Source organism: Pseudomonas sp. S44, from assembly GCF_016624805.1.
GTDB classification, from domain to species: Bacteria; Pseudomonadota; Gammaproteobacteria; order Pseudomonadales; family Pseudomonadaceae; genus Aquipseudomonas; species Aquipseudomonas machongensis.
In genome coordinates this window covers 1-57,287 of sequence record NZ_JACVTY010000017.1, presented here as the reverse complement: position 1 = coordinate 57,287, position 57,287 = coordinate 1, and the positions used below count along the sequence as shown (strand labels likewise).

Below are 57,287 nucleotides of genomic sequence, written 5' to 3'. Positions count from 1 at the left end.
CAGACCGCTGCGCTCCTCGAACAGGCGCAAGCGTGTGCTTGCCGCCGACACCGCCACCGGAAAACTGGCCGCGGCCTTGCTCAGGCTGCCAGTCGCTGCGATGGCAGCCAGCAGACGCAAGTCCTGAAGATCGAAGTGCATGGGGTTTCTCCAAAAACGAACGCCATGTTCGAGAAAAAGCGATTCTAGCTTTCGAGCCTTCTATTCAGAATAAGCCTCTGTCTTATTTTGTTGCGGATTCAGCATGAACAGCCTGCGTACCTCACTTGAGCGACACCTGCAAAGCGGCAGCCTCTATGCCGTCCTGGCCGCCCTGGGCTTCAGCTTCAAGGCGATCTTCGTCAAGCTCGCCTACGCCGCGGGGCCAGTGGATGCAGTGACCTTGCTGGCGCTGCGCATGGGCCTGTCGCTGCCGCTGTTCGCCTGGTTGGTGTGGGCCAGTCGTGGCTCGGCGAGTACTCCACTGACCCTGGGTGACGGGTTTCGCGTGGCTGTGCTCGGGCTGCTGGGCTACTACCTGTCGAGCCTGTTCGATTTCTACGGTTTGCAGTTCATCAGCGCGGGTCTGGAACGCCTGATTCTGTTCACCTACCCGACCCTGGTGCTGATCTTCCAGGCCGTCGCTCTGCGTGAGCGCCCTACCCCTCGCACCCTGGTGGCGATGGGGTTGTGCTACCTGGGGCTGGGGATCGCCTTCGTGCATGACCTGGGCACCGCCGGCGGTGGGCACGCAGTGCTGGTGGGGTCGCTGTGGGTGTTCGCCAGCGCCGTCACCTACGCGCTGTATTACTCCGGTACCGGAATGATGCTCAAGCGCATGGGCTCGATGCGCATGGCCGGGCTGTGTGGTTCGGCCTCGTCGCTGATGGTGCTGGCGCACTACCTGCTGGTGGCGGATGTCACCCAGTTGGCGCAATTGCCCGCTGCGGTGTGGGCCAACGCGGCGATGATGGCGCTGTTTTCCACGGTACTGCCGATCTACTGGGTGGCCCTGGCGATCCAGCGCCTAGGCCCGACACACACTGCGGCGGTCGGCAACCTGGGGCCGGTGCTGACCATGCTGGCGTCCTGGGCCATCCTCAGCGAGGCGATCTCGGGCTACCAGATTGCCGGGCTGGTTCTGGTGTTGCTGGGTGTATCACGGCTCAAGCCGGCGAAGCCCAAGGTGGCCGAGGCGCAGAAGGCTGTCGCCTGAATCTTGATGACCTCGGCGTTGTTTCGCGGGTAAATCGGAGCGCCGAACCGCCGCTCCCACAGGTCCGGGCAAGCCTTCAAGGCTTGCGCAAGACCTGTGGGAACGGATCTACCCGCGAAAAAGCGCCCTACAGTCCCGCTTCTACAAGTCGAACCGGTCGAGTTCCATCACCTTCACCCAGGCCGCCACGAAGTCCTTGACGAATTTCTCCTTGGCATCGCTGCTGCCGTACACCTCGCTCAACGCCCGCAACTGGGCGTGGGAACCAAACACCAGGTCAACCCGCGTGCCGGTCCATTTCACCTGCCCGGTCTTGCGGTCACGGCCTTCGAAGGTCTCGTTGTCAGCCGAGGTCGGCTTCCATTCCACGCTCATGTCCAGCAGGTTGCGGAAGAAATCGTTGCTCAAGCTGCCAGGCTTGTCGGTAAACACCCCATGCTGGCTGCCACCATGGTTGGCGCCCAACACCCGCAGGCCACCGACCAGCACGGTCAGTTCCGGCGCGGTCAGGGTCAGCAACTGGGCCTTGTCCAGCAGCAGCTTCTCGGCCTTGACGCTGTACCTGGCCTTGGTGAAGTTGCGCAGGCCGTCTGCCAGCGGCTCCAGCACGGCGAACGACTCGACATCGGTCTGCGCCTGGGAGGCATCGGTGCGACCCGGCCGGAACGGCACGTTGACAGTGTGTCCAGCGTCCTGGGCGGCCTTCTCGACCGCAGCGGAGCCGGCCAGCACGATCAGGTCGGCCAGCGAAATCTTCTTGCCGCCGTTGTTGAATTCGCCCTGGATTTTCTCCAGCGCCTTGAGCACCTTGTCCAATTGCTGAGGCTGGTTGGCGGCCCAGGAGCGCTGAGGTTCCAGGCGCAGGCGCCCGCCGTTGGCGCCACCGCGCTTGTCCGAGCCACGGAAGGTCGAAGCTGCCGCCCAGGCGGTGGACACAAGCTCGGCAACGCTCAGGCCCGAGGCCAGCACCTTGGCCTTGAGCGCCGTGATGTCCTGCTCGTCTACCAGCGGGTGATCGACCTTGGGGATCGGGTCCTGCCAGAGCAGTTCTTCCTGCGGGTTTTCCGGGCCCAGGTAACGGGCCAGCGGCCCCATGTCACGGTGGATCAGCTTGTACCAGGCACGGGCGAAGGCGTCGGCCAGTTGCTCGGGATGCTCCTTGAAACGCCGGGCGATCGGCTCGTAGATCGGGTCGAAGCGCAAGGCCAGGTCAGAGGTGAGCATCATCGGTGAATGGCGCTTGGCCGGATCGTGGGCATCGGGCACGCTGTTGGCCCCCTTGCCATCCTTGGGACGCCATTGATGGGCGCCCGCCGGACTCTTGGTCAGTTCCCACTCGAAGTTGAACAGGTTGTTCAGGTACTCGTTGCTCCAGCGGGTCGGGGTCGAGGTCCAGGTCACTTCCAGGCCGCTGGTGATGGTATCGCCACCCTTGCCAGTGCCGAACTTGTTGGCCCAACCCAGCCCTTGAAGCTCGAGCCCGGCGGCTTCAGGTTCGGCACCGACGTTGTCCGCAGGGCCTGCACCGTGGGTCTTGCCGAAGGCGTGGCCGCCGGCGATCAGGGCCACGGTTTCTTCGTCATTCATCGCCATGCGGCCGAAGGTCTCGCGAATGTCCTTGCCCGAAGCGACCGGGTCAGGATTGCCCTCCGGGCCTTCAGGGTTTACGTAGATCAAGCCCATCTGCACGGCTGCCAGCGGGTTTTCAAGGTTGCGCCCTGCCGGCTCGGTACGGCTTTGCTCCTCCGGATGCTTGGCAGGTTCTGCCACCAGATCACCTTTACCGGGCGGCTGGGCCTTGCCGTAGCGGGTGTCACCCCCCAGCCAGACCTTCTCCGAGCCCCAGTACACATCTTCGTCCGGCTCCCAGACATCGGCGCGGCCTCCAGAGAAACCGAAGGTCTTGAAGCCCATCGACTCCAGCGCGACGTTGCCGGTGAGCACGATCAGGTCGGCCCAGGAAATCTTGTTGCCGTATTTCTGCTTGATCGGCCACAGCAGCCGCCGGGCTTTGTCCAGGCTGACGTTGTCGGGCCAGCTGTTGAGCGGGGCGAAGCGCTGCTGACCGGAGCCCGCGCCACCGCGGCCGTCCGCGATGCGGTAGGTGCCTGCGCTATGCCAGGCCATGCGCACGAACAGCGGGCCATAGTGGCCAAAATCCGCAGGCCACCAGTCCTGGGAGTCGGTCATCAACGCGGTGAGGTCTTTTTTCAGGGCTTGGAAGTCAAGGCTCTTGAACGCCTTGGCATAATCGAAAGCCGGGTCCATCGGATCGGACTGGCTGCCGTGCTGGTGGAGAATCCTGAGGTTGAGCTGATCGGGCCACCAGTCACGGTTGGTGGTGCCGCCGCCTGCGGTTTGATGGAACGGGCATTTCGATTCGTTCGACATCTGCGGGTACCTTATGGGTCGGTTGTCCAGATTTCCGGTCTATGCCAGGTGTTCTGCAGCCCGAGCCGCAAGGCTCGGGCCTTCTCTTCATCAGGGGGTGGTCGGTCTGTTGCCGACGCAGGCCCGCGGCGCTGCACGCGCAAATCGCGAGGCCACGGGAAAGACTAGCCCAGCATGGGCAGAGGTCTAATAGAGCGACTATTGAAGGGCGATAGGCTGGGTCTGTCAGGCAGGACGAGGCAGCCGCGCCCCATCGACATCGTCGATAGCGACCATGAATATCTTCAAGTTCCACCGCTGGGCCCGGAGGCGGAAGATGGCTTCATTGAACCTTCGATGAGGCATCGATCATGGCATCGATCAGCAAAGGCGGTATGCTCGCCGCGATTTTGGCCCTGCTGGCCGCTCTGGGTGGCTGTGCCGCCTCGGCCACCTCGCAGGTGGCGCAACCCTACGGCCATTTCTATTCGGCCACCGAGCTGTCCAGCGTGTCGCTGAAACCGGGCCAACATGTCGCCGTGCTGTTGGGCCGCAATGCCGCTGCCACCCTGGACTACCTGCAGCGCCATCGCGAGGTCCCTCCTTCAGTGCCTGGCGCCTCGCGTGCCGTGCAAGTGGCCACGCTCAACAGTGGCAGCCAGGCCTATGGCTGGCTGGCGCAGTCGCTGGCGCAAACCTTCGCCGAGGTCACCTTCTACGACGATCTGGACACCCTGCTCGCCGATCGCCCCGACGTGATCGTGCTACTCGATGCCCAGAGCCGCCTCGCCAGCGCCACCAGCCCGGACATCGAAACCCAGGTGGTCGCACGCTTCTACGACGACCAACTGACCTACATCGGCCGCGCCGAAGGCCAGGCCCGTGAAGCGCTGCCCAGCGACACGGCGAATGTCGCCCGCCAGTTGCAGGTCGAGCAAAACGTGCAGGCCGACGCCCTGCGCAGCTTCGACGCTTCGCTCAAGGCCCTGGTCAAAGGCTGACGGTCACTTGCGCCGCTGCATCCAGGCGGCACCCAGGCCGCTCAGGCAGATGATGGCGATGCCCACGATACTGGTGGTATCCGGCACCTGGCCGAATACCACCAGGCCCAGCACACCCGCAAACACGATCTGGCAGTAGCTGAACGGCGCCAGCAGCGCCGGAGCTGCATGGCGGAAGGCCTTGGTCAGCAGCAGGTGGGCGGTCATGCCGCAACCGCCAAGGGCGAGCATCAGCAGTACGTGCTGCCATTGCGGTGTCTGCCAGAAGAACGGCACCAGCGCACTCATGATCAGGGTGTTGCACAGGCCTGCGTAGAAGTTGCTGGTGGTTGGGCTGTCATGGGCAGCCAGAATCCGGGTCAGCAGCTGGTAGAAGCAGAAACCCAGGGCCGAACCGAAGGGAAACAGGATCGCCGGGGTGAACATCGCTCCGCCCGGATGCACCACCACCAGTACCCCGATGAACCCCATCACTACCGCCAGCCACTGGCCGAGCGTGACCCGCTCCTTGAGCAGCGGAGCCGACAGCGCAGTGACCAGCACCGGGGCGAGAAAGTTGACCGACGTGGCCTCGGCCAGCGGCAGGTACTGCAGGCCCGCCGTGAACAACAGGCTGGTGCTGAGCAGGCTCAAGGCCCGCAAGGTCTGCAGCAACGGACGCCGGGTGCGCAGCACACGCAGCCCCGCCTGGGGCATGAAGATGCCGGCCATCAGCAGCGTATGCACCACATAGCGCGCCCAGACCACCATGATCACCGGGTAGATACCACCGAGGAATTTCGACAGCCCATCATGGCTGGCGAACAGGAAAGTCGCGGCCACCACCAGGGCGATGCCGCGCAAGGGGTGGTTGACGCCGGACAGCGGGGTGCGGGTGGTCATGCGGATCTCTGGGCAGGACGAACCTTGCGAGTTTAGAAGAGATGGGGCGCCGGATGGCAAGTGTTTTTGCCCGCGTCAGGGCGAGTTTACCCGCGAAGCAGACACCGTGCCTCAGTCCCTGACAATCCTGCCCGGCTTCTTCAGGCGCTCGCTGGCCGGTGCCGGTCGCCCATAGAAATAGCCCTGGAAATGCGAACACCCTTCTGCCGCCAGGCGCTCCATCTGCTCGGCCGACTCCACGCCCTCGGCCGTAGTCTTGATCTTCAGGCTGTTGGACAGCTCGGTGATCGCGCGGATGATCGACATCGCCTCGCGACTGTCGCACATGTCGTGGACGAAGGATTTGTCGATCTTGATCCGGTCGAACGGGAACGAGCGTAGGTAACCCAGCGACGAATAGCCGGTGCCGAAATCGTCCAGCGAGATCGACACGCCAAGCTCTTTCAGCTCCCGCAGGATGCGCACGTTCTCCTCGCTGTTGCCCAGCAGCACCGACTCGGTGATCTCCAGCTCCAGGCGATGCGGGGCAAGCCCTGAGTCCGACAGTGCCAGGGAAACGGTGTGCACCAGCCCAGTGTTCTTGAACTGCACCGGCGACAGGTTGACCGACACCACCTCCTGCCCTTCCCAGGTCGCCGCCTCCTGGCAGGCGAGATTCAACACGCGGGCGCCAATCTCGTGGATCAGCCCGGTCTCCTCGGCGATGGGAATGAAATCCATGGGCATGATCAGGCCACGACTGGGGTGTTCCCAGCGCAGCAGCGCCTCGTAGCCGGTGACGCTGTTGCACTGCTGGTCCACCACCGGCTGGTAGTGCAATTGCAGTTGCCCCAGATGCAGGGCTGTGCGCAGGTCGGTCTCCACCAGGCGGCGCTGGCGTGCGGCAACGTCGAGTTCGACATGGAAGCATTCGTAGCGGTTGCGGCCATTGCGCTTGGCTTCGTACAGGGCCATGTCGGCGTAGCCGAGCAGTTGCTCGGCGTTGTCCTGGTCCTCGGGCGCAAAGGCAATGCCAATGCTCACACCGACAGCGAACTGGTGCCCTTCGATCTGGAACGGCGGGCAGATCGCATCGATCAGGCGTCGGGCGGTATTGCAGGCCGCTTCGCGGTTGTCCAGCCCGGCCAGAACCACGGCGAACTCATCCCCACCTAGCCGGGCCAAGGTGTCGTGCTCGCGCAGCTCCCGACGCAGGCGCTTGCCCAGGGCACGCAGCAGTTTGTCGCCGAAGGCATGGCCGAGGGAGTCGTTGATGTTCTTGAAGTTGTCCAGGTCCAGGCACAAGGTGGCGGTCAGCTTGCCACTGTCCTCGCCGCGCGCCAGCGCCTGCTTGAGGCGCTCATGGAACAAGGTGCGATTGGGCAGGCCGGTCAGCGCATCGTGATGGGCCATGTGGTGAATCTGCGCATGGGCTGCCAGTTCTTCAGTGGCGTCCTCGGCGATGAACAGCACGTAATCGGCCTGGTTGTCGCGGTTCTGGCTGAGCAGCGCGCGACTGCGCAAGGTGCGGGCACCCGCGACGGTTTCGACACGGGTTTCAGCGGCGTAGCCCTTGGCACTGCGTGCGCCGCGCGCCAGTTGCTGCTCGAGAAACTCGGCGGCAGCCGGCACCGCGCAGTCTGCCGGCAGCGTACCGATCAGGCTCGCCCCCTGGCCACCGAACAAGCGCTCGGCCTGCTGGTTGGCCAACAGGATGCGCTGGCTGACCAGGTCCTGGACGATGACACAGGCTGGAATATTGGCGATCACCGAATCGAGAAACTGCGACAGGGTACTCATCTCCTGGCTGTACTGCTCGGCCAGCTCCTTGGCCTGCAGCAGCTCCAGCTCGTAGCGGCGACGCTCGGAGATGTCACGGGTCACCTTGGCGAAACCGACCAGTTGGCCGCTGTCCTCGTCATGGATGGCCTCGATCACCACGCTGGTCCAGAAATGCGAGCCGTCCTTGCGCTGGCGTACACCTTCGGCCTGGAAGCGCCCTTCCCGACGGGCCGTCTCCAGCCCCTGTTCGGGCAGGCCACCGACGCGGTCTTCATGGGTGTAGAACACCGAGAAATGCTGGCCGACGATTTCATCGGCCTTGTAGCCCTTGGCTCGCTCGGCCCCGGCGTTCCAGTTGATCACATGGCCGGCGCTGTCGAGCATATAGATGGCATAGTCGCGCACGCCCTGCACCAGCAGGCGGAAATGCCGCTCCTGCTCGCGCTGGGCCATCTGTGCATGGTACTGCTCGGTGCAATCACGGGTGATCTTGGCGAAACCCACCAGTTGCCCGTCGTCGTCATGCACCGCCTCGATCACCACATGGGCGCGCAGCAGGCTGCCGTCCTTGCGCAGGCGCCAGCCATGCTCCTCGAAACGACCACAGCGGCGCGCCTGCTCGAGGTTGGCTTGCGGCAGGCCGGCAGCGCGGTCCGCCTCGCTGTAGAACAGCGAGTAGTGCTGCCCGACAACCTCGGCGGCCTCATAGCCCTTGGCGCGCTGCGCCCCCGGGTTCCAGTTGGCGACCACCCCCTCCGGGGTCAGCAGGTAGATGGCATAGTCCACCACGCTCTGGATCAACAACCGGTACATGACGTCGGGGCTCGCGACTAGCGACATGGCATTCTTCCTGAACCTGCGGGGCCGTTTTTCAAGATACTGGCATTATGCCTTTGAGCGACAGGATTTTGTGAAGTGGATCACAAAAATTCGCGCTTGCTGGACCTCAGTGACGCACCGCCGCGACACGCCATGTGTGCAACTGCGGGTCATCTTCCGACGCGATTGCCTGCACGGCGCGCGGCAACTCGGCGACGACGCGGCTGCAAAAGGCCATGGCCGCTTCATCCTGCCGATAGCAGCGCAACAGCCAGTCATGCGCGCCACTGCAGAGCATCTGGCACGCTATTGCCCGGCCAATGCCTTGACGGCGGTAGCGCTTGAGGATGAACAGGTCGGCCAGCTCGAGGGCCTCGACCCCTGGCAGCTCGCTACGCTCGACCAGCACGAAACCGGCGATGAAGCCGTCGACCAGCACCAGGCTGGCGCCCCAGCCGGGCGATTGCCAGTAGCGCGCCATGTGCGCCTCGTGCAGGTAGAAACGCCCATCCGCCTCGACGTCTTCCTGCTCCCAGTCCGAGGACTCGTAGGCATAGAACTGATAAAGATTGCGGATGATTTCGGCGTGTTCAGGGCCGGTCGGGAACAGCTCGAGTGACGGCGCTGACATAAGGGGCAGGCTCGCTGAAGGCAGGAGCGCCGATTCTACCCGCCCAGACAGGTTTTTCCAGGGATCGGCACCGAGATCCAAGTCCGTGGCGCCTGTCCTTGCGACAGGCGCCAGGCAAGGCTCATTTCTCTTCCAGCACGGCCCTGCCCTTCACCGCCCGCGGCCCGCGCCAGGCCCAGAACAACAGGCCGGGGAACGGCGCCCAAACCACGAACACGACCCACAACATCTTGCGCTCGGCACGGCGCTCGCTGCCGATGATGTGCCATATCGCCCAGATCTGCAGAAGAATCACCAGCACTGCGACGAGGATCCAGACCGTTCCTATTTCCATGAGCGTTCTCCTGTGAGCATGTAATGCATTTGTTCACGCCAGGCGCCAAGGGTTCATTCCAATCCGCGTACCGCCAGTGCAGGGCTCGCGGCATTATCCGGCCAGTGATTGTCTTTCCCCGCAACTCCCAGCACACTCCCTGCGCCATCGAAGGAAACGGAGTCCGCTGTGCCCACGCCTCGCCAGTTCAGCAAGAAGACTAGCACCAGCAACATGTTGCGGCTCAAATCCGGCGCCAGCGACGAACAGGTGCCGTACCGCGTCGACTTCGTTCTGCTCGAGCATTTTTCCATGGCCAGTTTCACCGTGGCGATGGACGTGCTGGTCACCGCCAACCTGCTGCGAGCCGACAGCTTCCGCTTCACCCCGCTGTCGCTCGAAGGTGACCGGGTGCTGAGTGACCTGGGGCTGGAACTGGTGGCCAGCGAGCTGGACCCGCGCAAGCTCAAGGAGCCCGACCTCCTGGTCATCTGCGCCGGCCTGCGCACCCCGCTCAAATACCCCGAACTCGACCGCCTGCTGGGCGACTGCGCGGCCCACGGCATGGCCCTGGGTGGTTTGTGGAGCGGTGCATGGTTCCTCGGCCGCGCCGGGGTGCTGGGCGACTACGGTTGCAGCATCCACCCCGAACAGCGTGCCAGCCTCGCCGAACGCAGCCCGCAGACGCGCATCACGCCGGCCAGCTTCACCCTTGATCGCGATCGCCTGACCGCCGCCAGCCCCAATGGCGCCATGGAACTGATGCTGGGCCTGGTACGCCGGCTGTATGGCGATGCCTTGGCCGAAGGTGTCGAAGAGATCCTGTCGTTCTCCGGCGCCCGCTATCGCCAGGTCGGGCCCGGGGCGAAGAAGTCCATGAGCCTGCAACTGCGCACCATTGTCGAGCTGATGGAAAACAACCTGGAAGAGACCCTCAGCCTCGATCAGCTGGCCGCCTACAGCGGCCGCTCGCGTCGGCAGATCGACCGCTTGTTCCAGGCCCAGCTCGGTACCTCGCCGCGGCGCTACTACATGGAGCTGCGCATCACCAAGAGCCGGCGGCTGCTGCAGTACTCGGACCTGTCGGTCATGGAAGTGGCGGTGGCGTGCGGGTTCGTTTCGGTGTCGCACTTCAGCAAGTGCTACGCGGCGTATTTCGGCTACCCGCCTTCACGTGAGCAGCGGCTGGGCGAATGATGCAAATGCTGGGCATCAGGCGCGGATGTAGTTGAGCACGGCTTCGCAGATCATCTGCTTGTGGCGCAGCTTGATTGCGTCGTCCGCCAGGTCGATCTGGAAGATCTGGCCGAAGGTATGCCGGTTCGAGACCCGATAGAAGCAGAACGAACTCATCAGCATATGCAGGTCGATGACCTCGATGCCCGCACGGAACATGCCTTCCTCGACCCCGCGCTGCAGGGTGCGCGCCAGTGATTCGAGCACCAGGCTGCTCATTTCGCGGATCACCGGCGCCTGCTTGACGAACTCACCATAATGGATGTTTTCGGTACAGACGATGCGTACGAAGTCGACATTGTGGTCGTGGTGATCGAAGGTGAACTCCACCAGCCGGCGGATCGCCTGCTCGACCGGCAGCGACTCCAGGTCCAGGCTGTGCTCGGTCTTGCGGATGTCGCCGTAGAGCTTGACCAGGCATTCCAGGTACAGCTGTTCCTTGCTGCCGAAGTAGTAGTAGATCATGCGCTTGGAAGTGGCGGTGCGCTCGGCGATCGCATCGACCCGCGCGCCAGCCAGGCCTTGCTGGACGAACTCGTGGATCGCAGCCTGGAGAATGTCCTCGCGGGTTTTCTCCGGGTTGTTCTTGCGCGACTTGCGCGCCCCGCCCTCGGACTGACCGAGGCTGACTTGCGGATCACTCATACCGACTCACAGGCTGTTGTTTGGAATGTGCGGGGATTATCCGTGAGCCGGGCGGTGCAGGGAAGCGCGAGGGTGCATGTGCGGCTTGCTAGCCACCCGCACTCGCGCGCAGCTTGGCCATCGCCGCCAGGCGCACCGCCACGTTCGCCGCGCCATACCCCGCGTAGTCCCCCTTGCGCTGGAGGATCTCGAAGAAGAAACGCCCCTCGAACGGTTCGGTGTACACATGGAACAGCTCGCCGCCCTGCGCATCGCGGTCGTACAGCACGTTGTAGTAAGCAAGCTCGCTGAGGAACTCATCGTCGAACTCGAAGCGCGCCGCCAGATCGTCGTAGTAGTTCATCGGGATCTCCAGCAATGGCACGCCAGCCTCCTTGGCCCGTGTGACCTCGGCGAAGATGTCGGCGCAGTCGAAGGCGATATGGTGCACGCCCGAACCACGGTAGCTCGACAGGGCGTGGGCGATGGCCGTGTTGCGGTTCTCGGAGATGTTCAGCGGCAGGCGCAACGTCGCGCACGGGCTGCGCAGGGCGCGGCTCTTGACCAGACCATAAGGGTCGGGCAGTACCACTTCGTCGTCGGCGGTGAAGTCGAACAGGCTCTTGTAGAACAGCACCCAACTGTCCAGACCCTCGGCCGGCAAGGCCAAGGCCATGTGGTCGATGCGCTGCAGCCCGCCACCGGCAGTGGCCGACGGATCGAGGCAGAAATCACTGTCATAGATGCTCTGCCCTGCCCCGGCCGGCTCCACCAGGTAGATCAGACTGCCATCCGGCGCGCGCACCGCCGGGATTTCCCGCTCGTTGGGGCCGACCAGACCACGGAATGGCTGACCACGATAGGCCATTGCCCGCTGCAGCGCCGCCTGGGCGTCATCCACGCGCAAGGCTGCAGCGCACAGCGATGGACCATGAGCCTCGTAGAAGTTGTGGGCAAAGGAATAGGGTTCGGCGTTGAGCACGATATTGATATCACCCTGGCGCAGCAGCCTGACCGCCTTGCTGCGGTGCTGACCGGCCTCGGCGAACCCCAGGCGCTTCAACCACCCACCCAGCCGCGCACCGACCGCGTCATCTACGGCGAACTCGACGAACTCCACTCCGTCATAACGGCTCGCCGCAGGCGGTGCGAACAGCACGCCGGGTTCCACTGCGACCGCCTGCTCGGCCAGCCGCACGCGGGTCTTTTCCTCCAGGTACAGCAACGAGCGCAGACCATCGGCGGCGTTCTGACGCGAAGGTGCGGCACGAAAGCCATCGTTGAAAATCTCAAGCGACAGCGGGCCGCGATACCCACTGGCGATGATCGGCGCAAGGAAACCTGCGAGGTCCATCTCGCCCTGGCCGGGGAAACAGCGAAAATGCCGACTCCACTCCAGCACGTCCATGGCCAGGATCGGCGCATCGGCCATCTGAACGAAGAAAATTTTCTCGCCAGGGATATCGCGGATCGCACTGGGATCGCCCTTGAGCGAGAGCGTGTGGAAGCTGTCGAGAATCACCCCCAGCGCCGGATGATCGACCTTGCGCACCAGGTGCCACACCTGCTGCCAGGTGTTGACGTGACGCCCCCAGGCCAAAGCTTCGTAACCGATGCGCAGGCCCCGCGCCCCGGCATGCTCGGCCAACAGGCGCAGGTCATCGACCAGCAGTTGCTCATCGCCCAGCGCATCGGGCTGCACGTTGCTGCACACCAGCACCAGGTCGGTGCCCAGTTCCTGCATCAGGTCGAACTTGCGCGCCGCGCGGTCGAGGTTCTTGTGCAGACGATCACGGCGGCAGCCCTCGAAGTCGCGAAACGGCTGAAACAGCGTGATGGCCAGCCCCAGGTCCGCACACCGCTGCCGAATTTCACGCGGGGCACCGGCGTAATGGAGCAGGTCGTTCTCGAAGATCTCGACGCCATCAAAGCCTGCGGCAGCGATGGCTTCGAGCTTTTCAGGCAGGGTACCGCTGAGTGAGACGGTGGCGATCGAACGCTGCATGTTGAGTTCCTTGTTGTTTGTACAGGCGCAGGTTCGTCTGACCCATGAGCCTGCTTGTTCTCGACGATGGCAGGATCGATTATTCGCAGGTAAAGTCGGGACGGCAATGCACTTTGTACGAAATGGTTAGTTTGTGTTCGATAATCGAACAAAAGCCAACCAAGCGAATTGATTCACCGCAGAACCCTGGACCACCATGGATTCAGTCGCCGCCATCCGGGCTCATGCCTGCCCGAGGGCGACCGCCATCCGACAACCAACAAGAACAACGGAGACACCATGGCCCACTCTTCACAGGCCAAGAAAGCCACCGCCAGCGGGTGGATCGGCTCGGCCCTCGAGTACTACGATTTCTTCATCTATGCCCAGGCGGCAGCGTTGATCTTCCCGCAGATCTTCTTCCCGTCCAGTGACCCGAAGATGGCCATCATCGCCTCCCTTGCCACCTATGGCGTCGGCTACCTGGCTCGTCCGGTCGGCGCCTTCGTGCTCGGCCATTGGGGTGACACGCGAGGACGCAAGAACGTGCTGCTGCTGTGCATGTTCCTGATGGGCATCTCGACCATGGCCGTAGGCCTGCTGCCCACCTACCACGACATCGGCCTCCTCGCCCCTGCCTTGCTGGTGGTCCTGCGCCTGGTCCAAGGCTTCGCCGTGGCCGGAGAGATCTCCGGCGCCAGTTCCATGATCATGGAGCACGCGCCCTTCGGACGTCGCGGCTACTACGCCAGCTACACCCTGCAAGGCGTGCAGGCCGGCCAGGTGATGGCCGCTGCGGTATTCCTGCCACTGGCCTACTTCATGCCCAGCGAAGCGTTCAACGAATGGGGCTGGCGCATTCCGTTCCTGATGAGTGCAGTGGTGCTGATCGCAGGCTTCATCATCCGCAAGGAAGTGCACGAAACCCCGGCATTCGTTCAGGAAGAAAAACAGGACAAGGTGGCCAAGTCCCCAATCGGCGAAGCGTTCCGCCACAGCTGGAAACACATGGTGCTGGTGATGTTCATGGCACTGATGAACGTGATCCCGGTGGTCGCCACCATCTTCGGTGCGGCCTATGCCGTGCAGCCGGCCTACGGCATCGGTTTCGACAAGAGCGTGTACCTGTGGATCCCGGTGGTGGGCAATATCGTCGCGGTGCTGGTGATTCCGTTCGTGGGCAACCTGTCGGACCGCATCGGCCGGCGCCCGACCATGATTGCCGGGTGCCTGGGATCGGGCCTGCTGGCGTTCGTCTACCTGTATGCGATCAGCATCCAGAACGTGCCACTGGCCTTCGTCGGCTCGATCCTGATGTGGGGCATGGTCTACCAGGGCTACAACGCCGTGTTCCCAAGCTTCTACCCCGAGCTGTTCCAGACCCGCTACCGGGTGTCGGCCATGGCCATCGCACAGAACATCGGCACCATGCTCACGGCGATGCTGCCGGCACTGTTCGCAGCCGTCGCCCCACCCGGTTCGGAGCATATCTGGCTGGTAGTCGGGGCACTGGCCTTCGCCATCACCTGCGTGTGTGCGCTGGCCGCCTATGTGGCGCCTGAAACCTACCGGATGGCGATGGAAGACCTGGGTAACCCGCAGGCCAAACCGCTGGAAAAGGACGCCTATGAAGCCAGCCGCAAAAGCAGCTTCGAGGTGGTGAGCCCGTAAGGCCGTCGGGGCCGCACTGCGGCCCCGGCAACCTCAAGCCTTGACCACCGCCTGCAGGTTCCTCCACAACCGCTCCACATCCGCCCGTTCCGTCGGCAGCGCGCCGACCGACACCCGCACCATCCAGCGGCCTTGCAGGGTGGCCGGGGTCACGTAGGCATCGCCGGAAGCATTGAGCCGGTCTGCCCAGCCACGGGTGTGCTCATCCAGCGCCTCACCGTCCAGCCCCTCTGGTTCATGCCGAATGCACAGGGTCTGCAACTGCACCGGCGCCAGCAGCTTCCAACCCGGCGCCGCCGCGACCTGCTCGGCCAGCCATCGGGCATTTTCCAGGTCTCGGCGCAGGCGCTGCTGCAAGGCCTCGACCCCTTCGCTGCGCAGCATGAACCACAGCTTCAGCGCACGGAACCTCCGCCCCAGCGGTATGCCCCAGTCGCGCAGGTTCTTCACTTCGCCATCCACCGACGACTGCAGGTAGCTGGGGTTGGTACTCATCACCCGGATCAGGTGCTGCGGGTCGCGCACGTAATAGATCGAACAGTCGAAGGCCACGCCCAGCCACTTGTGCGCATTGACTACCACCGAGTCGGCCAGCTCGATGCCGTCCCACATCCAGCGGCATTCGGGGAGGATCATCGCCGAGCCTGCCATCGCCGAATCGACATGCAGCCACAACCCCGCCGCCTGGGCGATCTCACCAACCGGGCGCAACGGGTCCAGGGCCGTGGTGGCGGTAGTGCCGGTGGTGGCAACCACGGCGCAGGGCTGATTGCCGGCGGCCAGGTCCTGCTCGATGGCGGCCTGCAGCGCTTCGGGGATCATGGCGAAGCGCTCATCGGTCGGGATCTGACGAATGTTGTCGCGGCCGAATCCGGCCAGCAACGCGGCCTTGTCCACCGAGCTGTGGGCATGGGCACTGACGTAGACGATCAGCGGCTTGTCCTGAGCCTGCAGGCCGCCGCGGGCGAGGATGTAGTCGGTGCTGCGCTCACGTGCGCTGATCAGCGCGACCAGGGTGCTGGTGGAGGCCGTGTCCTGGATCACCCCGCTCCACTGCGCCGACAGCCCCAGCAGTTGGCGCAGCCAGTCGAGGGTAGTTTCCTCCAGCTCGCTCAGGGCCGGGCTGGACTGCCAGGACAGGCCGAGCACGCCAAGCCCTGTGCTGAGGAAGTCGCCGAGAACCGACGACAGCGTGCCGTTGGAGGGGAAGTAGCCGTAGAAGTCGGGATGCTGCCAGTGCGACAGGCCGGGCATCACCAGGCTGGAGACATCATCGAGGATGGCGGCGAACGGCTCGCCCTGCTGCGGCGCAGCCTCGGGCAGCGCGGCCTTGAGGTAGCCGGGCTCGACCTGGGCCATCACCGGGCGCTCGCCGACGGTCTGGCGATAGTCGGCGATCAGGTCGATAAGCTGGTGGCCGTATTGGCGGAATTGTTCGGGGGTCACTGGGCTGGCTCCTGGGCGAAGGGATGAGGTGTCAGCACCGACACCCCGCAATCAGCCCAGTCTAGGCAACCCGCCGTCGGGCAATAACCCCGTTTCGCGCATAGCTGCTATCGCAACCGCGCATCCCCGCCCTGCACGCCAAACGACGACTGGCGCCACAGCTCGAATACCCGGTTACGCAACCAGCGGTGCTCGGCCGAGGCCTGCAAGCGCTGATGCCAGACCACCCAGTAGCGCTGACTGTGCTCGATGAAGCCCAGCGGCCGCCAGGCCAGGCCATGCAAACGGCAAAGCTGGCGGGCGATATGCTCCGGCACCGTGGCCAACGCCTGACCATTGCCGATCACCTGCACCATGGCACTGAAGAACGGCACCTGCAGCTGCATGCGCCGCTGCAGGCCCTGGGCACGCAGGTGTCGGTCGATGAAGCTGTCCTTGTCGCCGCCGCCGGAAACCCGCACATGGCGATAGGCAAGGTAGTCGTCCTGGCTGATCGTGGTGCAGGCGGCCAGCGGATGCCCGCCCGCCATCAGGCACACCGCACGGTCTTCACCGAGCAGCCGGCCATGCAGGTTGGGCGGGGACTCATCGAACAGTGTGGTGGCCAGATCGACCTCACCACTGGCCAGCGAGGCGTATTGGCCGGCCTGCCAGGTGCGGTACTCGAGGGATACCCCGGGCGCCTCATGCTCCAGTGCCGTCACCAGGTCCGGAAGGATGTGCTCGGCCACATAGTCGGAGGCGGCGATGCAGAAACGCCGCTCGCAACGCGCCGGGTCGAAGGCGGCAGGCTGGCGCAGGGCGCTGAGCTCATCGAGCACCTGGCGCAAGGGTTCGACCAAGGTTTCGGCATGTTCGCTGAGCACATAGCCGCGCCCCTGGCGGACCAGCAGCGGGTCGCCGAAGGCATCGCGCAGGTGAGCGAGCTGCCGACTGAGGGCCGACTGGCTGCAACCCAGGCGCTCGGCGGCGTGGCTGAGGTTCTTCAATTGCAGGAGGCAATCGAGGGTGCGCAGGTGGGCCAGGCTCAGTGAGGCGAAGGTGGGGGTCATGGGGTGACCTGCGCGGGTGGGGTGGAGGGCCCCATGGCGGGGCCCATCGGGCCGCGAGGCGGCCCGGCAGGAAGTCAGTCCGTCAGACCGACATAGACGTTCTGCACGTCTTCGTTCTCGTCGATCGCCTCAAGGAAGGCCTCGACCTCGGCCAGGGCTTCAGCACTCAGGCTGGCGGCGCTCACCGGGTTTTTCGGGGTGTAGCCGATCTTCGCGGAGGTGACGGTGAAACCATGCTCGGGCAGGGCCTTCTGCACCGCGTCCAGGTCGGTGGTGTCGGTGATGAACAGGGTCGAGCCCTCTTCCTCGCCGTCTTCGAAGTCCTGGGCGCCAGCTTCGATGGCGGCCATTTCCGGGTCGGCATCACCTTCCGGGGTAGCCTCGATCAGGCCGACATGGTTGAAGTCCCAGGCCACCGAGCCGCTTGCGCCGAGCTGGCCCTTGCGGAACAACACCCGGATCTGGGCGACGGTACGGTTCACGTTGTCGGTCAGGCATTCGACGATCAGCGGCACCTGGTGCGGGGCAAAGCCCTCGTAGCTGACGGCATGGTACTGCACCGCCTCGCCATCCAGGCCAGCGCCTTTCTTGATCGCACGCTCGAGGGTTTCGCGGGTCATCGAGGCTTTCTTGGCCTGGACGATCGCCAAGCGCAGACGCGGGTTCATATCCGGGTCGGCGCCCGACTTGGCCGCGATCTGGATCTCCTTGGCCAACTTGCCCATGATCTTGCCCTTGGCGTTGGCGGCCGTTTCTCTATGCTTGGCTTTCCACTGTGCGCCCATCTCGACTCTCTTTGTCTCAGCGGCCGGTTCAGGAAGCGACCGGCCAAAAGTGGGGAGAGTTTATACGCCCTCGCGGGTGGGATCGACAAGAAATCGCATGGCGGACATTCGCGGGCAACTCGCAGCGGCGAACCGCCGCCCCTGCAAGCGGTGGGTACCTGTGGGAGCGGCGGTGCGGCGACCCGACTTGCCCGCGAAAATGCCCACACCGACTCAGCCCTTGTCCGCCTTCCCCGCCGCCGCCGCGAACTTCGCCAACCGCACATCCAGCCGCCGCGGGCGCAGCCCTCGGTCTTCGGCGCGCTCCTTGCGCCGCACGGCATCGCGCACCATCAGCGACCCCAAGTAGCGGATCGGCTCCGGCGGGAACTGCCCCAGCGGCCCCTTGACCAGGGGCGAGCGCGTCCAGGCGTTGTCCATCCCCAGGGCCAGCGACGAAAGGATCTGCCCGCCCATGTGGCAAGGCCCTACCCCGCTGCCGGAATAGCCGAAGCCGTAGAACACGTTGCCCTGCCCGTCCAGCCGGCCGAAGAACGGCAAGCCGGTCACCGAGCGATCCGATGGCCCGTTCCAGCTCGCGGCCAGCGGCACCTCGGCCAGCGCCGGGAAGAACTCGCCCAAGGTCCGTTTCAGCAGCGATCGATAGGGCGATGGCTGATCGAAGACCGGTAGCATGCGCCCGCCATAGGCGAAGGTATTGCCGCCCTTGCCGAGCATCAGCCGACCGTCGGGGGTGTTGTGGTAGTAATGCACGAAGATGCGCGAATCGAGCACGCTGATGCCGGTCTCCAGGCCCGTCTGGCGCAACAGTTCGGGGCACGGCTCGGTGATCACCATGTCGCTGGAGACGATCGCCACGCTGCGCTCGAACTGCGCGAACTGTCGCGCCATCCAGGCATTGAGGCCCAGCACGACCCGGTCGGCACGCACGGTGCCGTGGGCAGTGCGCACCTGCACCGGGACGCCGTGCTCAAGGCTGGTCATCGCCGTGCCCTCGTGGATGCGCACGCCGAGCTGCAGCGCGACCCGGCGCAGGCCACGCACCAGCTTGCCCGGCTGTACCGTGGCGGCCGCTGGCGAGAACCAGCCTTCCCGGTGGCGGTCAGAGCCTGCCCGACGCTGCACCTCATCCAGCGCCAGACGCTGGAACGAGTTGATGCCCTGGCGCTGCAGCGCCGCGATCACCGCATCGGTACTGCCGACCTGGGCGGCATTGGTGGCGGTATACAAGGTGCCGTCCATGCGGTAGTCGCAGTCGATGTGATGTTCGGCGCAGAACGTGCCGATGGCCGCGATACTGCGCTCCGACTCACGGACCAGGCGCACCGCCTCGGCCACACCGAACAAGCGCTCCAGGGTGAAGTACTTGGCCGACCACGACAGCGCACAACCACCATTGCGCCCGCTGGCACCGGCGCCGCAGATATCCGCCTCGATCAGCAGCACATCCAACGCCGGCACCGCCTCCTTGAGCATCAGCGCGGTCCACAAGCCGGTATAGCCGCCACCGACGATACACACATCACAGCGCACATCACCTTGCAGCGGCGGGCATACCGCTTCGTTTTGCGGATCCAGGGCCTGTTGCAGCCAGAACGGTCTCATCGTTTCACTTTCCTTCAGGTACGTACCGGCTTGATCGCCATGCCGGTGTTGGGGGCCACGTCATGTACCGCCTCCGCACTGGCCGGGCGGCTGTTCCAGTGCGGCAGCAGCACCAGGGCGGAGAACAGCGCAGTGCCGGCGAACACGATGAACACCGTGACGCTGTCGAAATAGCCCGGCAGCAGGCCACCCAACACCGCACCCACCGAGCCGCAGCCATTGACGAACCCGGCTGCCGTGGCGCCGGCCTTGGCGGTGCCGAAGTCGATCGCGGCCGCGCCGCTGATCATCGAGTCAGGTCCGTACAGGGTCAGGCCCATGACGAACAACAGCGCAACGACCAGAACCACACTGCCGCTGTGCATTGCGGCCATGAAACCCGCCAGGGTGAAGGTCAGCAGCACCAGGCTGATCACGCAGGCAGGCATGCGCCGGGCACCGAACAGCTTGTCCGAGGCCAGGCCGATGAGGATCGGGCCGAGCAACCCGGCCAGCTCGAAGGCTGTGGGAATGATCGCCGCGCCAACCTTGCCTACCGAGGGCATCTGCTCGAAAACGATCACCGGCCCCCACAGCAGAATGGCGTAGCGCGCCGGCTTGAGCATGAAGTAGGCAAGACCCAACGTGAGTACCGTGCGGTTGCGCAGGATTTCGCGCAGCGGCGCCCAGACGCTGCACAGGTTCGCGCCTGGCGTCATGCTCTGCGGCTCCGGCTCCACCGCCGGCAGGCCGACGTCTTCGGGCTTATTGCGCTGCAAGAAGAAGAACAGCAGCGCTACCGCTGCCACCACCACGGCGCTGGAGAAAAACGCTGCGTGCCAGCTGCCAACCAGGGTGTACGCCCACCACCCGGCAAAGGGCGAGGCCACCAGGCCGCCAAAGGCGTAGCACGAACTCCATAGCCCAAGTACCCGGCCACGCTGGGACGACGGGAAGAAACTGCCGATGTTCTTGCACAGCCCTGCCCAGCCGGTCGACTGCGCCAGGCCCTGGATCAGCATGCAGGTGGCAAAGATCGGGAAGGTCGCGTAACTGCCCATCACCACCGCTGCTGCGGCCGAGATCAGCAGGCCGCCGAGTACCACCACGCGTGGGCCGAAGCGGTCGGCGAGCATGCCCCAGGTGAACTGGCCCACGGCGTAGGCCGCCAGGTAGATCGCGTCGAGGTTGGCCATGGCGGCCTTGTCGAGCATGAAGCCTGGATCTTCAGCAATGCCAAGCTTGGCGACCGAGAAGGCCTTGCGGGTGAAGTAGAAGGCGGCGTAGGCCAGCCAGGTGATGGCGAAGATCTGCATGCGCCACCGCTTGATGGCACCGAAAGACTGGTTCATTTGACTCTGACCTCTTGCTGAGTGTGCCGGCAGAATGTGAAGAAACGCCTGTCTTGTTGTTGTGTTGCGCACTGCATGACGGAGGGACGTCATCTGGCTGGACCATGGCCCGGTGCAGGCGCTTTTGGCGCTGCCTCGGGTTGAGCGACATGGAAACAGCTGATGACTGATAAATAAAATCGATTTATCGTATTTCACACATAAGCCCAGCTTTTAACTGAACCTGTTCCGAGGTGTTCATGTCGGTCTCGCAAGCGCAGCTCAAGGCCTTTCACGCCGTGGCCGAACACGGCAGCTTCACCCGGGCCGCCGAGAAACTCTTCCTCACCCAGCCGGCGGTGTCCGACCAGGTGCGCAAGCTGGAGGAACGCTTCGGCGTGCTGCTGTTCCAGCGCAACAAGCGCTCGGTGCAGCTCACCGACCTGGGCGAACGCCTGTTGGGCATCAGCCAACGCCTGTTCGCCTGTGAAGCCGAAGCCCTGGAGCTGCTGCAGGATTCGCGTGCCCTGCACACCGGCAGCCTGGTGCTGGCGGTGGATGCCCCCGTGCACGTACTGCCGCAGGTTGCGCGCTTCTGCCAGCGCTACCCGGGGATTCAGGTCAAGATCGAGACGGGCAACACCGATGAGTCGCTGGCGCGCCTGTTCAGCTACCAGGCCGACCTGGCCCTGCTCGGGCGCGACGTCGATGACGAGCGGCTGTTCTGCGTGCCGATGCGGCGTGACCCGATGGTGGCCTTCGTGTCCCGGGACCACCCTTGGGCCACCCGCGCCTCGATCAGCCTGGCCGACCTGGACGACACGCCGCTGGTCTTGCGTGAGCCCGGCTCGGTGACACGCCAGACCCTAGAAGAAGAGATGCAGCGCGCGGGCCTGCGCATCCGCCCGGCCATCCAGGTCGAGGGACGTGAAGCGGCGCGTGAAGCGGTGGTGGTGGGGATTGGCGTGGGGGTGGTGTCGGCGGCGGAGTTCGGCGCCGACTCACGGGTGTGCGCGCTGCCCATCGTCGATTGCCAACGCCACATGACCGAGACGCTGGTGTGCCTGAGCGAACAACGCACGCGGCGAGTGGTGGCGACATTTTTGCAGATGGTGCAAGAGGCGCTGTGACTCCATCGGTGCCGCCCCTGCGATCAGGCCGGCCCCGACAACCCTGCAATCTGCCCTATGCTGATGACTCGCCCCACAGCGGACCCCGCCCACCATGCTCTACCGCCTAAGCGCCGACGCCCTGGTCCTGCTGCACCTGGCCTTCATCCTGCTGGTGCTGTTCGGCGGCCTGCTGGTGCTGCGCTGGCGCCGCGCCCTGCTCCTGCATCTGCCGACCCTGGCCTGGGGGCTTTCGGTGGAATGCCTGCATCTGCAGTGCCCGCTGACCGGCTGGGAAAACCGCATGCGCCTGGCAGCCGGCCAGGCTGGCTACCAGGGTGGGTTCGTCGAGCACTATGTCTGGCCGCTGATCTACCCTGCCGGGCTGACATCGCAGATCCAGGTGCTGCTCGGGTTGATCGTGTTGCTGCTCAACCTTGGCATCTACGGCTATGTGCTCTGGCGCGGGTGGCGTGCTAGCGGGTAGCGACCACGAACAACCGCGGGAACGGCAGCAACACCTTGCCATCGGTGGCTTTCGGGTAATCCTGCTCCATGGCCTGCAAGTAGAGCTGCAGGAAGCTCTCGCGCTCGGCCTCGTCCAGCCGCGCCAGGTACGGCCGCAAGCCCGAACCCTTGAACCACTCCACCACGGCGCTGGCGCCGCCCTCGAGGACATGGTGATAGGTGGTACGCCACACATCCACGCGTTCGCACAGCGGGCTGAGCAGGTCGTAGTAGAACGCGCCGCTGTGTCGCGGTGGCAAGGAAAAATCGCTGAACTTGTCTTTCCACGGGCCTTGGCTGGCAATCTCGCGCATGCGCTTGTGGGCAGGTTCGTCAAGGTTGTCGGGAGTCTGCACCGCCAGGCTGCCACCCTCGGAAAGCTGGCGGATCAGGTGCGGGTACAGCTCACGGTGGTTCGGCACCCATTGCAACGACGCGTTGGCGAGGATCAGGTCCTGGGGTTCGGCAGCCTTCCAGGTGGCGATATCGGCTACCTCGCAACGCACCCGTGGCACGTTCAGGCGTGGTCGCTCGCGCGCCTTGTCGATCATGTCCTGGTCGCTGTCCAAGGCCAGCACCTGGGCGTCGCCATGCTGTTGCAGCAAGACCTCGGTGGAGTTGCCAGGGCCGCAACCAAGGTCAGTGGCATGGCGCACCGGCCGCGGTGGCACGGCCGCGAGCAGATCGCGCACGGCGCGGGTGCGTTCATTTTCGAAGAGCGAATATTGGGTGGCGGACCAGGCCATGGGCGACTCCTTCGGCAGTTGGAAGCGCTAGCATAGGCCTTTTGCCGAGCGTCCGGGGTATCGGCCTGACCGATCCGCTTCGCCTGAACGAAAACAGGAACCGACAGCCTATGCTGGAGGTCATCCGCATAACCTCCACACGTCGCTTGCCATGAATGCCTTCCCCTATCCGCGTCTTGCCCTGCCTCTGGCCATCCTTGCGTTGATCGGCGCCTCCTTCCTGCTCGCCTCGCCCTGGATGGGCCAGGGCTTCGAGCTGTCCGACCTGTCCACCGACAGCCAGAGCCGCCTGACCCGGCAACTGGAGGACGGCAGCCTGTTGACCCTGGACAACGGGTCGGCCGTGGACCTGACGTTCGACCGCGCCCAGCGACGGATCGACCTGCTCAAGGGCCAACTGTTGCTGGAGGTGGCGCGGGGCGATACGCGCCCGCTGTTCATCGTCACCCCACACGGCAGCCTGCGGCCGCTGGACGCGAAACTGATCGTCGAACGGCTGCAGGACAGCAGCGAAGTCACCGTGCTGGAGGGGCGGGTCGAACTGACGGGCAACGACCGCCAACGGTCGCTCAACCGCGGCCAGCAGTTGCGCTTCGATGGCATCAGCCCCGGCACCCTGACCCAGGTCGATACCGGCGACACCCAGGCAGCCTGGTACCTGGAGCGCCTGCCCGGCGATGGTCAGCCGTTGAACGAAACGCTCGAGCGCCTGGCCCGGCACCACCGTGGCCTGCTGCTGTTCGATGCCCCCTCGCTGGCCGACCTGAAGGTCGCCGACGACCTGGCCCTGGACGACACCGACCAGGCCCTGGATGACCTGCAGGCCGCCCTGCCGATCAAGGTCGCCCGTTACACCGATTGGCTGACGGTGGTGCGGCGCAAATGAAAACGCGGCCGGGCCCGGGGGGGGCCGGCCGCGGTTTGAGTGCAACCCCCGGTGGGATCAGTGCCGCTTGGCGCTACGGATCTGATGCACCACACCCATGGCCACCACGATGGCCGCGGCGATACCGGTGGAGATCACCAGGATCTGGTAGTCAGGCATGAAGGCCATGGTCACCAGTGCGGCAACGATGAAGGCGATCACCAGGTAGGTCAGCCAGGGGAACAGCCACATCTTCAGGCGCACCTCACGGCCCTCGGCGATCAGCTTGCGGCGCATGCGCAGCTGCGAGAAGGCGATCACCAGGTACACCAGCAGGGCGATCATGCCGGTGGTGTTCATCAGGGTTTCCAGCACATCCTTCGGGCGCAGGGTCTCGCTGAAGTTGATCAGCGCACAGACCACCGCCACGGCGCAGGAGCCGAGGATCGCGTATACCGGCACGCCGGTCCCGGTGCGGGTGATCTTGAAGAACGACGGTGCATCACCGCGCTGCGACAGCGAGAAGAGCATGCGCGAAGCGGTGTAGTGGCCGGAGATCAGGCAACTGCTCACCGAGGTCAACACCACGAAGTTCATCAGCAACTCGGCATACGGCACACCCAGCAGTTCCAGGGTGCGACGGTAGGCGCCATAGCCGGAAACGCCCAGGTGCGGATCGTTCCACGGCACCAGGCAGACGATCAGGAAGATCGAGCCGACGTAGAACAGGCACACACGCCACACCACCGAATTGGTGGCCTTGACGATCTGGGTAGCCGGGTCCTTCGCTTCCGAAGCCGCGATGGTCACGATCTCGGCACCGAGGAAGGCGAACATCACCCCGAGCAAGGCGCCGATCACCGTGGTGATGCCGTTGGGCATGAAGCCTTCGGCGGTCAGGTGGGTGATGCCGCGCACCTCACCGAACTGCCAGACGTTCATCACTGCGGCGGTACACACCACCAGGAAACAGACGATCGCCACCACCTTGATCAAGGCGAACCAGAACTCGAATTCGCCGTAGTGCTTGACGTTGAAGAAGTTCACGGTGATCAGCAACAAGGTGGTCGCCAGCACGAACACGTTGACGCTGACACCAGGGAAGAAGCCATGCAGGATCTTGCCCGCCACGTAGGCTTCCCAGGCCATGAGGATGACCCAGTACCACCAGTACAGCCAACCGATGGTGAAACCGGCCCAACGCCCGATGGCGCGGTCGGCGTAGGTCGAGAACGAGCCGGTGTCCGGCGAGGAAGTCGCCATCTCGCCGAGCATGCGCATGATCAGCACCACCAGGATGCCGCCGGCGAGGTACGCCAGGACAGCCGCTGGGCCGGCGCTGTGGATCACGCTGCCGGAGCCGACGAACAAGGCGCCGCCAATGACCCCGGCGATCGACATCATCGTCAGGTGGCGCGACTTGAGCGAGGCACTGAGCTTGCTCTCGTGCCCGCCTTCCGCGGAGGTGGTGGATGTGGATGTTGCGTCCATCAGTTGTGTACCCCGTGCTTCTTTTTATCCAAGGAAAAACTGTGAAACCCCGATGGTTATCGGCCTCACCTGTACATCAGCGCTATTGCGGGCAGGAGGTGTGAAGAACACACGCAGACCATCCATGGCGGCCTGCTGACGCGCCCGAGGGTTGCCGCTCGGGCGAACTGAACGTGTTGCATCTGGCGATATCTGACACCTAATGTAAAAATGTCCGCCACATAGAGCCATGCACAGTGGCATGAAACTCGCACTGCACTGTACAGGCCGCCAATGCAATACACCCGCGACACCCTGCAGGCGCTTGGCGTTACGCACACCTGAAGGCACCCCATGCTGCGACTACATCCCGACTCCCCTACCCCGCTGGTCAACCAGATCATCGACGGATTGCGCGAGCTCATCGACAACCAGACGCTCAAGCCCGGCGCCAAGGTGCCGTCTATCCGCGCGTTTGCCTCGACCTACTCGGTGAGCACCTTCACCGTGGTCGAAGCCTACGACCGCCTGGTGGCCCAGGGGCTGCTGGTCAGTCGCGGCAATGCGGGTTTCTTCGTCAGCCGCTCGGCGGGCGAGTTGCTCGACACGCACACCCCGCAAGCTGACACAACCCGACCATCGTTCAACTCCGAGTGGTACCTGCAACAGATCTTCGAAACCCGCCAACTGCCGTTCAAACCCGGCTGCGGCTGGCTGCCCAACGACTGGATGTACGAAGATGGCTTGCGTCGCGGCATGCGCCAGGTGGCCGGCAGCCCGCTGGAGCTGTCTGGCTATGGTGATCCGATGGGCCTGCCTGAATTGCGCGCGCTGACCGCGCAGAACCTGCAGCAGGAGCTGTCGATCGTCGCCAGCCCTGCGCAACTGATGCTCACCCATGGCGCCAGCCAGGCGCTGGACCTGGCCGTGCGCACCCTGGTGCGACCGGGTGACGTGGTGCTGGTGGACGACCCAGGCTATCCCAACCTGATGAGCATCCTGCGCTTTCAGGGCGCGACCTTGGTGGGCGTCCCGCGCACACCGGTGGGCTACGACCTCGACCAGTTGGAGCGCTTGCTCGCCCACCATCGCCCGACGGTGTTCTTCACCCAGCCACACCTGCACAGCCCGACCTGTTCGCGTACGCCGCTCGCGCAGTTGCACCGCCTGCTGCAACTGGCGTCGCAGCATGGTTTGCGCCTGGTGGAGAACAACCTCTACGCCGACATGATCGCCGAGCCGCAGCCGTGCCTTGCCAGCCTCGATCATCTGCAGCAGGTGGTATACGTGGGCAGCTACTCCAAGAGCATCTCGCCCAACGTGCGGGTGGGCTACCTGGTGGCCGAAGCCGAGGTGATGCAGCAGCTGTTGCAGTTGAAGATGCGTTCAGGGCTGACCACCTCGCAGGTGATGGAGCGGGTGGTATACGCCGCAGTGATCGACGGACGCTGGCGCAAGCACCTCAAGCGCCTGCGCCAGCGCCTGGCAGAAGCGCATCAGGAAGTGGGTCGGCACCTGCATCGACTGGGCTTCGAGTTGTTCATCGAGTCGGATGAAGGCATGTACATCTGGACCCGCCACCCGGCCATTCCCGATAGTGCGGCGCTGCTCGACGATGCGCTGGAACAGGGGATCATGCTTGGGCCTGGGCAGTTGTTCATGGTCGATGCGCAGGCCACGGGGTGGATGCGGTTCAATGTGGCGTTCAGTACGGATCCCGGGATGTGGGAGTTGCTGGAGAAGGTGTTGGTGCGGCATGTCAGGCGAGGCTAATGAAAATCCCGACTCCTTACATCCAACCCCCGCAATAACCCACTGACATCCTCCAACCGCCGCGCGATCAGGTGTCTGACACCCTTTTCCTGCTCCAGCCGGCCACTGACCTTGAGCAATTGCGAGCCCACCAGGGCTCGCCGCTGTCGCTCGGCCAGATCCCGCCACACCACCACGTTGAGCATGCCGAACTCGTCTTCCAGGGTGACGAAGGTCACGCCGCTGGCCGTCTGCGGGCGCTGGCGACCCACGACGATGCCGGCCACGGCAACGCTGTCGCCATGGCTCAAGCCATCCAGCTCACGAGAGCTGCGGCAACCCAGCGCGCGCAGGCGTGAACGCAGCAGCGTCAAGGGATGCGGGCCAAGTGTGGTGCCCAGGGTCGCGTAGTCGGCGAACAGGTCTTCGGCGATGCTCGGCGCCGGCAAGCTCACTTCGCTCTCAGGCGCAGACTCGACCCCAGCGAACAACGGCAGTTGCGCCTGCACGGCAGCGACCTGCCAGCGTGCCTGATGGCGATCGCGAGCCAGGGCACGCAAGGCACCGGCATCGGCCAGGCGCGCGCGGGCGCGGCTGTCGAGGGACGCACGCAGGCACAGATCCTCGACATCCCGCCATGGCCGCTGTGCCCGCGCCTGCTCCAGGCGCCGGGCATCGTCCTCGCCGAAACCACGGACCTGCCGCAGCCCCAGGCGAATCGCCAGGGCATCACCGCCTTGCGGTTCCAGGGTGCAGTCCCAGACGCTGTGAACGACATCCACCGGTCGCACCTCGATGCCCTGTCGACGCGCCTCCTGCAAAAGCTGGTCGGGGCTGTAGAACCCCATGGGCCAACTGTTGATCAACGCGCAGGTGAAGATCGCCGGCTCGTGGCACTTGAGCCAACTGCTGGCGTAGCACAGCAAGGCGAAACTGGCGGCGTGGGACTCGGGGAAGCCATAGCTGCCGAACCCCTTGATCTGCTCGAAGATGCGTTCGGCAAAGGCCAGCTCGTAACCATTGCGCAACATGCCGTCGAGCAAGCGCAGCCGATGCGGCTCCAGCCCGCCATGACGCTTCCACGCCGCCATGCTGCGGCGCAACTGGTCGGCTTCGCCTGGGGTGTAGTCGGCCGCGACCATCGCCAGTTCCATTACCTGCTCCTGGAACAACGGCACACCCAGCGTGCGCTTGAAGACCGCCTTGAGCTTTTCCGAAGGATAAGTGACCGGCTCTTGCTTCAGACGCCGCCGCAGATAGGGATGCACCATGTCCCCCTGGATCGGCCCGGGCCGCACGATTGCCACCTCGATGACCAGGTCGTAGAAGGTGCGCGGCTGCAGGCGCGGCAGCATGGCCATCTGTGCCCGCGACTCGATCTGGAACACCCCCATGGTCTCGGCGCGGCTGATCATCGCGTAGGTGGCGGGGTCTTCCTGGGGGATGCTGGCCAGGGTCAGCTCGCGGCCACGGTGCAGCCGGAGCAGGTCGAAACAACGGCGCAGGGCGCTGAGCATGCCCAGGGCGAGCACATCGACCTTGAGCAGACCAACCATGTCCAGGTCGTCCTTGTCCCACTGGATCACCGTGCGCTCGGGCATGGCGGCGTTCTCCACCGGCACCAGCTGGTCCAGTGGCTGCTCGCAGATCACGAAACCGCCAGGGTGTTGCGACAGGTGTCGAGGGAAACCGATCAGCTCACCCGCCAGCACCAGGATACGCCGCAACGATGGGCTCTGCGCCTCGAAACCAGCCTCGGCCAGGCGCTGCGGATCGGGAATGCGATCGCTCCAGCGCCCGCAGCATTTGGCCAGGGCATCCACCTGGTCGCTCGGCAGACCCAGCACCCGAGCCACGTCACGCACGGCGCCAGCAGCGTGATAGGTGCTGACCACCGCGGTAAGCGCCGCGCGGTGCCGGCCATAGCGCCTGAACACATACTGGATCACCTCTTCGCGGCGGTCGTGTTCGAAGTCCACGTCGATGTCGGGCGGTTCATTGCGCTCACGTGAGAGAAATCGCTCGAACAGCAGGCGGTGGGTCATCGGGTCGAGCTCGGTGATCCCCAGCACGAAACACACCACCGAGTTGGCCGCAGAGCCCCGCCCCTGGCAGAGAATATTCTGCCGGCGCGCGAAATCGACGATGTCGTGGACGGTGAGAAAGTAGCTTTCGTAGCCCAGTTCCTCGATCAGCGTCAGTTCGCCCTCAAGCGTCTGGTACACCTCGGCGCTGGCACCCTGCGGCCAGCGTATCGACAGACGCTGCTCGCACAAGTGACGCAACCAGCTCGCCGGGCTGTGGCCTTCAGGGACCAGCTCACGGGGGTACTGGTACTTCAGCTCGCTCAGGTCGAAGCGGCAGCGCTCGGCAATGACCAGGGTTTCGCTCAGCAGGTCGCCGGGGTGCAGCTCGGCCAGTTGCTCGCGGCTACGCAGGTGGCGTTCGCCATTGGGGTAGAGGTAACGCCCGGCCTCGGCCACCGTGCAGTGCTGGCGGATCGCGGTCATGCAGTCCTGCAAGGCGCGACGACCACGTACATGCATGTGCACGTCGCCACAGGCCACGGCGCGAATCGCCAGTTGCCCGGCCAGGGCACGCAAACGCTGCAAGCGCGCTGCGTCGTCGCTGCCACGGTGCTGGTGCACTGCCAGCCACAGCCGCTCGGGGAACAGTGCCTGCAACCAACGGCCGGGTTCAGGGTCGCCAGGGTCGTCAGCGATCCACAGCGCCAGCAAGCCTGAGCAATGCGCCTGCAGGTCTTCGGCCAGCAATCGATACTCGCCCTTCTCTGCCCGACGCCGCGCACGGGTAATGAGCGCGCAGAGGCTCTGGTAGCCGCTCAGGTTCTCCACCAGCAGCACCAGGCGCGGCCCATCCTGCACCTGCACTTCGCTGCCGACGATCAGTCGTACGCCATGCTCGCGGGCCGCCTGCCAGGCGCGGACAATCCCGGCCAGGGTACATTCGTCGGTGATTGCCAGGGCCTGATAGCCCTGCTCGTGGGCACGACGAAACAGCTCGTCGGCGCTGGAGGCGCCGCGCTGAAAACTGAAATTCGACAGGCAATGCAGCTCGGCGTACCCAGGCAGGCTCATGCGAACCAGCCCTGCAGCCACAAGGGGCCGGGTTGGGCGAGGTCGCGGTAGGCCCAACCGCGTAACCCTTCGCGGGTTTCGATGCGGTAGTAGTCACGGCGCACATCACCGCCATCCCACCAGCCCGATTCGATGCGCTCGGCTTGGCCAAGCCATTGCAGGCCGCCCTCGGGCAAGGCCAGGGCCTGGGGCAGCAACCAGCCAGGACGGCTGCCGGGCGCGACCGCCAGGCTACCGGCAGCGCCCTGCTCGCTGGCCTGCCAGGCATGCTCGGGACGATGATCGGCTTCGGCGCGCAGCCCCATGACCGCCTCGTCGCCCAACCGGGCACGCAAGCGCTCGCGCAACTGCTCCCAGGGCTGGGCCTGCTGCGAACGCGGATCGAACAGCGCGCGATGCTGTGGCACGAACGCTGGCAGGTCGGCGGCCAGCAGGCGCACGTTGCGCACCGGCGCCGGAATGCGCAGCGGCTCCAGCCGGCCACGGGCCAGTTCGAAGAGCATCGCCGCTTCGCGCTCGGCCGCCAGCAAGCCGACCTTCAGCACGGTATCCGGCCCCTCTACGTGCTCCAGATGCAGCTCGAAACGCTGCACGCCGCAGTCGCGCCCAGCAAGAAAAGCGGCCAGGTCATTGATCAGCCGGCGCAGGGGAAACAGTAATGCCTGGTGCGATTCCACATCGAAATTCAGCTCCAGCCTGGACTCGAACCGGTCTGGCGGCTGATAGAAATCCAGCCCCAGCGCACGCTGGCCGAAAAGTTGGTCCAGGTGCAACTGCACAGGCGCGGCAAAACGCTTGGCCAGGGCATCACGCGGCAAGGCCATGACCTCGCCCAGCCGGCGCAACCCCATGCGCGAGAGGGCCTGGGCGGCATCGGCAGGCAAGCCGACCCGATCCAGAGGCATGTTCGCCAATGCTGCGCGCGTCTGCTCGGCGCAGGTCAGCGCCAGGCCATCGTGCCCGTTGACCAGCATGCGCGCCGCCACCGGATTGCTCGCCAGCACAATGCGATGACGCAGGCCGAGTTCCTGCAGTTCTGTACGCAGACGCGCCTCGAAACTCGTCCACGGACCGAACAGTTGCAGGCTCGACCCCACCTCCAGCAACAACGCACGCGGATAGTGCAGGCTGACCTGAGCGCTGAACCGGTAGGCCCAGGCCGCCAACAGTTGCTGTACTTCGTCGATGCGCGCCGGATCGGCCTCGACACAGGTGAAGCCGTCAGCCAGGGCGCGGGCGGCAGTCAGCGTCTGGCCGGCGCGCAGCCCCAGGTCGGCGGCCGCCGCATTGACCGCCTGCAACACCCGTCGTTGCGCTGGGCCGCCAAGCAGTACCAGCGGCGAATCGGCGTCGTCACGCCCGCGCTGAACGGTGTCCAGCGCCAGCTGCGGCAGCAGGATGCAGGCCCAGAGCATGGCGCATCAGCCTCGTCCGGGAGCGGCGATGGGCGTGGCCGGCACCAGGCCGCCACGGCACTTGAGCACTCGCCACTGTGCCGGACGCGTATCGATGGCGATACGCAAAGCCGCAGGCGACGGGTTGTGCGCCGCCTGCTGGGGTCGGCAGGCGAAGGCCAGCGCCTCACCGGTTTCAGCGGCGACTTGCAAGCGGCGCAATGAGCGGTCATCGGCGCGCTCCGGCCAGCACAGCACCGCCGCACAACTGCCAGAGCGCAGGCACTGCTCGGCAGCCCACAGGGCCTCGTCTGGCTCGGCCGCGACCTGCGCCAGCCAGCGCAGATCGACGCCTGCCGCCTGCCAGGCCGGCGCGTAGGGAATGAACGGCGGCGCTACCAGCACCACCCGCCCACCCTCGCCGCTCAGCCGGGCGAGGGTCGGCCAGAGCAACTGCAGTTCACCGCAACCGGGGCTGGCCAGCAGCAACTCGCTGAGCGCCGCCGATGGCCAGCCCCCTTCAGGCAGGCGCTCGTCCAGCGCGGCATGACCGGTGGGCTGCAAGCCGAGCGGGCGTGCCTGGACCTGCCGCCCACGCCAGATTCGGCGCTGGTCGAGCAGCCCATCGAGATCGACTACCGCGCCCATCAGTCACGCCTCAGCAGGCCGCAGAACACACCTTCGATGCAGAAGTCGTGCTCGGGGCCCACGTCGATGGGGGCATAGGCCGGGTTGCGTGGCAGCAGCCGATAGCCACCCGCCACCCGTTGCAGGCGCTTGATGGTGACCTCGCCATCGAGCCGCGCAACGACGATCTGCCCGTCGCGGGCATCGCCCTGCTGGAGAATGCCAACCAGATCGCCGTCGAGGATACCGTCGCCGATCATCGAATCGCCGCGCACCTTGAGCAGGTAGTCGGGCGTGCGGCGGAACAGGCTGGGGTCGATCAGCAATTGTTCGTGGATGCCCAGGTCCGGACCGATCGGCGCACCGGCGGCGACCCGGCCAAGCACCGGAATCTCGAGGATTTCCGGTCGGCGCAGCGGTTCGGCCAGGCGAATGCCCCGCGCCTGGTTAGGCGTGACCTCGATGTAACCACCCTCATGCAGGGCAGTGATGTGCTTGCGCGCCACGCTGCGCGAGGCGAAACCGAAGCGCTCGGCGATATCGGCCAGGCTCGGCGGCTGGCCGTGGTCGGCGATGCGCTCGCGGATGAATTCGAGAATGGCGCGGCGTTTGGGGGATAATTTGTCCATGGAGCACATTTGTACTCTTTTCCGAAAACACTGAACAGCCCCCTTCGTCGCCGAGTTTGGCTATGATGGCTGCTGAATTGTTTCTTCACTGCCAGGATGCCCGATGCTGACCGCCCTGCTGTTCGACCTCGATGGGACCCTCACCGACACCGACACCCTGCACCTGCAGGCGTTTCGCAAGCTGCTGCACGATTACGACGGCCGCGAACTGACCCAGGAGCAATTCAACGCCCAGGTCAGCGGCCGCTCCAATGGCCTGCTGTTCAAGGAGCTGTTCCCCCAGGCCGATGCCGCCGAGTGCAAGAACCTGGCCGACCGCAAGGAGGCGCTGTTCCGCGAAATGTCGCCCACGCTCGAGCCGATGCCGGGCCTGCTGCGCCTGCTGGAGCACGCCGAGCGCCATGGCATCGGCATGTGCGTGGTGACCAATGCCCCGCGGCTGAACGCCGAGCACATGCTGGGGGCCATGGGCCTGGGCGAGCGCTTCGAGCATGTGCTGGTGGCCGACGAACTGGCCCGGCCCAAGCCCGACCCACTGCCCTACCTCACCGGCCTCCAGCGCCTGGAAGCCAAGGCCGCGCAGGCACTGGCCTTCGAAGACTCGCTGCCCGGCGTGAAGGCGGCGGTCGACGCCGGGATCTTCACCGTGGCCCTGGCCACCACCCAGCCGGCCGAGCGCCTGCTGCAGGCCGGCGCGCAACTGGTGATCGAGGATTACAACGACCCACGGCTGTGGGCGTTGATCGAACAGATGCAGGCTTGGCTCTCGCCTCGGTAGGCGCGGCGGTTCGCCGCTGCGACGTGTTCCGCGCCTACCGAAGGGTGGGTCAAGCCCGCCGCGCAACCATCAGGAAGATCACCAGCGCCAGCCCCGGCAATACCGCGCCCACCAGCGCCACGCCATTCCAGCCATAACCCGCATACAAGGCACTGGCCACTGCCGAACCCAGAGCACCGCCGATGAAGATGCTGGTCATGTACACGGCATTGAGCCGCCCGCGGCTGGCTGGGTCCAGGGCGTACACCTCACGCTGGCCGATCACCATGTTCATCTGCACGGCGAAGTCCAGCAGCACCCCGGTCAACCCCAGGCCGATCACGCTGTAGCCCGGCGCGCTCAGCCCGAACAGCAGCGACAACGGCGCCAGCACCAGGGCCAGCAACGACGCCTGGCGCGCATGCCCGGCATCGGCAAGGCGCCCGGCAATCGGGGCCGCAATGGCGCCCACCGCGCCCACCAATGCGAACAACGCGATCTGGCTCTGCGACAGGCCATGCTCGGTTGCCAGCGCCAGCGGCACGGCGGTCCAGTACAGGCTGAACGTCGCGAACATCAAGCCTTGATACAGCGAGCGCTGGCGCAGCAACGGGTAGCGCCGCAGCAGCCCGCCCAGCGAGGCCATCAACTCGACGTAGCTGGCCTTGTGCTCCAGCACACGCCGCGGCAGGGTCACGGCCAGCAGCACGACGATTGCCGCCATCAGCACCGCCGCCCCCAGGAACACGGCACGCCAGCCGAAGTGATCGGCCACCAGGCTCGACAAGGGCCGCGCCAGCAGGATGCCCAACAGCAGGCCACCCATGATGTTGCCCACCACCCGGCCACGCTGTTGCTCCGGTGACAGATGCGCAGCCAGTGGGATCAGCATCTGCACCGCCACCGAACTGAAGCCGATCAGCAAGGCATAACCGAGAAACAGCTCACCTTGGCCGTGCCCACTGCTGCCCGCCAGGAGCAGGCTGGCGCAGGACAGCACAGCCGTGGCGATCATCAGCCGACGGTTCTCCACCAGGTCGGCCAACGGCACCAGCAACAGCAGCCCCAGGGCGTAGCCCAGCTGGGTGAGCGAGACGATCAGGCTGGCACGCTCGGTGGACAGCCCAAGGTCCGGCGCGATCAGGCCGACGATGGGTTGGGCGTAGTAGATGTTGGCAACGATGGCACCACAGCAGAACGCCAGCAGCGTCACCAGGCCTCGGCTCAGTGACGTGCCGGATGTAGAGGATGTCGCTAAAGAAGCACTCATTTCAGATTATTCACACATGGCAAGACATGCCACGCACCTTAGCGGCCAGGGCCTGCGGAGGGAATCGGAGCGCAACGCAAAGCGGCTTTGCGCCAGGCGCAACGCCACCACGCTCAGGGCCTGAGCAACGACTCGCAGAACTCGATGAACGCCGTTACCCGCCGCGACCAGCGATGGTTGGGCAGGTACAGGGCGTTGATATTGCAACTGGCAGCGATCGGATTGGCCTGCCAGCCCGGGAACAACCGCACCAGACGCCCGGCAGCGACATCGTCGCGCACCAGCCAGTCTGCCAGCAGGCTGACGCCACTGCCCGCCACCGCCGCCTCGCGCAGCAAGTCGGAGTTGGCGCAGCGCAAGGGCCCGGCCACATCCACCTCGATCAGCTCGTCTCCTTGGCGCAGTTGCCAAGGTCGCCCCAGGCCGCTATAGCGAAAGCGCAAACAGGCATGCTCGCTCAACTGCGCGGGGTGTTCGAGCGCAGCATGGCTGGCCAGGTAATCCGGGCTGGCCACCAGCCAGCGTTCAAAAGTGCCCAGGGTGCGACTGACCAGCTCGTCGCTCGGCGCCGGATCACCCAGGCGAATGGACAGGTCGTAGCGCCCGTCGAGCAAATCGTCGAAGCGGTCGCTCAGGTCGATATCCAGCTCCAGCGAGGGGTAGCGGGCCATGAAGCGGCCCAGGTGCGGCGCAATCATCCGCCGCCCGAACTCCACCGGCAGGCACAGGCGTAGCACGCCCACCGGTTCCTGCCCGCGATCGGCGACGCTGGCATCGGCCTCGGCCAAGGCCGCGACGATAGCGCGGGCGCGCTGGTAGTAGCCGACACCCGCCTCGGTCAGGCTGACCTGCCGGGTCGAGCGGTTGAGCAGGCTGGTACCCAGCTCGCTTTCCAACGCATCGACCAGGCGTGTCACCGACGAGGTCGCGACCCCGAGCCGTCGGCCGGCAGCGGAAAAGCCCTGGGCTTCAACAGTCGCCATGAACATCTTGATGGCCAGCAGCTTGTCCATTGGCGTGATTCCTTGCGTAGCTCCGTGCGGAAAATCCCGGAACCTTCCTACAATCACCGTCCGGAATCAAGAAAGGCAAACGTCCATGCCCGATAACCTGTTCAGCCCCCTGCCCCCGCTCGATCCTGCGGCCGCCGAGCAATTCGACGAACTGCTGCGCCGCCCAGGGCTGCGCATCGAGCGCATCGTCTCCAGCGGCCAATGCAGCCCGCCCGATTTCTGGTACGACCAGGCCGAAGGCGAGTGGGTGGTGGTTCTCACCGGCAGCGCCGGGTTACGCCTGGAGCACGAAAGCGAAACGCGGGTACTGAAGGCAGGCGACCACCTGGATATCCCGCCGCATTGCCGACACCGCGTGGAGTGGACGCAGGCCGATGCGACGACGGTCTGGCTGGCAGTGTTCTACACAGCCCATACGCGCTAGAGCTGCTTGAGCGCGATGTCTCCTGCCCCACCCTTGCCATCACGCCGCTCGCTCATCCAGTCATTGACCTTCTGCCCGAACTCGGCCGGCGCCTTGCGCCCGAAGCGCCGCGCCAGGTCGAGGATGGTCTGCTGGGCCAGTGCCTCTTCCATACGTTTCTGCGCGCTGAGCATCACCGCATGGATGGCACAGGTGCCCTCGGTGGCCCAGCCGGGCGCTGCACCGTCGAACAGCGAGCAGCGCTCGCGGATCTCGCGGCAATCGAAGATCTTCTTCGGCCCATCGATGGCGTTGACGATATCCAGCACGGTGATTTCGTCCGAAGGCCGGGCCAGGCGAAAACCGCCACGCACGCCTTCAGTGGCCGCCACCAGCCCGGCACGCGCCAGCTTGGTGAAGACCTTGGCCAGGTATTCCTGCGGCACCCCTTGCAGTTCGGCGAGATCGCGCACGCTGGACTCGCGGCTATCGCCGCGCTCGTCGATGAGGAACAGCAGGCAGTGAATGCCGTACTCGACGCCCGCGCTGTATAACGACATGTCAATCTCCGACCAAATTTGTCGCAAATAGTACGCCCTTCTCCAGGAACTGGCAAAGCCATCGGCCACCATCGGTCGCCTGCCTATTTTCCTCAATCACCCAGAACCCTTGATTTATCGCTGCTCCACCTGCAAAGCGAGGGCTGCCTGCGACTGCCCGCTAAAAAAAAGCTTGTCGTTTTAAACTACGACCAATAGAGTCGTAGTTATTCAGCAAGCGCAGCAACGCACGCCGAACCTCGACCCAAACCCCTTCGACCCTCTCGCGGAGCCTGTCCATGAACCCACACATCCTGATCATCGGTGCCGGTTTTGCCGGCGTCTGGAGCGCCCTGAGCGCCGCCCGCCTGCTCGACCTCGCCAAGCGTGGCGACATCCACATCAGCGTGCTCGCGCCGCAGGCCGAACTGCGCATCCGCCCGCGCTTCTACGAAGCAGATGTGCACACGATGAAAGCGCCGCTTGGCGAGCTGTTCGAGGCTGTAGGGGTGAATTTCATCCAGGGCCATGTCCAATCCATCGATGCCGACGCACGCTCGGTCACCTATATCGACGCCAATGGCCAGACCCGCCAACTGGGTTACGAGCGCCTGGTACTGGCCGCCGGCAGCCAGGTTGCCCGCCCTGCCGTACCGGGTCTGGATCAGCACAGCTTCGATGTCGACCAGATGGAGTCGGCGGTCAAGCTGGAGCAACACCTGACCGACCTCGCCAGCCTGCCGGCCTCCCCGGCCCGCAACACCGTGGTGGTGTGCGGCGGCGGTTTCACCGGCATCGAGACCGCCACCGAAATGCCTGCCCGCTTGCGCGCAGTACTCGGCGAGCAGGCCAATATCCGCGTGATCGTGATTGATCGCGGCGCACAGGTCGGTGCAGCCCTGGGTGCCGGCATCACCCCAGCCATCGTTGCCGCCTCACAGCACGCCGGCGTGCAATGGCTCACCAATGCTTCGGTGATCGCGGTGGATGCCGGTGGCGTGACCCTGGACAACGGCGAGTACATCGCCAGCAAGACGGTGATCTGGACCGCAGGCGTCAAGGCCAGCCCGCTGACCGCGCAGATCGCCGGCGAACGTGATGCCCAGGGTCGCCTGCGCGTCGACGAGCACCTCAAGGTCATCGGCCAGCAGCATATCTACGCCACCGGCGACGTGGCCTGGGCCGCAGTCGATGACCTGGGCAACCACGCGCTGATGACCTGCCAGCACGCCATCCCCATGGGCCGTCACTCGGGCAACAATGCCATGGCCGACCTGCTCGGCGAGGCGCCGGTGGTGTATCGCCAGCCCAAGTACGTCACCTGCCTCGATCTGGGCGACTGGGGCGCGGCCTTCAGCGAAGGTTGGGAACGTGAACTGAAGCTGCAGGGCGATGAAGGCAAGCAGCTCAAGCGCCAGATCAACTCGGTGTGGATCTACCCGCCAGAGGCTGATCGCAGCAAGGCCCTGGCCGCTGCCGATCCAATGATCGCCATCGTTTAAGCGAATAAACCTGACAGATCCGTCAAAAAATGACGGATCTGTTTGTACGTGTAGTTACATTGAATGACTGGTCAATAATAGTGGCACCGTGGCATTATTGACGTCAAAAAACCTACTAAAGTTAAGGATATTGTACTTTCCCGCAGCGCACCGAGACGCCTGGCCCCTTTCGCCGGTTCCGGCACCACGACCCAGCGCTTGACGCCTGCACGCCACATTCAAGGAGTAGCTCCATGCACTTAAGGAATATGAAGATTGGTATCCGGGCAGCCAGCGTATTTACGCTGCTGGGCGTCCTGGTGCTGGTCATGGGTCTGATATCGCTGTACGAAACCCGGCGCATGGACAGCGCCACCGATGAGATCCGCGTCACCTGGATGCCGGCGATCATTGCCCTGAACGAGGTCAGCACCAATCTCGGCCGCGCCCGCGCCATGACCCTGCGCAGCGTGATCGAGGAAGATCCCGCCGTCCGCCAGACCACCCTCGGCCGCATCGGCGAGATCAATACTTCGCTCGAAGCAGGCATCAAAACCTACGAATCGACCATCATCGAAAAGGACGACCGCGCCCTGTTCGATAACTTCGTCTCTCTCACCCAGCGCTACCACGGTCTGCAGAAGTCGATCCGCGATGCCGCGGCCAATGGCGACATTGCCGAGGCCAGGCGCCTGGTCAACGGCCCGCTGGCCGAGTACGCCGACTCGATGATGAAAGCGCTCGGCACCCTGATCCAGTACAACTCCGACGGTGCCGACAAAGCCTCGCAGCGCAGCAGTGACGCCTATGAAGAAGCCTTTGCCCTGATCGTGCTGTCGCTGGTGGTGATCATCCTCGCGCTGGTGGCCATCGCCGTGCTGCTGACCCGCAGCATCGTCGTACCGTTGGCCGAAGCCGTGAGCGTTGCCGAGCGCGTGGCCACCGGCGACCTGACCCAGGAAATCCGCATCGTCGGTCGTGACGAGCCGGCGCTGCTGCTACGGGCCCTGAGCCGCATGCAGGAAAGCCTGCGCGACACCATCCGCAAGATCGCAGCCTCGTCCGACCAGTTGGCCTCGGCGTCCGAAGAGCTGCACACCGTCACCGAAGACACCAGCCGCGGCCTGCACCAGCAAAGCGCGGAGATCGACCAGGCCGCCACTGCGGTCAACCAGATGACCGCTGCGGTGGAGGAAGTGGCCAACAACGCCGTCAGCACCGCCGACGCCTCCAGGGGCGCCGACCAGACCACCCGCGATGGCCGCGACCAGGTCAACCAGGCGCTGAGCTCGATCCAGCAACTGGTCGAGGACGTCACCGGCACCTCCAGCGAGATCGAACAACTGGCCACCAGCGCCAACGAAATCAGCCGCGTGCTCGATGTGATCGGCTCGATCGCCGGGCAAACCAACCTGCTGGCGCTCAACGCCGCCATCGAAGCGGCGCGGGCCGGTGAAGCCGGACGTGGCTTTGCCGTGGTCGCCGATGAAGTGCGGGCGCTGGCCCATCGGACCCAGCAGTCCACGGCCGAGATCGAGCAGATGATCGGGGGTATCCAGACCGGCACCGAGCGCGCCGTGGGTTCGATGCACAGCAGCCAGGGCCGTGCCAGCGGCACCCTGGAGATCGCCGAGGCCGCAGGTCAGGCACTGGAGCTGATTGCCGAGGCGATCGCCGCGATCAACCAGCGCAACCTGGTGATCGCCAGCGCGTCCGAAGAGCAGGCCCAGGTGGCGCGTGAGGTAGACCGCAACCTGGTGAACATCCGTGACCTGGCGATGCAGACCTCTGCGGGAGCCAACCAGACCAGCGCCGCGGCGCAGGATCTCTCGCGCCTGGCGGTGGAATTGAACGGGATGGTGGCGCAGTTCAAGGTGTGAACTGAAACACCGAGGGCCGCTTTGCGGCCCTCTTGCACATCAACTAGTCGCTCACACCTAGCGCACGCCCCGCCTTCAGCGCCTTGCCGCGAGTGGCCAGGCAATAATAGAGCGGCACCGTCACCAGCAACCCGAACAGCCACGACAGGTCGGCGCCTTCGACGATGTTCGAATACGGCCCCACATACAGCGCCGTATTGGCGAACGGCAGTTGCACCAGGATCCCGCATACATAGGCAACGATGGCGTGGTGGTTGAAGCGACCGTAGATGCCGCCATCGGCGCGGAAGAACGAGGCGATGTCGTATTCGCCCTTCTTGATCAGGTAGAAGTCGACCAGGTTGATCGACGCCCAGGGCACCAGCACCAGCAGCAGTGCCAGGATCAGGCCGATGAACTGGCCGATGAACCCCGCCGAGGCATTCAGCGCCACCAGCCCGCACCCGAACAGGATCACCGACGCCAGCACTACCCGCACCCGCACGCTCGGCGTCCAGTGAGCGACGAACGTCTGGATCGCGGTAACGATCGACAGCACCGCGCCATACAGATTCAGCGCGTTGTGGCTGATGATGTTGAGCAGGAACAGCACCATCAGGATCGGTCCCAACCAGCCGGTGGCCTGCTTGACCGCATCCATCGCATCGGTGCCTTCCGGCACGCACAACACCGCCACCGCCCCGAAGCTGAAGCACAGGATGGTGCCCAGGGTCGCGCCGAAATAGGTCGCCCAGAACGGCTTGGCGATACCGATCTCGCGCGGCAGGTAGCGCGAATAGTCCGAGGTGTAGGGCGAGAAGCTGATCTGCCAGATGGTGCCCAGCGACACCGTGGCGATGAAGCCCGACAGGTTGAAGGCCCCGCGACTGAAGAAGTCGGCTGGCAGCTCCTGGGCGAACATCATGATGAAGCCGGCCAGCAGCGCCGAGCCCATCACCCAGGTACCGATGCGGTTCAGGCTATGGATGAAGCGATAGCCGATCACGCCAATGGCCGTGGCGCTCAGGGCACCGATGACGATGGCCGTGGGCATCGGCACGCTCGGAGCGATGCCGTGGATCGACTTGCCCGCCAGGACGATGTTGGAAATGAAGAAGCCGACATAGATCAGCGCGGTGAAGAACACGATCAGCAATGCGCCGTAGCGCCCGAACTGGCCGCGGCTCTGCACCATCTGCGGAATGCCCAGCTGCGGTCCCTGCGCAGAGGCCAGGGCGATGACGATCCCGCCCAGCAGATGCCCCATCACGATGGCGACCAGGCCCCACAGCAGGTTCAGGTGGAACACCTGGACCACCATCGCGCCGGTGACGATCGGCAGTGGCGCGATATTGGTACTGAACCAGAGGGTGAAGAGGTCGCGCGCCTTCCCGTGGCGCTCGGAGGGGGGAACATGATCGACCGTGTGATTCTCGACAAACTGGTGTTGCGACGACGGTTGGGACATAGGATTTCAGCTCGAAAGGATCATTTTTATCTTTGTATGGAAACCGCTCGGGGCGGCCTCTCAGCTGAAGACCATATTATGGTATTCCAAACTTTTGACAACACTGCGCTGTGCTTTTTCAGCGCATCTGATCTGCCTTGTGCGCCACTGTGGCGCAGGGCTCCAGTAATCAAGACCAATGAATACGGGGCTTTTACCGTTCATCGTGTGTTCCCGGGCGCAGAAAATTCTGCTTGCAATATAGGTATTACGGTATACCATCAGACACATCAACGATAAAAAACGCGGACCACCGCACGCCCCTTAGAGGTACACGCCATGATCGACGCAACCGTCTACAAGCACGTCCTGGGCTCCTTCCCGTCCGGCGTCACGGTCATCACCACCCTGGACGACGACGGCTCGGTCGTCGGCCTCACTGCCAGCGCCTTTTCTTCCCTGTCCATGGACCCGCCGCTGGTGCTGTTCTGCCCCAACTACAGCTCCGACTCCTATCCTGTACTGATCAAGCAAAAGCGCTTCGCCATCCACTTGCTGTCCGGCGAGCAGCAGGCCGAAGCCTATGCATTCGCCAAAAAAGGCAAGGACAAGGCCAGCGGTATCGAGTGGGCCCTGAGCGAGCTGGGCAACCCGCTGCTGGCCGGTGCCACCGCGATCATCGAGTGCGAGCTGTGGCGCGAGTACGAAGGTGGCGATCACGCCATCATGGTCGGCAAGGTACACAACCTGATCGTGCCTGAGGACGCCCCACGACCGATGGTCTACTGCCGCGGCAAAATGGCCAGCCTGCCCGCCTTCGCCTGATACCTGCAGTTCGACGCAAGACTCTGTGGGAGCGGGCTCGTCCCGCGATCACTGGCAAAGCCGGTGTCATTCAGGACGCGGCCTGTTTCCCTGTGCCGCGCCGTCCCCACATCGACCACAACAAGCTCCGAGGAAAGCCCCATGAAGTTTTCGCTGTTCGTACACATGGAACGTTGGGATGACCAGGTCAGCCACCGCCAGCTGTTCGAAGACCTGACCGAACTGACCCTGATGGCCGAGCACGGCGGTTTCAGCACCGTATGGATCGGCGAACACCACGCCATGGAATACACCATCTCGCCTAGCCCCATGCCGCTGCTGGCCTACCTGGCTGCCCGTACCGAGACCATCCGCCTGGGCGCCGGCACTATCATCGCGCCGTTCTGGAATCCGATCCGCGTAGCTGGCGAATGCGCCCTGCTCGATGTGATCAGCAACGGCCGCATGGAAGTGGGCCTGGCCCGCGGCGCCTACCAGTTCGAGTTCGACCGCATGGCCGGTGGCATGCCCGCCACCGACGGCGGCAAGGCCCTGCGCGAGATGGTCCCGGCGGTCCGCGCCCTGTGGCAGGGCGACTACGCCCACGAAGGCGAGGTGTACAACTTCCCCACCTCCACCAGCGTACCCAAGCCTGTGCAGCACGGTATGCCACCGATGTGGATCGCCGCCCGCGACCCGGACTCGCACAACTTTGCGGTCAAGCATGGCTGCAATGTCATGGTCACCCCACTGATGAAGGGTGACGAAGAGGTGCTGGACCTGAAGAACAAGTTCCAGGCCGCGTTGGACAACAACCCTGAAGTGCCGCGCCCGCAACTGATGGTGTTGCGCCACACCCACGTGCACAGCCCGGCCGAGCCCGATGGCTGGAAGATCGGCGCCCAGGCGATCTCGCGCTTCTATCGCACCTTCGATGCCTGGTTCGGCAACAAGACCACCCCGGTCAATGGCTTCCTGGAGCCCAGCCCCGAGTCCAAGTTCGCCGAGGTACCGGCCTTCGCGCTGGAAAACATCCGCAAGAACACCATGATCGGCACCCCCGAAGAAATCATTGCGCGCATCAAGTACTACCAGGAACTTGGCGTCGACGAATTCAGCTTCTGGTGTGACAACAGCCTGCCGCACGCAGAAAAACGCAAATCGCTGGAACTGTTCATCAAGGAAGTGGTGCCAGCGTTTGCCTGATCGGTAGCCCGCTGCACCTGCCCGCTTTCATGACCTGTGAGAGCGGGCATTTTTTTGGCTGCAGTTTGCCTGCGCCTACCCACCAGAAAATCAATACAGACACCCGAGAAAACCCCGGTACAGCGCACCTTTCGTCCCCCCGCAGGAGAAATTTCCCGTCCCCTCTTGCACATCAAATATTATGGTATACCATCAGACAACAAGAACTGATAACCCTCACCAGGAGCCCTCCATGAGTTTCGAAATCCGCAAGATCGTCACCTACTCCGAAGAAACCCGCATCGAAGGCGGCAAGGCCACCGACAAACCAGTGACCATGGTCGGCCTGGCCGTGGTGATCAAGAACCCATGGGCTGGCCGTGGTTTTGTCGAAGACCTCAAGCCGGAAATCCGCGCCAACTGCTCCGAACTGGGTGCGCTGATGGTCGAGCGCCTGACCGCCGCCATCGGCGGTGCCGACAAGATCGAGGCATACGGCAAGGCAGCGGTGGTCGGTGCCGAGGGTGAGATCGAGCACGCGTCGGCGGTGATCCACACCCTGCGCTTTGGCAACCACTACCGTGAAGCGGTCCAGGCCAAGAGCTACCTGAGCTTCACCAACAAGCGCGGCGGCCCGGGCACCTCGATCCAGATCCCGATGATGCAGAAGGACGACGAAGGCCTGCGCTCGCACTACATCACCCTGGAAATGCAGATCGAAGACGCCCCGCGCGCCGACGAGATCGTCGTGGTCCTGGGCGCCTCCGACGGCGGCCGCCTGCACCCGCGTATCGGCAACCGCTACATCGACCTGGAAGAACTGGCTGCCGAGAAAGCCAACGCTCAATAACAATAAGCAGACGGGCCGGAGCCAAGCGTCACGGCACCGGCCTTTCAAGGAGCGCCATCCATGATTCAGCCTGTCGCTGAACGTACACCTGCCGGGACCAGCTACCTGAGCCTCGGCCAGGGCCAACCCGTGGTGCTGATCCACGGCGTGGGCCTGAACAAGGAAATGTGGGGTGGCCAGTTCGTCGGCCTGTCCACCGACTACCGGGTCATTGCCTACGACATGCTCGGCCATGGCCAGAGCGCGCTGCCCGCGCCGGACACCGACCTGCAAGGCTACGCCACCCAGCTCGCCGAACTGCTCGACCACCTGCAGATCCCCCAGGCCACCGTCATCGGCTTCTCCATGGGCGGCCTGGTCGCCCGCGCCTTCGCCCTGCACTACCCGCAGCGGCTGTCGGCCCTGGTCGTGCTCAACAGCGTGTTCAACCGCAGCCCCGAGCAGAGCGCCGGTGTCATCGCCCGCGCCGCGCAGGCTGCCGAGCTTGGCCCGGACGCCAACGTCGACGCGGCGCTGGACCGCTGGTTCAGCCGCGAGTACAAAGCGGCCAACCCGGCCCAGGTCGCGGCCATCCGCCAGGTGCTGGCCAGCAACGACCCCCAGGGTTACCACACCACCTATTCGCTGTTCGCCACCCAGGACATGTACCGCGAAGCGGACCTGGGCAGCATCCAGGTGCCAACGCTGATCGCCACCGGCGAACTCGATTCCGGCTCCACCCCGGCCATGACCCGCCAGCTCGCCGCGCGCATTCCCGGCGCCCGCAGCGTGGTCCTGGCCGAACAACGGCATATGATGCCCGTTGAGGCTCCGCGCGAAGTCAATCGCATGCTGCTGGACTTCCTGAGCCAAGCCCGCACCCTCACCGAATCCGCCAAGGGGATAGTTGCATGACCCTCGTTCGTTTCCAGATGTGCATCGACGGCCAATGGCGCGATGCCCAGAGCGGCAAGACCTTCGACAGCCTCGACCCGGCCACCGCCCAGGCCTGGGCGCAACTGCCCGATGCCGGCGAGCAGGACGTCGAGCTGGCGGTACAGGCCGCCCAGCGCGCCTTCGACAGCAAGGCCTGGCGCGGGCTCACCGCCACCGCACGGGGCAAGCTGCTGCGCCGCCTGGGTGACCTGATCGCCGAGAACAAGGAGCACCTGGCCCAGCTCGAAAGCCGCGACAACGGCAAGCTGATCCGCGAGACCCGCGGCCAGGTCGGCTACCTGCCGGAATTCTTCCACTACACCGCAGGCCTTGCCGACAAGCTCGAAGGCGGCACCCTGCCGCTGGACAAGCCCGACCTGTTCGCCTACACCGTGCACGAGCCCATCGGTGTGGTGGCTGGCATCATTCCGTGGAACAGCCCGCTGTACCTGACCGCGATCAAGCTCGCCCCGGCCCTGGCCGCTGGCAACACCATCGTGCTCAAACCCTCGGAGCATGCGTCGGCCACTATCCTGGAGCTGGCCCGCCTGGCGCTGGAAGCCGGTTTCCCGGCCGGCGTGGTCAACGTCGTCACCGGTTACGGCCCAAGCACCGGCGCGGCGCTCACCCGTCATCCACTGGTGCGCAAGATCGCCTTCACCGGCGGCGCCGCCACTGCCCGCCATGTGGTGCGCAGCAGCGCCGAGAACTTCGCCAAGCTGTCGCTGGAGCTGGGCGGCAAGTCGCCGAACATCATCTTCGCCGACGCCGACCTGGACAGCGCCATCAACGGCGCGGTGGCCGGTATCTACGCCGCCTCCGGGCAAAGCTGCGTGGCCGGTTCGCGCCTGCTGGTGCAGGACGAGATCTTCGACGAATTCGTCGAGCGCCTGATCGAGCGGGCCAAGCGCATCCGCATCGGTAACCCGCAGGACGACGCCAGCGAAATGGGCCCGATGGCCACCGCCCAGCAACTGGCCGTGGTCGAAGGTCTGGTCGCTGCGGCCAAGGCCGAGGGCGCCAAGCTGCGCCTGGGTGGCAAGCGCGCCGAAGTCGAGGGCGACGGCTGGTTCTACGAGCCGACCCTGTTCGAGTGCGACAGCAACACGATGACCATCATGCAGGAAGAGGTGTTCGGCCCGGTCGCCGCAGTGATCCGCTTCAAGACCGAGGAAGAGGCGCTGGCCATGGCCAACGACTCGCAGTTCGGCCTTGCCGCCGGCATCTGGACTCGCGACCTGGGCCGCGCCCATCGCCTGGCGCGCGACGTGCGCTCGGGAATCATCTGGGTCAACACTTACCGCGCAGTCTCGGCCATGGCGCCGATCGGCGGCTTCAAGAACAGCGGCTACGGCCGCGAGAGCGGCATCGATTCGGTGCTGGCCTATACCGAGCTGAAGACCGTGTGGATCAACCTGTCCACCGCGCCAATGCCCGATCCGTTTGTGATGCGTTGAGAAGGAGCACGAGATGATCGAACCTGGCATCTATAAAGACGTGATGGGCTCCTTCCCGTCCGGCGTGACTGTGGTCACCACGCTCGATGGCGATGGCGGAATCGTCGGCATTACCGCCAGCGCCTTCAGCGCGCTGTCGATCGAGCCGGCGCTGGTGCTGTTCTGCCCCAACTACGCCTCCGACACCTACCCGATCCTGCGCGACAGCAAGCAGTTCGCCATTCACCTGCTGTCGGCCGACCAGACCGCCGAGGCCTATGCCTTTGCGGGTAAAGGCAAGGACAAGGCCAAAGGCATCGACTGGCACCTGAGCGAGCTGGGCAACCCGCTGCTGGCCAAGGCCACGGCGATCATCGAGTGCGAGTTGTGGCGCGAGTACGACGGCGGCGATCACGCGATCATCGTCGGGGCGGTGAAAAACCTGGTGCTGCCGGCCGAGCCGGTGACACCGATGGTCTATCACAAGGGCAAGCTTGGCGCCCTGCCCCCCTTGGGCTGATACAACCCATGATCGGTGTTGGCTTCTTCGCGGGTGAACCCGCTCCCACAGGTACTCCACAGGCCTCTGTATCTGTGCGATCCCTGTGGGAGCGGGTTCACCCGCGAAGAAACCCACACCGATGTCCCTGTTTTTAGGGGCCGCGCTAATCGTCTCACCCTCGGTTGCGGCCCCTGTTTTCATTCGGAGCACTGCAATGAGCAATGAAAAGTACGAGAAGGGCCTGCAGATCCGCACCCAGGTGCTGGGCGAGGACTACGTCAACCGCTCCATCCAGAACGCCGACGACTTCACCAAGCCGCTCCAGGAACTGGTCACCGAGTATTGCTGGGGTCATGTCTGGGGCCGTGACGGCTTATCGCTCAAAGAGCGCAGCATGATAAACTTGGCGATGATTTCCGCCCTCAACCGGCCCCACGAGCTCAAGCTGCATATCCGCGGCGCCTTGCGCAACGGCCTGAGCCGTGAACAGATTCGCGAAATCCTGCTCCAGGTCGGCATTTATTGCGGCGTGCCCGCGGCGGTGGACAGCTTCCGCCTGGCCCGCGAAGCGTTCGCCGAAGCCGATGCGGAGCCAACCCGTTAACAGCGGGCTGTTCGAACCACTGCAAGGAGCGCCTGGGTTCGGGGCACTCCGACGTTGGCGCAACAGCCTCATAAAGAGCGCACCTGATGAAACGCCAGCCACTCGACGACAGCTTCAAGGTCAACCGCAACCCCGTCACGCTCCGCGAAATCGTGCTCGACAAGCTGCGCGGGGCGATCATGAACTTCCACCTGCTGCCGGGCGACCGTCTGGTCGAACGCGACCTGTGCGACCGTCTCGGCGTCAGCCGCACCTCGGTGCGTGAAGCCCTGCGCCACCTCGAGTCCGAGGGCCTGGTGGAGTTCGCCGATGCCAAGGGCCCGCGCGTGGCCATCATCACCCTGGAAGACGCCCGCGACATCTACGAGCTGCGCTGCGTGCTCGAAGGCCTGATCGTCCAACTGTTCACCCTCAACGCCAAAGCCAAGGACATCCGCGCCCTGGAGCGCGCCCTGGACGTGAACCGCGAGGCGCTGGAGGAAGGCGAGCTGCAGCAGGTGCTCGATTCGGTACAGGGCTTCTACGACGTGCTGCTCGAAGGCTCCGGCAACCACGTCGCCGCTACCCAGCTGCGTCAGTTGCAGGCACGTATCAGCTACCTGCGCGCCACCTCGGTCTCGCAGGAAAACCGCCGCGGCGCCAGCAACCGTGAAATGGAGAAGATGGTCGAGGCGATCAAGAGCGGCGACCCGCTGGCCGCTCACCAGGCCTCGGTCGACCATGTACGCGCCGCCGCCAAGGTGGCACTGGACTACCTGCGCCAGAAGCAGGACGACAATGCCAAGGTCCGCGACATGGTCGAGCCCCTGGCGCTGAAGGATCCACGCATTTAACCCCCCACAGGCCACCGATCATGCCCAACGCCCCGCGCTACTGCCCGCAATGCACCACGGCACTGGACCGGGGCGTTCCCACCGGCGACACCCACGAGCGCCTGCACTGCCCCGCCTGCGGCTACATCCACTACATCAACCCGAAGATCATCGCCGGCTGCATCATCGAACGCGACGGCAAGTACCTGCTGTGCCAGCGCGCCATCCCGCCACGTCCCGGTACCTGGACCCTGCCCGCAGGCTTCATGGAGGCCGGCGAAACCACCGAGCAGGCGGCGCTGCGCGAGGTCTGGGAAGAAACCGGCGTGCGCGCTGACATCATCTCGCCGTATTCGATCTTCAGCGTGCCGAAGATCAGCGAGGTGTACATCATCTTCCGCGCCATCGCCACCCAGGAGACCGGCCAGTTCGGCCCCGAGACTCTCGACTACCGCTTCTTCGCGCCCGAGGACATTCCCTGGGACGCGATCTACTACCCCGCGATCCGCCAGATCCTCGAGCGCTACATCCTCGAACGCCAGGCCGGGGTGTATGGCATCTACATGGGCAATGACGACACCGGCAAGGTGCATTTCATGCGCTGAATAGCGCCCGTCCCTCAACACGGCCGACCCTGTCTCACAAATCGCTCGCCAGCCCGACATTCTCGGTGCACCCTATCCCCTCCACGCAAACGAAACGGCAAACCTCATGGCGAAATGGCTGGATGGCGGCGGGCTAATGGCCGAACGCATCCGCAATCACGACTGGGCGAAAACGCCCCTGGGCGCAATTGATGCCTGGCCCGACGTGCTCAAGACCACCGTGGCCTTGTGCCTGGCCTCGCGCTTCCCGCAGGCGGTGCTGTGGGGCGATGACCTGATCACCCTGCACAACGACGCCTTCAGCGAAATCCTCGGCGACAAGCCTCCGGCCCTGGGTCGCCCCTTCAGCCACGTCTGGCATGAAGCCTGGAACGATATCGGTGCCATGACCCGCCGCGCCCTGGACGGCGAGGCGGTGTACATCGAAGACTTCCCGCTGATCATCGACCGCCACAACGGGCCGGAACGTGCCTATTTCACCTTCTGCTACAGCCCGATCCGCGACCAGGACGGCCAGATCGTCGGTATGCTCGACACTGTCACCGAAACCACCGCCAGCGTGGTCGCCAACCGCCGCCTCAACTTCCTCGACGACCTCGGCCGCGCCGTGGCCAACGCCACCGAGCCGGACCGGATCCTGGCCATCACCACCCGAAAGCTGGGCGAGCACCTGCGCCTGTCGAGCTGCGCCTACGCAGTGATGGAGCCCGATCAGGACGGTTTCACCATCTGCGGAGACTGGGTCACGCCCGGCTCGCCGCGCCTGCTCGGCCAATATCGTCTCGCCGCCTTCGGCCGCCTGGCCGTACAGCGCCTGCGCGCAGGCAGGGCGCTGGTGATCAACGACAACCTCAGCGAGCTCGAACCGCAGGAGGCCGCGACCTTCCAGGCCATCGGCATCACTGCGACCATCTGCATGCCGCTGATCAAGGATGGGCGCCTGACGGCGCTGATGGCCATCCATGACAAGCAGCCGCGTGCCTGGACCGGCTACGAGCGGGCGCTGATCAGCGAAGTCACCGAGCGTAGCTGGGCACACATCCAGCGGGTTCAGGCACATGCCGAAGTACGCGAAGCGATGCAGGCGCTCGAGTCGCTCAACGCCACCCTTGAGCAGCGTGTCGAAGAACGTACCGCACAGTTGCTGCACACCGAGGCCGTACTGCGCCAGACCCAGAAGCTCGAAGCCATCGGCCAGCTCACCGGTGGTGTCGCCCACGACTTCAACAACCTGCTGACCATCATCCGCTCGTCGCTGCATTTCCTGCAGCGCCCGGAACTGGATGACAGTCGCCGCCAGCGCTACCTCAAGACCGTGTCAGACACCGTCGATCGCGGCGCCAAGCTCACCGGCCAACTGCTCGCTTTCGCCCGCCGCCAGGCCCTGAGCCCCCAGGTGTTCGAAGTGGGCCCGCGACTGGAAGCCATGGCCGACATGCTCGACACCGCTACCGGCGCACGGATCCAGGTCAAACTGGATCTGCCCGAGACGCCCTGCCATATCCGCGCCGACCTGGGCCAGCTGGAAACGGCGGTGATCAATCTGATGATCAACGGCCGCGACGCCATGAATGGCGAAGGCACGCTGCGCCTGCACCTGCAGCCAGATCAGCTGATGCCGGCGCAACGTGGACAAGCGGGGCAGCCTGGAGTGTTCGCCGCGATCTCGGTGATCGACAGTGGCGTCGGGATTGCCCATGAATTGCTGGAGCGCATCTTCGACCCGTTCTTCACCACCAAGGCCTCGGGCCACGGCACCGGCCTGGGCCTGTCGCAGGTGTTCGGCTTCGTCAAGCAGTCCGGCGGCGACATGCAGGTCACCAGCGTGCCGGGCCAGGGCACTACCTTCACCCTGTACCTGCCTCAGGTCTCGCCCCCGGAAACCGAACAGAGCCTCGCCAGCGCTGCAAATGCCCCGGTCGACAGCCGGCCGCGGCGCATCCTGGTGGTGGAGGATAACCGCGACGTCGGCAGCTTTACCGCGCAGATACTCAAGGATCATGGCTACCAGATCAGCTGGGCGACCAGTGCCGAGGATGCACTGGCGCAGTTGCACATGACACCGCAGGGCTTCGATGTGGTGTTCTCCGACGTGGTAATGCCCGGTATGGGCGGCCTGGCTCTGGCCCGGGAACTGCGCCGCACCAGGCCGCAACTGCCGGTGATCCTCACCTCCGGCTACAGCGATGCCATTGCCGAAGGGGGGCACCAGGGCTTCGCCTTCCTGGCCAAGCCGTATTCGGCCGAGCAGGTATGCCAGTTGCTGGACCAGGTGCTCACGCAATAGCTGCAACGGCCTTGCACATTATTTGTGCGATGGGATCAGTGGGCGCAGGGTCTTTGCAACTGGAGTCTGCAGGGTCCGCCCCCACAAGAAACGACGTCAGCCCTCGGATTGCGCGTAAACCAGCGGCAGCAAGCGCGCCAGGCTCTGCGCCAACTCCGCACGGCGGAACGGCTTGCGCAATACCTCGAAGCCACAGAGCTCACGCGGCGTGAGGTTGGCATAGCCGGTAATGATCAACACCGGCAGCGCCGGCATACGCCGCCGCAGCGCCTGGGCGAACTCGGCGCCGGTCCGCTCGGGCATCATCTGGTCGGTCACCAGCACTTCCACGGCGAATCCCTGCTCCAGCACCTGCTCGGCTTCGGCCGCACTCAAGACCGCTTTCACTTCATACCCCAAGTCACGCAGCTGCATTGCCGTGGCATGGAGCACGATGGCTTCGTCATCCACCAGTAATACCCTGACCGGACGCGTCGGCCTGGACACTTCGTCCACCGGGTCATCGCGACACAGGGTTTCGGCGTCAGTGGTCGGCAGCCACAATGTCGCTGTCGACCCCTGCCCCGGCTGCGAACGAATGGCAAACCCGCCGCCAGACTGCAGTGCAAGCCCCTGCACCATCGGCAGGCCAAGCCCGGTGCCCTTGCCCGCGCCCTTGGTGGAATAGAATGGCTCGCAGCAGCGCGCCAGCACCTCATCGCTCATACCGCAGCCGCTATCGGCCACCTCCAGCCATACCATCGCCCCTTGCCCAGGCCCTGCAGGCCGATCCGCCCGTGCGGCGTCCAGCCCCGCACGAATCCTCAACCTGCCACCGCCTGGCATCGCATCGCGCGCGTTGAGTACCAGGTTGATCAGCGCAAGCTCCAGTTGATGCGGGTCCACCACTGCTGCCGGCAGCGCCGGGTCGACATCGACCTGTACCTCGATGGTCGGCCCCAGCGAGCGCATGATCAATTCGTGCATGTCACCGATCCGTGCAGCCAGGCAGACGGGCTCAGGCTTGAGGGTCTGGCGCCGGGCAAAGCTGAGCAGACGGCCGACCAGGCTGCGTGCCCGCTCCGCCGCCTGCAGGGCGCCTTCGATCAGACGCGTCGAACGCGCCGCGTCGTCCGGCCGCCGGGCGATCAGCTCCAGTGAGGCAATGATCGGGGTGAGCATATTGTTGAAGTCATGGGCAATGCCGCCGGTCAGTTGGCCGACGGCCTCCATCTTGCGTGCCTCATGCAACTGCATGAGGTCGGACTCACGCTCGGCCAGCATGCTGGCAACCCGCTCCTCCAGCGTGGCGTTGAGCGTCATCAGCTCGGCCAGCGTTGCCTCCAGGTGCGCGGAGCTGGCGCGCAACGCTCGCTCCGAGCGGGCATGGATGATCGCAGACCAGGCCAGCTTGGCCGTCTCTTCCACCAGCTGACATTCATCGTCGACGAACGAATGAGGGCGATTGAAGTAGACACACAGCATGGCATCGAGCACACCGCTGCGCAGCAGCGGCACCTTCAGGCTGGCGCACAGGTCTCTGGAGGCGCCAGCCGGATAGTCGTCATGCACCCCATGCCCCGCCTGAAGTTGCTCGCGCAACAACCCGTCATGTCCGCGCCACAAGTGCTCCCCTGTTTGCGACGCCACCCCATCGACCCAGTCACGGGCGACGACATAGCGCTCGTCATCGCCCAGATCCTCGGCAAAGCACACCCGGGAGGCGCCCAGCTCCTCACCGAGCAGGCGCGTGGCAAAGGTCTCGATCGCCTCGGGTTCGTCCATCTCCGGAAGCGCCCGGCCCAACGCCAGCAGGAACGCCTGGCGCCGCTCGAACTGAACGCGCTCGGTGGTTTCGGTGACGATGCACAGCACCCCACCCACGCTGCCATCGGCCTCGCGTACCGCCGAATAGGAAACATCGAAATAGGCTGTCTCGCCCAGGCCCCGGCGCTCGATATAGAACGGACGGTCGCGCGCCGAGAAGGTCTCGCCGGTGTCACGCACATTCCGTAGCAACGGTTCGAGATCGTCCCACAACTCGCTCCAGTGCTCGCGGGCAGGCCGCCCGAGCGCACGCGGATGCTTGGCACCGATGGTCGGGGCGTAGGCATCGTTGTAGAGCGCCACGTACTCCGGCCCCCAGAACAGCACGATCTGGGCCTTGGCCGGGAGGATAGTCGCCATGAGCGTCTGCAGGCTGAATGACCATGTGCCTGGGGCGCCAAGCGGCGACTCGGTCCATTCCAGGCTCTGCAACAGCGAGCCGACCGTGCCGCCGTTGATCAGAAAGGCGGGCGCCAGGGGCCGGGCGTGTTCGGTATCACCGTCCTGTAGTGATTTCATGTCATGCAGACCATCAGTGTTTCCGGGCACTGTATTGAGTATCTGAGGATATGAAATCAGCACAGCGCAGACGTTCCATCCGTCTTCGCATCAGCGCGTTCAGCGACGCCCTTCAGCCAGCATGCGCACCGCCAGCGCGGCCAATACCGTCCCCATCAACCAGCGCTGAGCCTGCTGCCACAGCGGCCGACCCGCGAGAAAAACGGCAATGGAGCCGGCCATCAGGGCGATCATCGCATTGACCGTGACGCTGATGACGATCTGCGTGGAGCCCAGCACCAGCGATTGCAGCAGTACGCTGCCATGGCCCGGCTCGATGAACTGCGGCATCAGCGACAGGTACATCACCGCGATCTTGGGGTTCAGCAGGTTGGTCAGAAAACCCATCATGAACAGCCGCCGCGGGCTGTCGGCCGGCAGGTCGCGGACCTGGAACGGCGAACGCCCGCCTGGCTTGAGCGCCTGCCAGGCCAGGTACAGCAGGTACAGCGCGCCACCGATGCGCAGTGCGTCATAGGCGTAGGGCACGGCCATCACCAGTGCGGTGATGCCCAGCGCGGCGCAGAGCATGTAGAAGACGAAGCCCATGGCCACGCCGCCCAGCGAGATCAACCCGGCAACCCGCCCCTGGCAGATCGAGCGGGAGATCAGGTAGACCATGTTCGGGCCGGGGGTCAGGACCATGCCCAGTGCGATCAGGGCAAAAGCCAGCAGGTGGGAGAACTCAGGCATCGGGCGCATCCTTGGCGTGCGAGGGAAGCGCGAAGTGTATCCGGTGTCGAGGCCATCGTGGAACGGCTGCCCCTGCAAATCCAGGCATTCAACCGAACTGCCCGACTATCAGCCCCAGCGCGATCGTGATCATCACCGCGCCCGACACCCGCCCGACGATCTGCGCCGCCTGTGGCCGGGTGCGCAGCACGGCCTTGGCGCCGTAGCCGACCATCAGGTAGATCACCAGCGAACTGCACAGGTGCACCAGCCCCAGCAGCAGGATCTGCAGCGGCAGCGGCCAGTTGGAGGTGGGGTCGGTGAATTGCGGCAACAAGGCCAGGAACAGCAGGAACACCTTCGGGTTGAGCCCGCTGACACAAAATCCGCGCAGCGCCCAGCGCGAACCGGTCTCCCCCGCCTGAACCACTCCCGCCTGCGGCGCCGCCGGCTTGAGCAACAGGTTGCCCCCCAGCCACAGCAGGTAAAGACAACCGGCAAGGGTCAGCAGCGTCAGTGCCAGCGGGTGCCCTGCGATCAGGCTACCGACCCCGGCCGCCACCACCAGGGTGGCCATGAAATGCCCAGACAACATCCCGGCCACTGCCGGCATCACCCAACGGCCGCGCATCCCGGCCGAGATCGCGTAAGCCCAGTCGGCGCCGGGGGTGATGACGAACAGCAACGACACGGCCCAGAACGCGGCCAATACACTGAGGGTCATTTCGGGTGTTCCTTTCAGAGGTCTGGTTGAAAGGAAGATTACGGATTCCGCGCGGGGATTATCTTTCGTATATTGCCGACAACCTTGAACACCTTGGAAGATTCTCCCCCATGGATCGCACTGATCGAAAAATCCTTGCCGAACTGCAAAAGGACGGTCGCCTGTCGGTTACCGAACTGGCCGACCGCGTTGGCCTGAGCCTCTCGCCCTGCCATCGTCGGCTCAAGGCGCTGGAAGCGTCCGGGGCGATCCTCGGTTACCACGCACGCCTGGCGCCTTCGGCGGTGGGCCTGAACTTTGCGGCGCTGGTGTTCGTCACCCTGCGCGAGGTGACCCGCCAGCCAGTGGCCGACTTCGAAGCGGCGGTGACCGAGGTGCCGCAGATCGTCGAGGCGCAGCGCTTGTTCGGCGACCCGGATTACCTGCTGCATGTGGTGGCCAAGGACCTGCCGGCGTTCCAGAAGCTGTATGACGAAATCCTGACCAGCATTCCCAATGTGAAACGGCTGAGTTCGACGCTGGTGATGAAGGAAGTGATCCAGGATCGGTTGTTGCCCATGTGAGTGAGCGCACTGAAATGTATCCGGAGGTGGCGCCGCCTTGAAACGCTTCCCTCGGACCGGTAACCTCCGCGCGCTTCTATGGCGGCTGTACGGGGGGCGCCTTCGTGCGCGCCGGTTTCCTTGATTCCCGGTCGACCAAACTGCGTACAGCCGCCACCCTTTTTTGGTATCGCCAGGGCCGCTGAGCGGCCCATCTCGGGGCAAGTCGGAGCGCCGAACCGCCGCCCCTGCAAAAGCCTCCACGAGCCTCAAGCTGCGGTGCAATACTCAGCCATCAATCCCCGCGAAAGAACCCATCCCCGGCATTTCTCAACAACTCCACCATCGCCCCCGCCGCTGGCGGCAGGTAGCCTTCGGCGCGTACCGTCACCCCGACCGTGCGGCGCATGGTAGTGGCCTCCAGCGGCACTTCGCGCAGCCACGACATGCCCAGGCCATGCTCCAGCGTCTCGCGTGCGGCAAAGCTCAGCAGACGGGTCTTGGCGATCAACCGGGGCAGCAGCGAGATCGAGTTGGTCTCGATCTGCACCTCGGGCAGCGGCAACTGGTGGCTGCTGAACACATTGTCGATCCAGCGTCGCGCCGTCACCGTGGGAGCTGCCAGCACCCAACGGTAGTTGCACAGGTCCTTCAACTGCACATCACCCGAGAACACCGGGTGATCGGCGCTGGCCACCACCACCGCTTCGTCCTGCAGGATCGGATAGGAGCGAAACTGCGGGTCATCGACGATCAAGCCGCAGATGATCGCGTCCAGCCGCCCTGAGCGCAGCGAGTCCTTGAGCATGTCGTCCTGGCCGATCGACAACTTCAAGGTCAGTTGCGGCGCTCGCTCCAGCAGCGAAGCGGTCAGTTGCGGCAGCAGGTGCTCGGCCATGCTCGCGGCACAGCCCAAACGGATGTTGCCCACCAAACCGCTGGCAAAGTCGCGCACTTCACGCTCGGTCTCGGCGATGCTCACCTGCAACTGCTTGCCGCGCGCCAGCAACAACGCGCCAGCATCGGTCAATTTGATACGCCGGCCATCACGCTGGAACAGCCGCGCGCCCAACGACTCTTCCAGGCGCTGGATGCTTTTGCTCAGCGCCGGTTGGCTGCGGTTGAGTTGCTGTGCGGCGCGCCCCAGGTGGCCAAGTTCGGCGATGGTGGCGAAGTACGTCAGGTCACGTAGGTCCATGATCGATGAATTTCAGTTATGGATTCATAGAAAGTAGAAAATAGACTTGATCAATCCACAGGTCGATAATTTTCTCTGTCAGCCGCCTCTGGCTCTCGCCGTACAGGGAGATCGACTTGCCCCCCGCCCTACCCCC

Annotated in this window: 50 protein-coding genes (1 of these 50 running past the window's edge); 23 read left to right on the top strand and 27 right to left on the bottom strand. The window is 64.7% G+C overall.

What is annotated here, in order from left to right; translation table 11 throughout:
- Positions 1-141, bottom strand: partial view of a LysR substrate-binding domain-containing protein gene (locus tag IAE40_RS14575; protein ID WP_200603436.1) — the 5' portion only. The gene continues 744 nt to the left of window position 1, outside the view; only the first 141 of its 885 coding nucleotides appear in the window; the start codon lies at positions 139-141; the stop codon falls past the left edge of the window.
- A gap of 103 nt (positions 142-244) precedes the next feature.
- Here IAE40_RS14575 and IAE40_RS14570 point away from each other — a divergent pair, with 103 nt between their 5' ends.
- Positions 245-1,195, top strand: a complete 951-nt coding sequence (locus tag IAE40_RS14570; protein ID WP_197893450.1) for a DMT family transporter — start codon at positions 245-247, stop codon at positions 1,193-1,195.
- 141 nt (positions 1,196-1,336) lie between these two features.
- Here the strand turns inward: IAE40_RS14570 and katG are convergent, their stop codons facing one another.
- A complete protein-coding gene (katG, locus tag IAE40_RS14565) occupies positions 1,337-3,586 on the bottom strand; it encodes a catalase/peroxidase HPI (RefSeq protein WP_200603435.1) in 2,250 nt (749 codons plus the stop codon).
- Positions 3,587-3,936: 350 nt separating this feature from the next.
- On the opposite strand from katG, the gene IAE40_RS14560 reads away from it, so the two are divergent.
- Positions 3,937-4,566 carry a hypothetical protein gene (locus IAE40_RS14560; RefSeq protein ID WP_153772735.1) on the top strand — a complete coding sequence of 210 codons (630 nt, stop codon included), beginning with the start codon at positions 3,937-3,939 and terminating at the stop codon, positions 4,564-4,566.
- A 3-nt stretch (positions 4,567-4,569) separates the two neighbouring features.
- Here the strand turns inward: IAE40_RS14560 and IAE40_RS14555 are convergent, their stop codons facing one another.
- The 4 genes from IAE40_RS14555 to IAE40_RS14535 all read right to left on the bottom strand — a co-directional run bounded on the left by IAE40_RS14555 (position 4,570) and on the right by IAE40_RS14535 (position 8,993).
- Complete coding sequence (locus IAE40_RS14555; protein ID WP_054891552.1) at positions 4,570-5,448, bottom strand: DMT family transporter; 879 nt, start codon at positions 5,446-5,448, stop codon at positions 4,570-4,572.
- Positions 5,449-5,559: 111 nt separating this feature from the next.
- Positions 5,560-8,049 carry a sensor domain-containing protein gene (locus IAE40_RS14550; protein WP_234465153.1) on the bottom strand — a complete coding sequence of 830 codons (2,490 nt, stop codon included), beginning with the start codon at positions 8,047-8,049 and terminating at the stop codon, positions 5,560-5,562.
- A 106-nt stretch (positions 8,050-8,155) separates the two neighbouring features.
- On the bottom strand, positions 8,156-8,659 hold the full coding sequence (locus tag IAE40_RS14540; RefSeq protein WP_200603434.1) for a GNAT family N-acetyltransferase: 504 nt from the start codon (positions 8,657-8,659) through the stop codon (positions 8,156-8,158).
- 121 nt (positions 8,660-8,780) lie between these two features.
- Positions 8,781-8,993, bottom strand: a complete 213-nt coding sequence (locus IAE40_RS14535; protein ID WP_054891554.1) for a PLDc N-terminal domain-containing protein — start codon at positions 8,991-8,993, stop codon at positions 8,781-8,783.
- Between the two features lie 168 nt (positions 8,994-9,161).
- Between IAE40_RS14535 and IAE40_RS14530 the strand changes: the two genes are divergently transcribed.
- Positions 9,162-10,169 carry a GlxA family transcriptional regulator gene (locus tag IAE40_RS14530; RefSeq protein ID WP_054891555.1) on the top strand — a complete coding sequence of 336 codons (1,008 nt, stop codon included), beginning with the start codon at positions 9,162-9,164 and terminating at the stop codon, positions 10,167-10,169.
- Between the two features lie 15 nt (positions 10,170-10,184).
- Here the strand turns inward: IAE40_RS14530 and IAE40_RS14525 are convergent, their stop codons facing one another.
- Positions 10,185-10,853, bottom strand: coding sequence for a TetR/AcrR family transcriptional regulator (locus IAE40_RS14525; protein ID WP_151924938.1), 669 nt, complete (start codon positions 10,851-10,853; stop codon positions 10,185-10,187).
- Positions 10,854-10,941: 88 nt separating this feature from the next.
- Positions 10,942-12,837, bottom strand: coding sequence for a 3-dehydroshikimate dehydratase QuiC (gene quiC / locus IAE40_RS14520; RefSeq protein WP_200603433.1), 1,896 nt, complete (start codon positions 12,835-12,837; stop codon positions 10,942-10,944).
- Between the two features lie 279 nt (positions 12,838-13,116).
- Here quiC and IAE40_RS14515 point away from each other — a divergent pair, with 279 nt between their 5' ends.
- Complete coding sequence (locus tag IAE40_RS14515; RefSeq protein WP_054891558.1) at positions 13,117-14,487, top strand: MFS transporter; 1,371 nt, start codon at positions 13,117-13,119, stop codon at positions 14,485-14,487.
- 33 nt (positions 14,488-14,520) lie between these two features.
- Here IAE40_RS14515 and IAE40_RS14510 read toward each other — a convergent pair whose 3' ends face one another.
- The 5 genes from IAE40_RS14510 to IAE40_RS14490 all read right to left on the bottom strand — a co-directional run bounded on the left by IAE40_RS14510 (position 14,521) and on the right by IAE40_RS14490 (position 20,706).
- On the bottom strand, positions 14,521-15,933 hold the full coding sequence (locus tag IAE40_RS14510; protein WP_063545254.1) for a DOPA decarboxylase: 1,413 nt from the start codon (positions 15,931-15,933) through the stop codon (positions 14,521-14,523).
- 107 nt (positions 15,934-16,040) lie between these two features.
- Positions 16,041-16,985: a LysR family transcriptional regulator gene (locus IAE40_RS14505; RefSeq protein WP_054891560.1), complete on the bottom strand. Its 945-nt coding sequence runs from the start codon at positions 16,983-16,985 to the stop codon at positions 16,041-16,043.
- A 74-nt stretch (positions 16,986-17,059) separates the two neighbouring features.
- Positions 17,060-17,770: a YebC/PmpR family DNA-binding transcriptional regulator gene (locus IAE40_RS14500; protein ID WP_023631852.1), complete on the bottom strand. Its 711-nt coding sequence runs from the start codon at positions 17,768-17,770 to the stop codon at positions 17,060-17,062.
- A 213-nt stretch (positions 17,771-17,983) separates the two neighbouring features.
- A complete protein-coding gene (locus IAE40_RS14495; protein WP_153772741.1) occupies positions 17,984-19,375 on the bottom strand; it encodes an FAD-dependent oxidoreductase in 1,392 nt (463 codons plus the stop codon).
- A 14-nt stretch (positions 19,376-19,389) separates the two neighbouring features.
- Positions 19,390-20,706, bottom strand: coding sequence for an MFS transporter (locus IAE40_RS14490; RefSeq protein ID WP_112898534.1), 1,317 nt, complete (start codon positions 20,704-20,706; stop codon positions 19,390-19,392).
- 239 nt (positions 20,707-20,945) lie between these two features.
- Here IAE40_RS14490 and IAE40_RS14485 point away from each other — a divergent pair, with 239 nt between their 5' ends.
- Both IAE40_RS14485 and IAE40_RS14480 read left to right on the top strand, forming a co-directional pair.
- Positions 20,946-21,815: a LysR substrate-binding domain-containing protein gene (locus IAE40_RS14485; protein ID WP_200603432.1), complete on the top strand. Its 870-nt coding sequence runs from the start codon at positions 20,946-20,948 to the stop codon at positions 21,813-21,815.
- A 94-nt stretch (positions 21,816-21,909) separates the two neighbouring features.
- Entirely contained in the window at positions 21,910-22,281 is a 372-nt protein-coding gene (locus IAE40_RS14480) for a DUF2784 domain-containing protein (protein ID WP_200603431.1), read from the top strand.
- On the opposite strand, the gene tam is transcribed toward IAE40_RS14480, so the two are convergent.
- Positions 22,271-23,047, bottom strand: coding sequence for a trans-aconitate 2-methyltransferase (gene tam, locus IAE40_RS14475; RefSeq protein ID WP_153772743.1), 777 nt, complete (start codon positions 23,045-23,047; stop codon positions 22,271-22,273). The two genes, IAE40_RS14480 and tam, sit on opposite strands and share 11 nt — an antisense overlap.
- Positions 23,048-23,198: 151 nt before the next feature.
- Between tam and IAE40_RS14470 the strand changes: the two genes are divergently transcribed.
- Positions 23,199-23,933 (top strand): FecR family protein, encoded by a 735-nt coding sequence (locus tag IAE40_RS14470; protein WP_197891353.1) that lies wholly within the window; start codon positions 23,199-23,201, stop codon positions 23,931-23,933.
- Positions 23,934-23,990: 57 nt separating this feature from the next.
- Here IAE40_RS14470 and IAE40_RS14465 read toward each other — a convergent pair whose 3' ends face one another.
- Entirely contained in the window at positions 23,991-25,403 is a 1,413-nt protein-coding gene (locus tag IAE40_RS14465; RefSeq protein WP_112898536.1) for an amino acid permease, read from the bottom strand.
- A 333-nt stretch (positions 25,404-25,736) separates the two neighbouring features.
- On the opposite strand from IAE40_RS14465, the gene IAE40_RS14460 reads away from it, so the two are divergent.
- Positions 25,737-27,155 (top strand): aminotransferase-like domain-containing protein, encoded by a 1,419-nt coding sequence (locus IAE40_RS14460; protein ID WP_054891567.1) that lies wholly within the window; start codon positions 25,737-25,739, stop codon positions 27,153-27,155.
- On the opposite strand, the gene IAE40_RS14455 is transcribed toward IAE40_RS14460, so the two are convergent.
- From IAE40_RS14455 to lexA, 4 genes are read right to left on the bottom strand one after another with little or no spacing between them, the layout of a single operon-like run.
- The gene (locus IAE40_RS14455) at positions 27,152-30,232 is read right to left on the bottom strand and encodes an error-prone DNA polymerase (protein WP_200603430.1); all 3,081 of its coding nucleotides are present in this window, start codon (positions 30,230-30,232) and stop codon (positions 27,152-27,154) included. The genes IAE40_RS14460 and IAE40_RS14455 overlap by 4 nt on opposite strands.
- A complete protein-coding gene (locus IAE40_RS14450) occupies positions 30,229-31,647 on the bottom strand; it encodes a Y-family DNA polymerase (RefSeq protein ID WP_197891347.1) in 1,419 nt (472 codons plus the stop codon). The genes IAE40_RS14455 and IAE40_RS14450 overlap by 4 nt, the downstream gene beginning before the upstream one ends.
- A gap of 6 nt (positions 31,648-31,653) precedes the next feature.
- Positions 31,654-32,274 carry a translesion DNA synthesis-associated protein ImuA gene (imuA, locus tag IAE40_RS14445; protein WP_054891570.1) on the bottom strand — a complete coding sequence of 207 codons (621 nt, stop codon included), beginning with the start codon at positions 32,272-32,274 and terminating at the stop codon, positions 31,654-31,656.
- Positions 32,274-32,891: a transcriptional repressor LexA gene (lexA, locus tag IAE40_RS14440; protein ID WP_063545264.1), complete on the bottom strand. Its 618-nt coding sequence runs from the start codon at positions 32,889-32,891 to the stop codon at positions 32,274-32,276. Before lexA ends, imuA begins: the two co-directional genes overlap by 1 nt.
- Positions 32,892-32,985: 94 nt before the next feature.
- On the opposite strand from lexA, the gene IAE40_RS14435 reads away from it, so the two are divergent.
- Positions 32,986-33,660, top strand: a complete 675-nt coding sequence (locus IAE40_RS14435; protein ID WP_200603429.1) for an HAD family hydrolase — start codon at positions 32,986-32,988, stop codon at positions 33,658-33,660.
- Positions 33,661-33,709: 49 nt separating this feature from the next.
- Here the strand turns inward: IAE40_RS14435 and IAE40_RS14430 are convergent, their stop codons facing one another.
- Positions 33,710-34,909 (bottom strand): MFS transporter, encoded by a 1,200-nt coding sequence (locus tag IAE40_RS14430; RefSeq protein ID WP_200603428.1) that lies wholly within the window; start codon positions 34,907-34,909, stop codon positions 33,710-33,712.
- 113 nt (positions 34,910-35,022) lie between these two features.
- A complete protein-coding gene (locus IAE40_RS14425; RefSeq protein ID WP_063545274.1) occupies positions 35,023-35,922 on the bottom strand; it encodes a LysR family transcriptional regulator in 900 nt (299 codons plus the stop codon).
- 85 nt (positions 35,923-36,007) lie between these two features.
- Here IAE40_RS14425 and IAE40_RS14420 point away from each other — a divergent pair, with 85 nt between their 5' ends.
- Entirely contained in the window at positions 36,008-36,346 is a 339-nt protein-coding gene (locus IAE40_RS14420) for a cupin domain-containing protein (protein ID WP_200603427.1), read from the top strand.
- Here the strand turns inward: IAE40_RS14420 and IAE40_RS14415 are convergent.
- A complete protein-coding gene (locus IAE40_RS14415) occupies positions 36,343-36,885 on the bottom strand; it encodes an RrF2 family transcriptional regulator (protein WP_065862557.1) in 543 nt (180 codons plus the stop codon). The two genes, IAE40_RS14420 and IAE40_RS14415, sit on opposite strands and share 4 nt — an antisense overlap.
- Positions 36,886-37,163: 278 nt before the next feature.
- Here IAE40_RS14415 and IAE40_RS14410 point away from each other — a divergent pair, with 278 nt between their 5' ends.
- Together IAE40_RS14410 and IAE40_RS14405 are read left to right on the top strand one after the other, a co-directional pair.
- Entirely contained in the window at positions 37,164-38,366 is a 1,203-nt protein-coding gene (locus IAE40_RS14410; protein WP_200603426.1) for an NAD(P)/FAD-dependent oxidoreductase, read from the top strand.
- A gap of 233 nt (positions 38,367-38,599) precedes the next feature.
- Positions 38,600-40,225, top strand: coding sequence for a methyl-accepting chemotaxis protein (locus IAE40_RS14405; protein ID WP_200603425.1), 1,626 nt, complete (start codon positions 38,600-38,602; stop codon positions 40,223-40,225).
- 43 nt (positions 40,226-40,268) lie between these two features.
- On the opposite strand, the gene IAE40_RS14400 is transcribed toward IAE40_RS14405, so the two are convergent.
- The gene (locus tag IAE40_RS14400; RefSeq protein WP_151924953.1) at positions 40,269-41,672 is read right to left on the bottom strand and encodes a purine-cytosine permease family protein; all 1,404 of its coding nucleotides are present in this window, start codon (positions 41,670-41,672) and stop codon (positions 40,269-40,271) included.
- A 318-nt stretch (positions 41,673-41,990) separates the two neighbouring features.
- On the opposite strand from IAE40_RS14400, the gene IAE40_RS14395 reads away from it, so the two are divergent.
- The 10 genes from IAE40_RS14395 to IAE40_RS14350 all read left to right on the top strand — a co-directional run bounded on the left by IAE40_RS14395 (position 41,991) and on the right by IAE40_RS14350 (position 51,651).
- Entirely contained in the window at positions 41,991-42,476 is a 486-nt protein-coding gene (locus IAE40_RS14395; RefSeq protein WP_125929614.1) for a flavin reductase family protein, read from the top strand.
- Between the two features lie 141 nt (positions 42,477-42,617).
- The gene (locus tag IAE40_RS14390; RefSeq protein WP_153772753.1) at positions 42,618-43,661 is read left to right on the top strand and encodes an LLM class flavin-dependent oxidoreductase; all 1,044 of its coding nucleotides are present in this window, start codon (positions 42,618-42,620) and stop codon (positions 43,659-43,661) included.
- A 232-nt stretch (positions 43,662-43,893) separates the two neighbouring features.
- On the top strand, positions 43,894-44,490 hold the full coding sequence (locus IAE40_RS14385) for an amino acid synthesis family protein (protein ID WP_054892016.1): 597 nt from the start codon (positions 43,894-43,896) through the stop codon (positions 44,488-44,490).
- 60 nt (positions 44,491-44,550) lie between these two features.
- A complete protein-coding gene (locus IAE40_RS14380; RefSeq protein ID WP_054892017.1) occupies positions 44,551-45,384 on the top strand; it encodes an alpha/beta fold hydrolase in 834 nt (277 codons plus the stop codon).
- On the top strand, positions 45,381-46,862 hold the full coding sequence (locus IAE40_RS14375; RefSeq protein WP_200603424.1) for an aldehyde dehydrogenase: 1,482 nt from the start codon (positions 45,381-45,383) through the stop codon (positions 46,860-46,862). The genes IAE40_RS14380 and IAE40_RS14375 overlap by 4 nt, the downstream gene beginning before the upstream one ends.
- Positions 46,863-46,875: 13 nt before the next feature.
- Positions 46,876-47,361: a flavin reductase family protein gene (locus tag IAE40_RS14370; protein ID WP_197891333.1), complete on the top strand. Its 486-nt coding sequence runs from the start codon at positions 46,876-46,878 to the stop codon at positions 47,359-47,361.
- A 196-nt stretch (positions 47,362-47,557) separates the two neighbouring features.
- Entirely contained in the window at positions 47,558-47,947 is a 390-nt protein-coding gene (locus IAE40_RS14365; protein WP_054892020.1) for a carboxymuconolactone decarboxylase family protein, read from the top strand.
- 86 nt (positions 47,948-48,033) lie between these two features.
- Entirely contained in the window at positions 48,034-48,780 is a 747-nt protein-coding gene (locus IAE40_RS14360; protein WP_054892021.1) for a GntR family transcriptional regulator, read from the top strand.
- Between the two features lie 20 nt (positions 48,781-48,800).
- Positions 48,801-49,364: an NUDIX hydrolase gene (locus IAE40_RS14355; RefSeq protein ID WP_063545284.1), complete on the top strand. Its 564-nt coding sequence runs from the start codon at positions 48,801-48,803 to the stop codon at positions 49,362-49,364.
- Positions 49,365-49,470: 106 nt separating this feature from the next.
- Positions 49,471-51,651 (top strand): response regulator, encoded by a 2,181-nt coding sequence (locus IAE40_RS14350; protein ID WP_200603423.1) that lies wholly within the window; start codon positions 49,471-49,473, stop codon positions 51,649-51,651.
- A gap of 96 nt (positions 51,652-51,747) precedes the next feature.
- Here the strand turns inward: IAE40_RS14350 and IAE40_RS14345 are convergent, their stop codons facing one another.
- From IAE40_RS14345 to IAE40_RS14335, 3 genes are all read right to left on the bottom strand, one after another.
- Positions 51,748-53,976 carry an ATP-binding protein gene (locus IAE40_RS14345; RefSeq protein WP_200603422.1) on the bottom strand — a complete coding sequence of 743 codons (2,229 nt, stop codon included), beginning with the start codon at positions 53,974-53,976 and terminating at the stop codon, positions 51,748-51,750.
- A gap of 99 nt (positions 53,977-54,075) precedes the next feature.
- The gene (locus IAE40_RS14340; RefSeq protein ID WP_197891329.1) at positions 54,076-54,708 is read right to left on the bottom strand and encodes a LysE family translocator; all 633 of its coding nucleotides are present in this window, start codon (positions 54,706-54,708) and stop codon (positions 54,076-54,078) included.
- An 88-nt stretch (positions 54,709-54,796) separates the two neighbouring features.
- Positions 54,797-55,411, bottom strand: coding sequence for a LysE family translocator (locus tag IAE40_RS14335; protein ID WP_197891327.1), 615 nt, complete (start codon positions 55,409-55,411; stop codon positions 54,797-54,799).
- 110 nt (positions 55,412-55,521) lie between these two features.
- On the opposite strand from IAE40_RS14335, the gene IAE40_RS14330 reads away from it, so the two are divergent.
- On the top strand, positions 55,522-55,974 hold the full coding sequence (locus tag IAE40_RS14330) for an Lrp/AsnC family transcriptional regulator (RefSeq protein WP_054892027.1): 453 nt from the start codon (positions 55,522-55,524) through the stop codon (positions 55,972-55,974).
- 274 nt (positions 55,975-56,248) lie between these two features.
- On the opposite strand, the gene IAE40_RS14325 is transcribed toward IAE40_RS14330, so the two are convergent.
- Complete coding sequence (locus tag IAE40_RS14325) at positions 56,249-57,151, bottom strand: LysR family transcriptional regulator (protein WP_054892028.1); 903 nt, start codon at positions 57,149-57,151, stop codon at positions 56,249-56,251.
- Positions 57,152-57,287 lie beyond the last annotated feature (136 nt).

Bases quoted from the DNA above. Each gene is read 5' to 3' on its own strand.
- IAE40_RS14570 (WP_197893450.1), top strand. From the start codon at position 245: ATGAACAGCCTGCGTACCTCACTTGAGCGACACCTGCAAAGCGGCAGC.
- katG (WP_200603435.1), bottom strand. From the start codon at position 3,586: ATGTCGAACGAATCGAAATGCCCGTTCCATCAAACCGCAGGCGGCGGC.
- IAE40_RS14560 (WP_153772735.1), top strand. From the start codon at position 3,937: ATGGCATCGATCAGCAAAGGCGGTATGCTCGCCGCGATTTTGGCCCTG.
- IAE40_RS14555 (WP_054891552.1), bottom strand. From the start codon at position 5,448: ATGACCACCCGCACCCCGCTGTCCGGCGTCAACCACCCCTTGCGCGGC.
- IAE40_RS14550 (WP_234465153.1), bottom strand. From the start codon at position 8,049: ATGTCGCTAGTCGCGAGCCCCGACGTCATGTACCGGTTGTTGATCCAG.
- IAE40_RS14540 (WP_200603434.1), bottom strand. From the start codon at position 8,659: ATGTCAGCGCCGTCACTCGAGCTGTTCCCGACCGGCCCTGAACACGCC.
- IAE40_RS14535 (WP_054891554.1), bottom strand. From the start codon at position 8,993: ATGGAAATAGGAACGGTCTGGATCCTCGTCGCAGTGCTGGTGATTCTT.
- IAE40_RS14525 (WP_151924938.1), bottom strand. From the start codon at position 10,853: ATGAGTGATCCGCAAGTCAGCCTCGGTCAGTCCGAGGGCGGGGCGCGC.
- quiC (WP_200603433.1), bottom strand. From the start codon at position 12,837: ATGCAGCGTTCGATCGCCACCGTCTCACTCAGCGGTACCCTGCCTGAA.
- IAE40_RS14515 (WP_054891558.1), top strand. From the start codon at position 13,117: ATGGCCCACTCTTCACAGGCCAAGAAAGCCACCGCCAGCGGGTGGATC.
- IAE40_RS14505 (WP_054891560.1), bottom strand. From the start codon at position 16,985: ATGACCCCCACCTTCGCCTCACTGAGCCTGGCCCACCTGCGCACCCTC.
- IAE40_RS14500 (WP_023631852.1), bottom strand. From the start codon at position 17,770: ATGGGCGCACAGTGGAAAGCCAAGCATAGAGAAACGGCCGCCAACGCC.
- IAE40_RS14495 (WP_153772741.1), bottom strand. From the start codon at position 19,375: ATGAGACCGTTCTGGCTGCAACAGGCCCTGGATCCGCAAAACGAAGCG.
- IAE40_RS14490 (WP_112898534.1), bottom strand. From the start codon at position 20,706: ATGAACCAGTCTTTCGGTGCCATCAAGCGGTGGCGCATGCAGATCTTC.
- IAE40_RS14485 (WP_200603432.1), top strand. From the start codon at position 20,946: ATGTCGGTCTCGCAAGCGCAGCTCAAGGCCTTTCACGCCGTGGCCGAA.
- IAE40_RS14480 (WP_200603431.1), top strand. From the start codon at position 21,910: ATGCTCTACCGCCTAAGCGCCGACGCCCTGGTCCTGCTGCACCTGGCC.
- tam (WP_153772743.1), bottom strand. From the start codon at position 23,047: ATGGCCTGGTCCGCCACCCAATATTCGCTCTTCGAAAATGAACGCACC.
- IAE40_RS14470 (WP_197891353.1), top strand. From the start codon at position 23,199: ATGAATGCCTTCCCCTATCCGCGTCTTGCCCTGCCTCTGGCCATCCTT.
- IAE40_RS14465 (WP_112898536.1), bottom strand. From the start codon at position 25,403: ATGGACGCAACATCCACATCCACCACCTCCGCGGAAGGCGGGCACGAG.
- IAE40_RS14460 (WP_054891567.1), top strand. From the start codon at position 25,737: ATGCTGCGACTACATCCCGACTCCCCTACCCCGCTGGTCAACCAGATC.
- IAE40_RS14455 (WP_200603430.1), bottom strand. From the start codon at position 30,232: ATGAGCCTGCCTGGGTACGCCGAGCTGCATTGCCTGTCGAATTTCAGT.
- IAE40_RS14450 (WP_197891347.1), bottom strand. From the start codon at position 31,647: ATGCTCTGGGCCTGCATCCTGCTGCCGCAGCTGGCGCTGGACACCGTT.
- imuA (WP_054891570.1), bottom strand. From the start codon at position 32,274: ATGGGCGCGGTAGTCGATCTCGATGGGCTGCTCGACCAGCGCCGAATC.
- lexA (WP_063545264.1), bottom strand. From the start codon at position 32,891: ATGTGCTCCATGGACAAATTATCCCCCAAACGCCGCGCCATTCTCGAA.
- IAE40_RS14435 (WP_200603429.1), top strand. From the start codon at position 32,986: ATGCTGACCGCCCTGCTGTTCGACCTCGATGGGACCCTCACCGACACC.
- IAE40_RS14430 (WP_200603428.1), bottom strand. From the start codon at position 34,909: ATGAGTGCTTCTTTAGCGACATCCTCTACATCCGGCACGTCACTGAGC.
- IAE40_RS14425 (WP_063545274.1), bottom strand. From the start codon at position 35,922: ATGGACAAGCTGCTGGCCATCAAGATGTTCATGGCGACTGTTGAAGCC.
- IAE40_RS14420 (WP_200603427.1), top strand. From the start codon at position 36,008: ATGCCCGATAACCTGTTCAGCCCCCTGCCCCCGCTCGATCCTGCGGCC.
- IAE40_RS14415 (WP_065862557.1), bottom strand. From the start codon at position 36,885: ATGTCGTTATACAGCGCGGGCGTCGAGTACGGCATTCACTGCCTGCTG.
- IAE40_RS14410 (WP_200603426.1), top strand. From the start codon at position 37,164: ATGAACCCACACATCCTGATCATCGGTGCCGGTTTTGCCGGCGTCTGG.
- IAE40_RS14405 (WP_200603425.1), top strand. From the start codon at position 38,600: ATGCACTTAAGGAATATGAAGATTGGTATCCGGGCAGCCAGCGTATTT.
- IAE40_RS14400 (WP_151924953.1), bottom strand. From the start codon at position 41,672: ATGTCCCAACCGTCGTCGCAACACCAGTTTGTCGAGAATCACACGGTC.
- IAE40_RS14395 (WP_125929614.1), top strand. From the start codon at position 41,991: ATGATCGACGCAACCGTCTACAAGCACGTCCTGGGCTCCTTCCCGTCC.
- IAE40_RS14390 (WP_153772753.1), top strand. From the start codon at position 42,618: ATGAAGTTTTCGCTGTTCGTACACATGGAACGTTGGGATGACCAGGTC.
- IAE40_RS14385 (WP_054892016.1), top strand. From the start codon at position 43,894: ATGAGTTTCGAAATCCGCAAGATCGTCACCTACTCCGAAGAAACCCGC.
- IAE40_RS14380 (WP_054892017.1), top strand. From the start codon at position 44,551: ATGATTCAGCCTGTCGCTGAACGTACACCTGCCGGGACCAGCTACCTG.
- IAE40_RS14375 (WP_200603424.1), top strand. From the start codon at position 45,381: ATGACCCTCGTTCGTTTCCAGATGTGCATCGACGGCCAATGGCGCGAT.
- IAE40_RS14370 (WP_197891333.1), top strand. From the start codon at position 46,876: ATGATCGAACCTGGCATCTATAAAGACGTGATGGGCTCCTTCCCGTCC.
- IAE40_RS14365 (WP_054892020.1), top strand. From the start codon at position 47,558: ATGAGCAATGAAAAGTACGAGAAGGGCCTGCAGATCCGCACCCAGGTG.
- IAE40_RS14360 (WP_054892021.1), top strand. From the start codon at position 48,034: ATGAAACGCCAGCCACTCGACGACAGCTTCAAGGTCAACCGCAACCCC.
- IAE40_RS14355 (WP_063545284.1), top strand. From the start codon at position 48,801: ATGCCCAACGCCCCGCGCTACTGCCCGCAATGCACCACGGCACTGGAC.
- IAE40_RS14350 (WP_200603423.1), top strand. From the start codon at position 49,471: ATGGCGAAATGGCTGGATGGCGGCGGGCTAATGGCCGAACGCATCCGC.
- IAE40_RS14345 (WP_200603422.1), bottom strand. From the start codon at position 53,976: ATGAAATCACTACAGGACGGTGATACCGAACACGCCCGGCCCCTGGCG.
- IAE40_RS14340 (WP_197891329.1), bottom strand. From the start codon at position 54,708: ATGCCTGAGTTCTCCCACCTGCTGGCTTTTGCCCTGATCGCACTGGGC.
- IAE40_RS14335 (WP_197891327.1), bottom strand. From the start codon at position 55,411: ATGACCCTCAGTGTATTGGCCGCGTTCTGGGCCGTGTCGTTGCTGTTC.
- IAE40_RS14330 (WP_054892027.1), top strand. From the start codon at position 55,522: ATGGATCGCACTGATCGAAAAATCCTTGCCGAACTGCAAAAGGACGGT.
- IAE40_RS14325 (WP_054892028.1), bottom strand. From the start codon at position 57,151: ATGGACCTACGTGACCTGACGTACTTCGCCACCATCGCCGAACTTGGC.